The following is a 57671-nucleotide window of genomic DNA, read 5'->3' as shown; positions in this document are numbered from 1 at the left end:
TGCGTGCAGTGAACGGAGCCAAGCAGCGTATTATTACGCGCAGAGAGGAGCATAAGCGGGATCAGATCGGCGATGCGCTTCTCAATCGGCTTTTATCGGGCAACGAGATTGATGATCGCATGCTTGAGCAGGTCCCGAAGCTGCTGCCTAAGCTTAAAGCAGGCGAAGCACATGGCTTTCAGACCGTAATATTATGTGCCTCAGGCTGGGGAGAATCCAGCAGCAAGGGGCAATTATTATTATTTGCCGTACATAATATGGCTGGAGAGGTTATTGAGGGAGAAGTACTTCTTCGAGATGAGGTGCTGCTGCTCGTTCTCCGCCAAGATGAGAAGAAGGGAGCGCTTGCGCGCTTCGCCAAGACGATGGAGCAGATGGAGATCAAGCTAAAGTGCAAGCTATTCGCTGCTGCCGGCTCAATCGTACCGGAGCTGCGGCAGCTTAAGAGGTCATGCGCCGAGGCAGTTATGACCCAGTCATATCGAGCGGTTCTGACGGAGGAGAAGGTTCTCACCTATGAACAGATTAAGTGCCGCAAGGGCGGACGGACGGTATGCACGAATGAAGAAGAAGGACAGCTAACGAATCTATTCCAGGCAGGGGAAGTGGACAGCCTTCGTAAATGGGTGGATCAGCTGTACGCCGCCCAAATCTTAGACCCTGAGACGACGCCGGAGTCCTTGAACGCTTTTAACAATTCTGTATTAATCTCGGCTCATCGCTGGGTGGAGAGAGTTCTGACTGCTTACAATGCTACTACGGGCAAGGCTCAGGTTGGCTTTACCCCTCTGCCTAGTTCATCAACAGCCGAGAACAGCGCTTCGAGCCTGTTTAATCAGCTATGCCAATTAATGAGCCAATATCGGGAAAATAGCGGTCAAGAGGGCATACCCTACATAAAAAGAGCAATCGCGTACATACATGCCCATTTGGATAAGGAGCTTACGCTCCAGCAGGTGGCGAAGCATGTTCACTTGAATCCGAATCACTTCAGCGAAGTATTCAAAAGAGAGTCAGGCCATACTTATATTGAATATGTGACGCATGCAAGAATAGATCTCGCCAAGCGAATGCTGGATGAGTCGCCTATAAAAGTGAGTGAAGTAGCGAGCCGGGTCGGCTATGCGGATATCAAATATTTTAGCCAGCTGTTCAAACGTCATACAGGCTGTACGCCAACCGAATACCGATCGAGAACCTGATGGTTCCCCCCCCTACTGCTGAAGTTTGTCCCCTGCCCATGTAACCGTTGTTTCCCTATACTCGAAGATAACCCCACTGAAGGAGGAAACATAACGATGAAAAAAACATTGGCAATGGCTATTATGATTACCATGCTTATCTCCGTACTTGCTGCATGTGGATCTAACAACAAAGGTGAAGAAGGCAATAAAGGTACAGAACCTGAGGCTGAGAAAGTAAAGCTCTCCCTCTGGCACAACTTTACAGGTGATGATCTTCGTGCCCAAGAAATGAGAAAGATCATCGAGAAATATCAAGCGGATCACCCGAATGTAACGCTTGATATTCAAGCAATCCCGCCAGACGGCTACAAAACAAGATTGAAAACGGTAGCTGCAGCTAACCAAATGCCAGACGTATTCATCTTGTCTAATGGCTCGATGACACAAGAGTTTTCCGCAGGCGGCCTTATTCAACCGGTTAACGAATTGCTAGACAGCAAGCCAGAGTGGAAAAACAACTTCCTTCCGAATTCCTTTGATGCGTTCACAGTAGACGGCAACATCTACAGTGCACCAATGGGCTTGTCCCCAACTTCGATTCTTTACTACAACAAAACAATCCTTGAGGACAATGGCTTGACTGTTCCAACAACTTGGGATGAAATGCTTAATGCAATTAAAGTATTGAACGAAAAGAAAATTACACCAATCGCTCTTGGCAACAAAGCGGCTTGGCTCGCGCAATCGAGTATCTTCAGTTCGCTTGCTGACCGTGTAACTGGTACGGAGTGGTTCTTGAAAGCAGCTAAGCAAGAAGGCGCTTCCTTCACAGATCCAGAATTCGTTCAAGCTTTGACTTACATGCAAGAGCTTGGCAATGCTAAGGCATTCCAAGATGGATTCAATGCAATCGACAACACGCAAATGGAGCAAATGTTCGCACAAGGCAAAGCAGCTATGATGATTGATGGCGGTTGGGCATTGTCCAATCTGGCTTCGAACGCTTCCGAGGATGCTATGAAGCAAATGGGCGCAACTGTATTGCCTGCAATCCCTGGCGGTAAAGGCGACCCTAAAACATTGTCCGGCGTAGTTGGCGTAGGTATGGGTCTTGGTAAAGATGCAACAGGTCCGAAAAAAGATGCGGCTTATGAGCTGATCTATGCAATGTCCGGTCCAGAAGCACAACAAGTTACACTTAACAGCAACAACTTGGTAAGCTACAAGGCTGAATTGGATGAGACAAAAGTAACGCCAATCTTCAAGGAAGTATTCGAGCTTGTAAACAACGTAACATTGACGCCAGTATATGATGGCAAATTGACATCTGCAGGCGCTGATGCTGTGAATAACGGTCTTCAAGAGCTATTGATGGGCGGCAAGCCAGAAGATGTAGCGAAGAAAATTCAAGATGCGCAAGCGAAGGCTCTGGCTAAGTAATGAGCTAATAGGAATAGGTAGGATGAGAGGGCTCCACAAGCTGGAGAACTCTCATTCTTCCCCTATACCTGCTTCTGTTTGATTAAAGGAGGAATAAGCATGTCATCATCGCTGCGTATGAGAGGTTTTATCGCTATTGGACTTATTCCAGCGCTTGCGCTCTTCATCTTTTTTGTTATCGTACCGATTGTGTGGTCAGCCTATTACGGCTTCTTCGATTGGAAAGGTATCGGGGCGATGAGATTCATCGGTCTGGACAATTATGTTGAAGTATTGCAAGATCCGATTTTTTGGAAAGCATTCAGGAACAACCTGTTAATTGTTGTAGCATCCGTATTTGGCCAAGTGCCGATCGCTCTGGTTTTATCCTTGGTTCTATTGAAAAACAACTGGTTCCAAAAGTTTATCCGTGCTTCGATCTTTATGCCGATGGTATTGTCGTCCGTCGTTGTAGGTATTATCTGGGGATATATTTATCATCCGCAAATCGGGATTCTGAATTTTCTATTAGATACCTTTGGCTTGAGCAGTTGGAAAATGCAATGGCTGTCTGATCCGTCTGTTTCGATGTATGCGATACTAGTACCGATCATTTGGCTTAATGTGGGTCCGTACCTAATTATGTTTATAGCAGCCCTGCAAAACATTCCAAGCGAAATTGATGATGCGGCGCAAATTGACGGCGCTACAAGCTCCCGCAAGCTGTTCTCTATCAAGCTTCCAATGATTTGGGATACGATTAAAGTCGCGGTAGTGTTGTGCATATCCGGTAGTTTAAAAGCGTTCGATCTGATATATATCATGACTGGCGGCGGTCCAGCGAATTCGACGGAGCTGCTTGCATCCTACATGTATAACAATACGTTCTCAATCTACAGATTCGGATACGGTAGTGCAGTTTCTACGATGATCATCATCTTCAGCCTTATCCTCATCGCAGGCAGCCAGTATTTAATGAAAACGAAAAAATAGCGGAGGGGAGTTGTTCTAAGTTATGTCTACACGAGCGAATACGACACATACAAGTGTGCCAGCCTCCTCTCCCGGTAAAGGAGTCGGAACCAAAAAGCTGAAGACCGGCCTGCTGACAGTGGGATTGACGGTTTATGCTCTTGTCACCTTGTATCCGCTAATATGGCTCTTTATTAGCGCATTCAAAACAAATGATGAGTTTTTCTCCAAGCCATTCGGTTTGCCTGCTGTCTGGAGTTTCGATAACTTCACCAGAGCCTGGGAAGTTGCGGAGATGGGAAAAGCCTACTTCAATTCTACCGTTGTTACGGTGCTTGCACTCGTCCTGACGCTTATTCTTGGAGCGCTGTGCGCATACGTGCTAGCCCGGTTTAAGTTCAAAGGCAAGTTTCTAGTCGTCGCGGTCTTCATGCTAGGTATGCTTATTCCGATTCATAGTACGCTAGTGCCATTATTCATTCTAATGAGCAAAATCGGCATCTTGAACAATTATGCAGCATTGATTCTGCCTTATACAGCGTTCGAGCTTCCGATTGCGATCTTCATCTGCATGGCTTACATGAGCACATTCCCAAAAGAAATCGAAGAAGCTGCTATGATCGATGGATCGGGCTACTGGGGCATATTCCTCAGAATGATGCTGCCTCTGACCCTTCCAGCGCTTGCTACAGTAGGCATTCTTGCTTTCCTTCGTTACTGGAATGACTTCTCATTCGCACTCGTGTTCATGAGTGATCCGAATCTCAAAACGTTGCCGCTGAGTCTCTCTGTATTCGCTACGGGATATTCGACTGACTATAAGCTGACGATGGCTGCAATGTCACTTGCTGTTCTGCCAACAATAGGCGTGTACCTTATTTTCCAGGAGCAAATTATGAAGGGTATGACAGCAGGATCGGTAAAAGGTTAATTGGTTCTTGACGAAATAAAAAACCTCTGAAGCGGCTTTTTTAAGTGCATTCAGAGGTTTTTGGCTTACCGCTGCAGAACTGCGGCACACATCATTTCTATGCATTAATCCTCAAGCTTCACCAGATTTACCTCCCTCACTCACACGAACTCACCATGACCTAGAGGTTTTTGTCTGATTACGTTTTTATTTTTTGTCGATTTGTGATATTTGATTGGAGAACTCCATTGAATTTCACTTAATTTGTCAAGTATACTAGAAAGATATCACAAATTGAGGAAAAACGTCGAAATTTGCTAGTTATCGTCGAAGAAATCGTTCTTTCCCTCCCTTAATTTGAAAATATATACTTAAGATGCAGGAATATGATTGGTGAATGCTAAAGTATATGTATACAAGTTTATGTAAACCATTGAAAATGCTTACGATGCAGGATTTTGCTACGCAAAACCAGATTGAAGATGCTTACGATGCGGATTTTGCTACGCAAAACCAGATAGAAGATGCTTACGATGCAGGATTTTGCTACGCAAAACCAGATAGAAGATGCTTACGATGCAGGATTTTGCTACGCAAAACCTTTAGGAGGTCGGGAAGTGAGTAAGGTGAGGCTCAGCATAGCGCAGAAACTGATAACAACATTAGGAGCCCTCATGGTGCTGTCTTTCACCTTGTTTGCCTTGTTTTATTTGGCGAAGCTGCACGATGCGAGTCTCCAGCATGGGGAATTGCTTGCACAGAAACAGTCCTGGGCCTACATTAATGATTTATCAAATAAGATTGATCATACGATTACTTCGCTGGAGTCTCTAAGGGACGCTATGATGGACATGAAAAAAGGGGCAAATCAAGATCGTGAGCAGGTCGTTCGACTGCTGGAGAGAACCGTCCAAGAGCATCCATTCCTATTAGGCTCTTATACGTTATGGGAACCGAATGCCTTTGATAATCGAGACTTCGCACATTCGCTCTCAAGCAGCTATGATGATGAAACAGGCAGATTCATCCCTTACGCGGTTCGAGTGAACGATGAAATACAGCTTCTTCCCTTACATAATTACGAGCAAGCTGGCGTAGGCGACTTTTATCAAGTTGCGAAGAAGACTAAAAAGTTCACTTTGCTAGAGCCCTACACGTATAGAATTGATGGAAAAGAGACCATTATGACCTCTTTTGTCGTTCCTATTCTTGATGAAACGGGCAGATTCCTAGGTATTGTAGGGGCAGATGTCTCTCTGGATACGATTAAGAAGGGTTTAGCTGACGTTAAGCCATTAAATGGTCATGCCAACTTGATTACGGCCGAGAATCGTTATTTGGTTAATAGCCTTCATCCAGAGCTCACGATGAAGAACTATGTACAATGGCCCGGCAGTACTCCTATTGATCAATTTAAGAGTGATACCGTAGCATATTTGTATACATCGGACAGGGATTATGAGGGCGCTGTGCTGCGAATGTTCAATCCAATAACGATTCAAGACAACCTGTGGCATCTTGAGGTAGTCATTCCAAAGAGCAATATTTTGGAGGGGTATTACTCCAGCTTTTGGAGCGTTATTATGGTAGCCGTTATTATGCTGATCATCATGGTGCTACTTATGTATTTTATGGTGCGAAAAATCATTTTGCAAAATATACAAAAGGTAATAAAAATTTCAGCCGCGTTAGCGGACGGCGATGTCAAGCAGCATTTGGATATGCATACGAGAGATGAATTCGAGCTGATTGCAAGCCAGTTCAACCGAATGATCGATTACCGCAATGAGGCGGAACAGCGTATCCAAATTCAGGCGACTCATGATTTAATGACGGGGCTTCCCAATCGCTATGGATTCAATCGTCATATGGACGAGAAAATACAGAGCGGCGCTGTTGGCAATTTTGCATTATTGTTCTTAGATATTGATCGCTTCAAAATTATTAATGATTCACTTGATTATTCCATGGGTGATTTATTGCTGAAGCAAATAGCGGAACGAATTGTGAAGATTGTCGGCTTACGAGGAATGGTCTTCCGATTCGGAGGAGATGAATTTGGCGTATTACTGGAGCAAGTCAATCATCTGCAGCAGCCGATGTTGATTGCCGATGATATTCTAACGTCCGTTGCGGAGTCTATTCGGATGAACGATAGAATCTTTTATATGACTGCCAGCATCGGAATTAGTCTTCAGCATGAGTGCAATGCCTTCACAGGGGATAAGCTTGTCAAGGAATCCGATATTGCGTTATACATTGCGAAAAAACAGCGCAATACTCGTATCCTGTATACGCCTACAATGAATAATGTGCCGACCAAGGAGCTTGTGCTGGAGAACAGCCTATTCTCGGCATTGGAGGGCAATCAATTTCTATTGTATTACCAGCCCAAGATTGAGCTGTCCAGCGGCCGTATTTATGGCGCGGAAGCATTATTGCGCTGGAAGCATCCAGAGCTAGGGATGATATCGCCGCTGGAATTTATTCCACTAGCTGAGAAAACGGGCTTTATCATTTTGTTAGGCGAATGGGTGCTTAGAACAGCTTGTGAACAGATTAAGCAATGGGAGCGAGCAGGGATCGACTCGATCACAATCAGCGTCAATATGTCCATGATTCAATTCCAACAAAAAAATATCGTAGATACGATTGGACAGATTATATCAGAAGCTGGAGTAAGGCCAGAGCAGATTGAGCTGGAATTGACAGAATCCATTTTCATGGATAATCCTGAGCATACGTTGAAGATTTTGCATGATCTTCAATACCTCGGCGTCAAGCTGTCGCTGGACGATTTCGGTACAGGGTATTCCTCTCTCAGCTATTTGCAGAACATACCTCTTCATTATTTGAAGCTGGATAAATCCTTCATTAACAATATTGTCTCCGACATAAGGAAGCAGATGATTTTCAAATCTTTGATCGTCATTGCCCATAACCTGAATATGAAGGTTGTAACTGAAGGCGTGGAGACCAATGATGAGCTGGAAATTATTCAGGAGCATAATTGTGATCTCGTACAAGGCTATTTCTATAGCCCGCCTGTGCCGCCAGATCGCTTCGTGGAATTTTTTAATAAGAAGCAAACAGCTAGTTAGCTGCCGAATTTTTGAGTCCGTCTCTAGGAGAGATGGACTTTTTTATATTACATCCCAAATAATTATTTGAAATGGGTTACATTCTCTTCCGTTTTACCGTCCTATTAATAGCTTAAGCAAAAAAAGGAGGACAGCGATATGGAACATTCGGCGCCGGAATTGTTTCGACAATTATTTGAACAGCATTATCCATCAGTTCGCCGCAAGTTAATCGGCCTTGTCCAGGATCAAGCAGCAGCAGAAGATATCGCACAGGAGGTATTCCTGAAATTATATCGCAATCCACCTGAGCAATTAGAGGCTGTTGGCGCATGGCTCCATCGTGTGCTGACAAGACAAGCTTACGATTATATCGAGAAGAAAGTTAAGGAGCGGGCGCTCATCCAAAAGTCGGAGCATCAGCTTATGTCGGAGCCGCAAGCCTGTCAATCGAATGAAGAGACTGCACTGGAGCGGGCAGAGCAGGAACAAGTTCAGCAATGGCTGTCTTCGCTTCCTGAACGGGATAGACAATTGCTTATGCTGCGGTATTCCGGATTTAGTTATGCGGAAATAGCAGAGGAGCTTCGGGTGAAGCAGCCTCAAGTAGGAACAATGCTGAAGAGAGCCGGCGAGCGATTCAAGCAACAGGCGCTGCAGACGACCAAGCGCCATGTCTAACGAATAGGAGGAATCATTGATGAAAACGAATGACTCAGTGCAAGAAGAGATTCTGGAGCAGACAGCTAGAAAAGAAGCTTGGGCCCGAATAGAACAACGGTTGGTTAACGAAGAGGCTTCACCGCTGTGGGCACAATGGGAGAAACAAGGTCTGCATTCCGCACAGCTTCAGGTCCCTTATAAGACTGGAGCCCTTCCAAAGGGAACTGATGGAGATCAATCCTCTTTGGAATATGCGGATACGGATAATAAAAAGAATAAGCAATCTATCTCACATCTGCAGCGTTGGGTTAAACGTCATGGCAAAAAAGCAGGTATGGCAGTGGCAGCCTCTATGGTTGCGGCAGTCATTATGCTGCCGACCACGAATGAAGCGCTCGCTTCTTTATTAAACAAATTTAAGATGAATGAAGTTGTGGTTTTACAGCAGAATGATTTGCAGCAATTTATGCGTATTTTTATGGAAGATAGACCGATGGAGTTAAGCAACCGTTTTGGTGAATTCGTGAATACTTCAAAAGGTGAATTCAGCAGTATACTGCCAGAGGAAGTTTATGAGCAATTTGGTATCAACATACCGCAGTTGACTATAGGCAATTCGGTAGATAAGACTGAATGGCATATTTCTACATCCCCATCACAGGAGCTCACATTCACATTGCATGTAGAAGAGATTAACAAGGTAATGAAGAAGCTGAACGCAAAGAAGCTGCTCCCAGATTCCGTAGACGGCAAGCCAATTAGTCTCAATATTGACCGAGTAGTATCCTCAGATTATTTTTTATCTGTTAATGAGAATCAAAGCCGGATTAACGTCAGCTACATGAATGCTCCAACCATCCAAATCGATTCTTCTATTGATGCAAAAGATGCATTTGATGCTATCGTTAATTTCCCGGCGTTACCTGAAAATATACGAAATGCGATCATGCAGTCTTCACGGCTGGAGGAAGGGAAAGTACCATTTCCACTCGTTACAGATGATTCTTTTGATAAGCTGAGTATAGAAGGGGTAGATGTTTATCTGGAACAAGGGGATAGTCATTACCGGAACGCGGTGTGGATGGAGAATGGGAAGGTTGTGAATGCTTCCTTTTATAATCTGACCGAGCAATCTATTATCGAATCTTATCTTGCGGAGCTGATTGGCAATGACTGAAGTAGCTATTGAGACTATTCATTTGACGAAGGATTACGGCGATGGGCGCGGCGTTCGCGATGTTTCCTTCTTGATCGAGAATGGGGAAGCCTTTGGCTTCCTTGGTCCGAACGGTGCGGGGAAGAGCACAATAGTGAAACTGCTTGTTGGATTAATCGCGCCAACTACAGGGCAAGCCCGCATATTCGGCATGCCTGCCGGAAGCGTCGAAGCAAGGCGGACAATCGGATATTTACCGGAATTGTTCCGCTATCCCGATTGGTTAACTGGTGAGGAAGTGCTTCACTTTCACGCCAAGCTTTGTGGGCTTGACCGAATCGCAGCCAAACAACGCATCTATAAGTTGCTTGATGAAGTGGGCATCGGAAGCAGGGGCAAGGATCGAATTAAAGGCTATTCCAAAGGAATGCAGCAAAGATTAGGGCTGGCAAGCGCTTTGCTCGGAGACCCTCGTATCGTGTTTCTGGATGAGCCTGCCTCAGCTCTGGACCCTTTGGGAAGGCATGAGGTTCGACAACTGCTTGTTCGACTTCGTGAACAAGGCAAAACCATTTTCCTTAATTCACATCTTCTTGAGGATGTTGAACAGGTCTGCAATCGAATCGCATTATTGAATAATGGAAGCATCAGAGCAAATGGCTCGATAACAGAGATGCTTCGTTCGAAGAACCGTTGGCGCGTACGCGTCGGCGGTTTTACAGCTATTGTGCTGGACTTTTTACAGGATATGATCGGTATACCTGTTTATCTTGCTGCTGCAGAAGAACAGCCGAATGATGAGGATCATACGGTATGGCTCGAAGCTGAGCTAGATAATGAAGAGCAGATTGGCTTACTGAACTATTTACTAATCGATCAAGGTCTGACGCTCTATGAGTCCCACAAAGCTTCTTCCAAACTGGATGAATGGTTTTTGAAGGAAGTATCGGGCTTGGAGCATAGGGGGGAGCGCAGATGAGTGCTGTTTGGGGATTAACCTGGAAAGAGCTGATTCGTAAACGGGTAACAATGATGACAGTAATCATGACGATTCTATTTATCATTGCTTTTTGGTTCGTATGTGCGGCTATGATGCAAGGTAAAGAATCCATTGTTTATCAGTCTGCTATGGATGAATGGATTGGTCGTTATCAGAGTGGTGCGATGCTCCTAAGCGTGGGATTTTTCTTTGGGGCTTTTGCGGTCGCTTTTCTCGCTATATTCAGCTCTGTATCTGCAGTATCCGGTGAAGCAGAGCATGGCGTATTGCAATCGGTATTAGCCCGGCCTCTGCCTCGCTGGCAATGGTATCTGGGACGCTGGCTAGGGTTTTGCACATTCGGTGTTACATATGCTGGACTTATGTTTGTTTCTATTCTTTTTGTGGCATGGATACATACTGGAATAAGGTTTCAGCCTGATGTGCTCATCATTGCTTTTCTATTGTATGCAGCCGTTATACCGTTGTTGGTCTCTCTTACAATGCTGGGCTCATGCTGGTTGTCACCGCTTGGCAACGGCATTGGTATGACGATGCTATTTGGCATGGGATGGCTTGGGAGCATGATTGAGCGTATGGCGGGAAGTCATGTTATGCAGAGAGAGGGGATGGAGACTCTGCGTATGATTACGGGGCTTATTACGGTCGCGATGCCTGCTGACGCTATTCAGCAGCGAATGCTCGCAGAGCTGCTGTCCATTAGAGAGTTTTCGGACATGCTCCAGATTAACAGCGTGTCTAGTCTGGTTACTGTAACAGCTCCTCCTTCTAATTCGTTTCTTATATATACAGCAGCTTACATGCTCGCGGCTCTTTTACTGGGCTTGCAAATTATGAAACGAAAAGATTTCTAAAGGCAGCGAAAGCTGTCCTACTGTATTCTTCAGTGGTAGGGGGTAATTATGAAATAGCACTTATAACCCAATTATTGAGGATGAGGATATAGTTGAACTTTTTATTAATTATATTAAGTAACAGGTCTTGCACAATGAAATGTGCAGGGCCTTTTTTTAAAGAGGATTAGCTTGAGGTTGTATTGGAAAACAATATTTGATAAAATTAATAATGATATTTAGTAAAATTATTAACTAAAACTAAGTGGTGAGTATAATGGCAACCATCAAACAAATTGCAGAGCAAGCCCAAGTTTCTCCGGCTACCGTATCTCGAGTGCTGAATAATGATGCTACGTTATCCGTAAGCGAAGATACAAGAGAGCGAATATTCGCGATAGCGGAGAAGCTGCAATATAAGCCCACAAGATTAAAGAGATTAAAGAAGGAAAACCTATTAGCAAGTCTTGAGATTGGGCTATTGTTCGGTTCGTCACAAGAAGAAGGCAATGACGATCCTTACCATGCTTCGATTAGGAAAGGCATAGAAAAGCGTTGCGAGGAGCTTGGTATTGCAATAGGGAGCGTGTGGAGACAGCATGCTGGCGATATTCCCTCTTTTCATCAGCTTGGCGGTGTTATCGTTGTAGGCGGGATTAGTGAGCAGGAGATTCAGCAGATGGTTGGCAATCATACTAGGATTGTTCAGATTGACCCTCCTTCGCAGATCGGCTATGACTCTATCCAGCTTAATTTCGATAAAGCTGTAGAGGATGTTGTAGAGCATCTGCTCTCCTTGGGACATACTCGAATCGGCTATATAGGCGGTGGCGAGGATTATGCCGAGAATGAGCCGAGAATGAAGCGGTTCAGGCAACTGCTAACGGATAAAGGACTATTCAGGCCGGAATGGATGCTTGCAGGTCATTGGTCCACGAATGAGGGATATTCGCTGATGCAGCGCTTGCTGGAGCAGGATGAAGTGCCAACAGCTTGCTTTATCGGAAGCGACCCTATGGCAATTGGGGCACTGAGAGCACTGCATGAGCATGGAACTAAGGTTCCGGGACAAATGGCGATTATCGGATTTGATGATATTGAAGTATCCGCCTTCGTTCATCCTCCGTTATCAACTGTGAAGGTCTATATGGAGCAAATGGGCAAGACGGCTGTTCAATTATTGCTTGAACGTGTAGAAGGCAGAGAAGTAGCGCTGCATGTCCTGATTAATCCTACGCTCATGATTCGTGAAAGCTGCGGGGGCAACCCTTCATATACAACAGGAGGAAACTAACAGATGGCTATTTTATATGATGAACAGAAACAAATCTTTCATTTGCAATCCTTGAATACGAGCTATGTGATTCAAATTGTTGAGGGTGGTTATCCCGCACATCTTTACTGGGGACGCCGCGTTCGCGGCAATCAATTAGAGAAGCTGCTCGAGATGCAGGTTCGTGCTTCCATGAGCCCTTCGACTGATCCTGATCGGTTGAGCTTATCACTAGATACGCTGCCTCATGAATATCCGGCATACGGCAACTCGGATAATAGAACGCCTGCTTATCAAGCTCTTCTCCCAGATGGATCGACAATAACGGATCTTCGCTATGAATCGCATGCGATTCGAGCAGGAAAACCTGGTCTGCAAGGGCTGCCCGCTATCTATGTAGAAGACGAGGAAGAAGCACAGACACTGGAGCTGACACTGAAGGATGCCTTGTCGGGATTAACGGTTATTTTAACCTATACGACATTCAAGCATCATAATGCGATCACAAGATCTGCTAGGCTAGTGAATAATGGTTCAGCCAGCTTGCAGCTGCTGAGAGCTTTGAGCATGAGCCTTGATTTTGCTACAGATCAATATGATATGCTGCAGTTATCAGGGAGCTGGATCCGCGAGCGCTATGTGCATCGCCGGCCGCTGGAGCCAGGCATGCAATCTATTGAGAGCCGCCGCGGCTCAAGCAGCCATGTGCAGAATCCATTCATTGCTTTGCTGTCAGACGGCTCAGGCGAGGAGCATGGCGATGTATATGGGGTTAGTCTAGTGTATAGCGGAAGCTTCACCGCAGGTGTTGAGGTCGATCAATTTCATACCGCCCGCGTATTCGCTGGTATTAATCCTTTTAATTTCAGCTGGCTACTAGAACCTGGCGAGCACTTCCAGACGCCGGAGGCTGTTCTTGTTTTCTCCGCTGATGGACTTGGCGGAATGTCTCGCAGCTATCATGATCTGTATCGCACTCGCCTTGCAAGAGGAGCATTCCGGGATGAGAGCAGACCGATCTTAATTAATAACTGGGAAGCGACCTATTTCGATTTCACTGCGGATAAAATCGAGTCGATTGCGAAGGTAGGACAAGAGCTTGGCATAGAACTGTTCGTACTGGATGACGGCTGGTTCGGCAAGCGGGATCAGGACAATAGCTCACTGGGTGATTGGATCGTGGATCGGCGCAAGCTGCCGAATGGCCTGGAGGATCTGGTTGATCGCGTCCGCAATCTGGACATGCAATTTGGCCTATGGTTCGAACCGGAGATGATAAGTCCAGATAGTGATCTATATCGCGCGCATCCGGATTGGTGCCTGCATGTAGAGGGACGTAGGCGCACGATTGCCCGCAATCAGCTCATTCTTGATCTGTCGCGTGAGGATGTACGTGAATATATTGTCCAATCGGTATCCGATATATTGGCAAGTGCCCCGATTACTTATGTGAAGTGGGATATGAACCGCAATATGACTGAGATTGGCTCTGCTCTGCTGCCAAGTGAGCGCCAGCGGGAGACGGCTCATCGTTACATGCTTGGTTTGTATGAGGTGCTTGAGAGAATCACATCGGCATTCCCGCATGTCCTATTCGAGAGCTGCTCAGGCGGAGGCGGTCGGTTCGATCCAGGCATGCTGTATTATATGCCGCAAACATGGACCAGCGATAATACAGATGCAGTGTCACGCTTGAAAATACAATACGGCACAAGCATCGTCTATCCGATCAGCTCGATGGGCTCGCATGTATCGGCGGTGCCTAACCATCAAGTGGGACGTATCACGCCATTAGAGACAAGAGGCAATGTTGCACTATCCGGTAACTTCGGCTATGAGCTTGATCTCACCAAGTTTACAGAAGAAGAGAAGACGACGGTGAAGCAGCAGGTTGAGCTCTATAAGGAAGTACGCCATCTCGTCCAATTCGGCGATTTCTACCGTCTCAAGAGCCCATTCGAGGGCAATGATGCAGCATGGATGTATGTATCCAAAGACAAGAGCGAAGCATTCGCTGTCTATGTAACCGTTTTGCAGGAACCTCATGCTCCGCTGGGTCGTTTTCAGCTGAAAGGGCTCGATCCTAATAGGAATTATGTATGGCAGGAGAACGGCGCCGCTTATGGCGGTGATGAATTGCTCTATGCTGGCTTGCCTAAGCCGCAGTTCCATGGCGACTATGCCAGCAAAGTGTATCGTTTCCGTGCGGTGAAGTAGGAGCAGCTAAGGTGTACGTCCTTTTTGGTGGAAATGGATGTAGCAAAAGCATTCAGCTTGCTAAAAAGGCAGTTTACTTCGAGCAGAAATGCTGGAAGGCATGAAAAAGTAACAGGAATAGGGCTGTAGCAAAAGTCATAAATATGATTTTTGCTACAGCCTGTTTGTATAGAAGGCAGGGATTACCTTCAACCTCAACCTCAACCTCAACCTCAACCTCAACCTCAACCTCTACCTCTACCTCTACCTCTACCTCAACCTCAACCTCTACCTCTACCTCAACCTCTACCTCTACCTCTACCTCTACCTCTACCTCTACCTTCAACTTAAAGGCGCTTTTTCTCCGTTACAGTTAGCTCAAATGAGGCACTTACTCTTTTTTGTGATGCATTTTTCTCAAATGTATGCTTAATCTGGGCATAATCGGGGGATAGCGCAAGCTGTAGTCTTTAGTCGAGAATCGAACTGCCCCACTAATGAAGCTACCTTCATTGTTGCCCATTTCTAGCTGTCTATGGAGTGAAATAGAGCAACGGTGTTCATTAATTTGTGCATCACATTCCCTCACTAACATGGCAGGCTGCTTTTATCATCTGCAAAAGCCATCAATGATTAGTAGCCTCATTAACTAATAACTAATGGTTGTCGTAAAGGCTCTGTTGTAAAGTGCAGCCTCATTTAACCTTCATACTATTGGATAAAGAAAAAACCTTCGTTTCTGTGTTAGTTTGAGCTGAGACTGGAGAACGTTTATGAGGGAAGATCACGTAGGTGTGAGGGGATGCACATACATTTGTAGTGATTTCTACTGAGTAGTTGGGAGATATGAGGTTGACCTCATATCTCCGGAGGCTGGCTTCCCGAGCTGTGAGGTCAGCCTCATAGAACTTATTTAATCACGGAATCTGACCGCGAGGGATGAGGATAGCCTCACACAATAGTGAGGAATGCGACGTTCGCGGTTAGAGGTTTATTAAGAGTAACTGAGCGGATGCTTGTCTATGCAAAAAGCGCAGGTATGGACTCGTATCGTCCCAATCCTGCGCTTTTTTTCATGAAATGAGTTCTAACTTGCTCATTCGAATGTACCGTCTGCTTTTAGGACAGCTCGATTCCTAATATGGATTATCAATGTCGTTACTTTGGCCGATCTTTCATGAAATCAGTTGGTACTTTGCCCGTATAGCGTTTGAAGAGGCGCTGAAAATAAGAGACATCGCTATAGCCAACCGATTCAGCGACTTCCCCAACGGTCAAGGCAGAATCCACAAGCAGATAGATTGCTTTTTTCACTCTTGTGGAATGAACGAATTCGCTGATGGTCTGGCCTGTTACTCGCCGGAATAAGGTTGCGGCATAATTGGGGCTTCGTTGAATATGGCTGGCGAGCTCTTCTTTGGTAATCTTGCTCTGATAGTGATGAAGAATATAGCTCTTCATGCGATCCACATGGTGATGGATATCTGGTGAGTAAGGCCCTTCATCCAGCTCGCGATTCCATATAGCTAGACATTCTGTCAGAATAGCTTGTCCAATAATAGGGGAATAACGCGACTGCTCCTTCCACTCTACGAACATCGTTTTTACACGTTCTAGATATAATTCATATTTGCCGGTCTTAGATTTGATCCAGTGGTTCTCCAGTAGGAGCGGCAATTGCGGAGCTATAAGGTTGAATTCAATGACATATTTTTCGTGAAAAACGGTAGGTACACACTTTCCATAATAGGCTTGGCAAGCGGGAATGAACAGCAGATCGCCTTTTTCCAAAATGATTTTCTCCTGGTCAATCCAATAGACGACTTTGCCGTAACTGACTAGGATTAGGGAGGCTGTTCCGGTGGGCCTTATCCCATCCTCAAACCAATCGACACCTCTATCCTGACGGACGTTATTTAGCTTCAGCATCCAACAATCTCCTCCATAGATAGTACTATGATACATATACAATACTATAATTCGTAGTTCTTTGGAAAGAAAAGGTCTACAATATAAGATATATAACAGACTTCAGGAGGAATCAGACGAGATGCGTAAAACAAAAATTGTTTGTACCATGGGACCTGCTTGTGACTCTACGGAAATATTGAAAGACATGATTGAAGCGGGAATGAATGTCGCGAGGCTGAATATGGCTCATGGCGAGCTGGAGGATCATGCAGGGCGAATTGAACGTATTCGCGAGGCTGCTCAAGCAACCCAGGCTATTGTGCCTATCCTCCTCGACATCAAAGGGCCGGAAGTGCGAATCGGCAAGCTGCAGGAGGCTTCCTATGAGCTTAAAGTAGGAGAGAAGCTCATTCTGACAACGGAAGAGATCGTTGGTAACGGCGAGCGCATTCATGTCAATTATGCGGAGCTTCCATTGGTGATGAATCCCGGGAACAAAATTTTGTTGGACGATGGTCTGATTGAGCTTGAGGTTGTGACGATAGAAGGAACGGAAATTAGCTGCACCATTTTGAATGGCGGAATTATTAAGCCGAGAAAAGGCGTGAACCTTCCGGGGATTCGGACGACGCTGCCGGGCGTAACCGATCGCGATATTCGCCATATTTTGTTCGGCATTGAGCAGAAAATTGATATCATTGCGCCTTCCTTTGTAAGAAGAGCAGAAGATATTTTGCAAATTCGCGAGCTGCTGCAGAACTGCGGAGCGAGCCACATTCAAATTATTTCAAAAATTGAGAATGAAGAAGGCGTGCAAAATCTCGACGCGATCATAGCCGTATCAGACGGTATTATGGTGGCAAGGGGCGACCTTGGCGTAGAGATTCCTGTCCAAGATGTCCCTATGATCCAGCATGAAATGATCACCAAGTGTAATGCAGCCGGCAAGCCGGTTATCGTAGCAACGCATATGCTGGATTCGATGCAGGTCAATCCGCGTCCTTCCCGAGCGGAAGTAAGTGACGTGGCGAATGCCGTATTGCAAGGAACAGATGCAATTATGCTATCGGGCGAGACAGCAGCGGGCAAGTATCCTGTTCAATCCATAAGCACCATGGCATCTATTGCGGTTAAGGCAGAGTCGATGCTGGATTACTTCGATGGCTTCCGTCTTCGCAGCTCGGTACAACCGACGACGACGACCGAGGTTATCAGCCAAGCTGTAGTAAGCTCCTCGCTGGATTTGAAGGCGAAGGCGATTCTAACAACGACCGAGAGCGGCTTCACAGCACGTATGGTATCCAAATATCGGCCTAAATCGCCCGTTATCGCGATCACTTCGGATGATAATGTATTGCAGCGGTTAGCGTTATTATGGGGCGTTATTCCCGTTAAGGGAGGCAAGCCAAGCTCAACCGACGATATTTTTCAATCTGCACTCTCGAATGGCGGAAGCACAGGCTTGCTGGAAAAAGGTGATTATGTCGTCATTACTGCCGGGACTCCAAGTGGACAAGCTGGTGCGACGAACTTGATGAAGATTACGCAATACGGCATGTAATGCTTTGAAACTCTCCTCTTTGGGTAAAGTAATATAGAGTTGCTATACATCGAGAGGAGTGCTGAATCATGAGTAAGGTTAAAAAGGTAGCTTTTCTACTGGCAGACGAATTCGAAGATTCCGAGATGCAGAACCCCTTTGACGAAATGGTCAAAAACGGTCATGATACGGTTATTATTAGTCTGAACGAGAATGAGGAGCTCAAAGGCAAGAAAGGAACGATTACGTATACCTCGCATCTGGCCATTAAGGATGCAAAGGCTACGGAATATGATGCCGTTATTATTCCCGGAGGGAAATCTCCGTCTCACCTGAAGGATAATGCAGATGTGCAGACCTTCGTGAAAGAGGCGGATGAAGCGGGCATTACGATCGCAGCCATCTGCCATGGTCCGCAAATATTGGCGGAAGCAGGCTTGCTAAGAGGACGTACATTAACCTCTTACCCGGGTATAGCCGATGAGGTTAGAGCCGCGGGCGGAGAGTTCGTTGATAAGGAAGTAGTGGTGGATCGTAATTTGGTGACATCAAGAACACCGGAGGATGAGCCGGCCTTTATCCGTGAGACGATTGCTAAGCTTGGTGTCAATGCCTGGTAAGTTTTAACCCTATGTAGCTACAAATAAGAAGAAAGCCCCTGCCTATCTCAAAGAGATGGGCAGGGGCTTTCTTGCTCTATATAAAGTTCAGGCTTGTCCACCATATCGTGGAGCACAGCAAGAAGAGAACGTTATTGGCTTTCTTGCTTGCTCTGTCCGCTTTGTTGCTCAAGGAGAAGAGCGGCGGCGGCGCGTTTTTTGCGAACAGCCTTGCGGATTAGCAGGAAAAGAATAATGAGAGGCACGCCAATAGCAAATAGATAAATGGAAACGTCATGAACCATGCTCTCTGCCGCTTGGCCGTACATATAGATTAATCCACCGATCAAATAAAACTTGGCGGCCCTGCCTATTGCAGCATAGATCATAAGACGCCACAGTGGGAAGTTCAACGCTCCTGACAAGATCGTGAATACTTTGAAGGGGATAGGAGTGAAGGAGCCGATCAAGATGGCGGCCTCACCATTTTTCTGGAACATGGCGGATGCCGAATCCACCCAGCTTTTTTTTAGAATTTTATATAATACTGAATTACCGAGAACTCTGCCGATTAAATACCCGATAGGTGTACCGAGCAGGCAACCGATGAAGCCGATTGTGGCCAGCAATAATGCCGATTGGGGATTCATGAAGCTCAAGGGAAGTTGGAGAAACAGGGCAGGAATCGGAAAGATAATGGCATCTACAAAGGCATGAATGAACAAGCCCCAAGGACCAAATTCCATGAAAAAATCGACAACATCCTGAAGCATAAAATAGATGCACACCTCTCTACGCAGAAAAAATCCGTAAAGTATTATACGTGCTAAAAAGGTCCCGGTTTCAATTTTTTTATTTCGTAGTACTTTTTTCCTAAATGACGTATTAGAGAGGGGAGTTATAGACTTATTCTAGCAGTCTGATAAGATAGCAATAGACCTCCTTAGTCAGAGGTCTTTTTTTATTCATGTAGGAGGCGATCAGAATGAGTAAGAAGGCATATGTAATAATCAGCCCGCGCATCGGGGGGGAAATCTACTATGAGCCATAGTGATCTCCTGTATGTCCAGGGACAGATAGGAAAGCAGCTTGTTGTACTGAAGGAAGAAAAAAGTCGAATGATGACGGCTTATTTTTCTCGGCAAAGCAAGGAACGAATGGAAATGGAGCAATTATTGGTCTCTTATACTTCTGGATTAGAGAGGCTGCTGACTCTTGCAGATGAGGATGCTGTGAGCTCGGTTGTGCTGGTGGGAAGTCGTGTGACTATTGAATATGTAGAGTTTCAATCGGTGGATTCCTTCCAGATTACATTCCCGCAGGAGGCAGAGCCAGGCAATAATTGCATCTCATTCTTATCTCCAGTAGGCAGGCAGCTCCTAATGGCTTCGATAGATGAGTTAATATCCATTATTACACCATCTGGACCGATGGACGTTCGTGTGACAGCAATCGATAATGCGGCATTGATGAAACAAGCAGAAGGAGGAGCTTAACTTGAACGTCAGAGAGGTAGAGCTGCCTGGAATTGGCCAAAAGTATGAAATGCATACCCGAAGCGGTGATCATCTTATTATTATCGTACACAACGATGGACATAGAGAGTGCTTTCATATGGACCCGGAAGATCCGGGTGAGGTATTGTCTGTTGTGACGCTGGAGGACGAGGAGTCGAGAATGGCAGCAGCGATCTTGTCCGGGATTACGTATAAGCCCAAATATTTGGATAAACAGGATGTTATGCTTGAGGACCTGCTTATTGAATGGATCCGGCTTGAATCAAGCTCAGCTTGTATAGGCAAACATATAGGTGAGCTGGATATCGCTCGCTTGACAGGAGCAGTGATTTTGGCAATTGTTGAGAAGGGCCAAGCAGCTGATCTTACTCCTGGTCCAGATGCCGTTCTTAAGGCAGGGCAGTTGTTGGTGGTGGCAGGGGAACGGCCGCAAATTAAAGAGCTGCAGCGCTTGTTATCAACAGGAAAGAATGGTTGATAGGATTTGTAAAAGTAAACGGAAAAATAATAAGGAACTGTATGCGAGCTAAGGCATGCAGTTCCTTTTTTTTATGTGTCATAAAAGTGGTGGGATATATGACAAAGATAAAATAGGGTATGACTTGGAGCTAGCTTAGTTTCAGTGATCGTACAATAGTCTCGCCAACGGATTGCCATTCCGGCATTTGCTCCTTCAAGCAGTTAAAGCTGATGAGCATCAATTCATCGTTAACGGTCAAGAAGACCATATGGTTATATATTTCTGAATCATCCTTTGGCGCTTTGACTAGAAAGGACAAATGTCCGGCTTTTTTGCCGCTGATCTCGAATACGCCATCATCAACCCACTGAGTTGCATTCGGTTCGAGCGCATCTTTCATTTGTTCCAGGAAGGAGTCGAAATCCTTCTCTGCCAATTCGCCGCCCTTGGCATTCACCGCAATATTTATGGTACCGGCTTCATTCGTATAGACTTCCTTCGGCGCTTTGCCAGAAGGGTATTTTACCTTAATCATTTCATCTGACATGAGCTCGAACTCATTGGGAATTAGCATGGTAGCAGCACCAGACATCACACTTTTCTCTGTAAGAGGAATCGTCCCTTCCGGAGAGGAGCTGTTCTCAGGAGAAGCCTCAGGTGTCTGGGTAGCTTGAGCAGCCGGCGGCGTGCTTTCTGGTGCCTTGTCCGTATTGTTCGAGCATCCTCCAATAAGCAGTGTGCATACAGCGAGCATCATAATGATTCTTTTTTTCACAATAATGTCCTCCACATCTCTATTTGTGTACAAGTATATCAGCTTTCAGCTGTTACAGGCTAGAAATTCCAGCTAGATTATCAGCAGTTTCCTGCTAACCTGTTATATTTTCTGATAAAATCAATAGTAATGCTTCTAAGATTCGCTCTTCTAGAATCAGGTGAATTTGTATTTTGTTCAGACAAGCTAGGGGCATTTTGTTATAATATAACAAATTATAATTGCAACTGGAGGGAATTTATAGTGAAGCATCAAGTATTATACGAAGGCGCATTTGCACTACTTAAGGTTGAGCTTGAACAAGGCGAGCTTATCAAAGCAGAAGCAGGAGCTATGGTGTCGATGACTCCGAGTCTGGAACTGCGTGGAACAGTAGATGGCGGCATTATGAGAGGCTTGGGCCGTATGCTGAGCGGCGAGAAATTTTTCTTCCAAGAGCTGGCTGCGACGAGAGGGCGCGGCGAGGTTCTGCTTGCTCCAAGCTCAGTTGGAGATATTCAGGCGATTGAATTGGACGGATCTTATAAGCTCTATGTACAAAAAGATGGTTTTCTAGCAGGTACTAGCGGGATCGAAGTCAACACAAAGATGCAAAATCTAGCACGCGGATTTTTGTCAGGAGAGGGATTCTTTATCGTGGAGATTAGCGGCAGAGGGACGGTATTCCTCTCTTCCTTCGGAGCTATCCATGCGATTAATCTTGCACCGGGTGAAGAAATGATCATTGATAATGGCCATTTGGTCGCTTGGCCCGCTTATATGGATTACCGCATTGAGAAAGCAGCCAATGGATGGCTCAACAGCTTGACAAGCGGAGAGGCTATCGTCTGCAAATTCCGGGGGGAAGGCGTCGTTCTGATTCAAAGCAGGAATCCGAAAGGCTTTGGAAGCTGGGTCAATCAATTTATCGCCAGAAAATAAAGAATGGATACCAATAGTTCTACATTTAGCAGGATAAGATAGCGGAGGAAATCGAACGTTGTTCCTCTGCTTTTTTATTAAATGGGGATGTTTCTATCCTGATTACTAATTAAAGGAGGTGAGCTAGAACGCTGTTCTTTTAATCTACAATAATTGGAGGGGTATAATGAGTTTTGGTACAGAGCGTATCCGATTAATTGATATTTTGCGCGGATTTGCAGTTCTGGGCACTTTGGGTACAAATATTTGGATATTCGCCTATCTTGGAAATTTGGATTACATATCTACGACTCAACAGAGCCAATGGTGGCTGTCTGCTGAGACCTTCATACGCACGTTGTGCCTGTCCCTCATAAGCGGCAAGTTTCTTGGGCTTCTTGCAATATTGTTCGGAGTGGGGCTTGAGATCAAATACAGGCAGGCCCTTAGGAATGGCAGGCCTTGGCCGGGTACCTATTTGTGGGTGTCGATTATTCTGATGCTGGAGGGAATGCTTCACTTCCTATTTGTGATGGAATATGATATTTTGATGGGCTATGCGATAGCAGCCATTATTGTCGCGTTTATCGTGAAGGCAGGAGATCGCCTCATTAAGCGTTCGCTGCTTCTGCTTGGAGGTCTGCATCTTGTATTAATCGTTCTATTCTTTGTCGGTTCTGTTTCTATTCTCCTTGCGGGCAATTCGCTGGCATATGAGAATACTGCAATTGTTGAAGTGCTTTATTCGCATGGAAGCTGGTGGGAGCAGGTTACTGCAAGAGTTTCTAATTTTTTATATTTGCGTAGAGAGGTATTATTAACGCTCCCGCTGAACATTTGCCTGCTGCTGCTTGGGCTCCTGCTTATGCGCTTGGATGCTTTTTCTCCAACTGAGGCTGGCAAGAAGCTTCGCAAGCGCTTATTGAAAATAGGCATATACGCAGGACTTCCGCTCAATCTGCTTATGTTCATTCCAGGCGGCTTATTTGATTATCCAGTGCGCTATTTATTTGCCCCGTTATTGTCTCTTGGTTATATCGCCTTGCTCGCCTTAGCGATGGAGAAGTGGGATAAGCTGCGGCTGTGGGGATGGCTTGAGAATGCTGGCAAAATGTCGTTAAGCTGCTATGTCGCTCAAAATATTATTAGCTCTATTCTATTTTATGGCTGGGGTCTGGGCCTGGGCGGGAAGCTGAACGCATGGGAAGTTATCATCGTATGGCTGATCATAAGTGCCTTGCAGATGGTGTTTGCAACTTTATGGCTTCGCGCGTTCAAGCTCGGTCCTATGGAGACTTCTCGCAGGAAGGTACTCGGTCTGTTCACATAGAGCTCAAGAAGAGAAATTTGGTTGGGTTCAAGCTGGGTTTTCAAAAGAAGGGCATTATGTTATTGTAAGAACTAGAATGATTAAGAAGGAGGTGGGGTAGGTGAATCACGAGATGGTCAACAACCGTATTAGCCAGCTGCCGTTAGCTATGGCTGGCATCGTTCATACTTTTCCGGAGCACGGGAGAACTCTGTCCATTTATGCTAATACGATTGAACCATTCGCGAGAAGACGCCTACCTTAACCACTACGGATAGCTATGCCATCTGGAGGGTCGCGGGCTTGTTGCCGCGGCTCTTTTTTTGTTGTTCTACAACAATATGCGTGCTGGAAAGCAGGGTCTTCATCTATTAGGAGGATCTTACAATGATCATGGTCAATATTCAGGAAATTAAAAAATATAACGCGGCACAACTTGTATTGGATGGAGCGACGCTGCAAATTCAAGAGTATGAGAAGGTTGGCTTAATTGGGCGCAATGGAAGCGGCAAATCCACTTTGTTGAAGCTTATCGCCGGTCATCAGCAGGTTGATGAAGGGATGCTTACGGTAAAGAGGGAGTCAGAGATTGGGTATTTGCCTCAAATTCCTGCTGAATTCGAAGGACTAACCGTCTATGAGGTTCTTGCTTATTGTTACCGGGCATTGCTTGAGGATCAGCATGAGATGAAGCTCATGGAGCAACAGATGTCGCTTACGGAGATTGTCGATAGCCCGAATATTATGGAGCGTTTATTGAAGAAGTATGCTGCTGTGCAGGAACGGTTCGAGAGAAGTGGCGGCTATGAGATAGATCAGAGCATTAATCAGATAGCAGGCGGGCTGCAGATCACCCAAGAGTGGTATGAACGAAGCTTTTGTACCTTGTCAGGCGGAGAAAAGACGCGTATCGTCCTTGCATCGCAGCTTATTAATAGCCCAGAGCTATTGCTGTTAGACGAACCTACGAATCATCTCGATCTGCAAGGAATCGAATGGTTAGAACATTTCCTGCTTAATTATAAAGGAACTTGTATGATTGTTTCGCATGATCGTCATTTTCTGGATCGCATATGCAGCAAGATCATTGAGCTTGAGGATGGGGAAGCCCATACCTATCCTACAAATTACAGCGGTTATGTGAAGGAGAAAGAGGAGCGGCTGTTGCAGCAGTTTGCTCATTATCAGGAGCAGCAGAAGGCAATTAAGAAAATGAAGGAGACTATTCGGCAATTGGAGGAATGGGGACGAATCGGCGGGAACGAGAAGTTCTTCAAGCGGGCAGCATCCATTCGGAAAGCGCTTGAGCGGCTTCAGGAGTTGAAGCGTCCCGTAATGGAACAGAAAACAGCGGGCTTCGAGCTTGCTCCTATGGATCGGTCCGGACAAAGAGTGCTGGCCTTCGAGCTTTTGTCTAAAAAATATGGCAGCAATGTCTTACTAGCCGGAGTGAATGGAAGTCTGCGATATGGGGAGAAGGTTGTGCTCCTCGGTGATAACGGCTCGGGAAAAACAACGCTGTTCAAGCTGCTTCTTGGCGTGGAAGCACAAGATAGCGGGAAAGTGGAGTTAGGGGCTCGCGTCGATATTGGATATTTGGCTCAGCAGGAGCCCATCCAAGACGAGAAGCAGACTCTACTAGATTATTTTTGCAAGGAAGGCAGCATTGAGGAAGGGGAAGCCAGACATATTCTAGCCGCCTACTTATTTTATGGAGCTGAAGTGTATAAGCGGCTAGGCTCTCTCTCAGGAGGAGAATGGTCAAGAGTAAGACTTGCTCTTCTAGTCAGAAGGAAGCCCAACCTATTGCTGCTGGATGAACCGACTAATCATCTGGATATCGCCTCACGAGAAGCTTTAGAGGAGGCTTTGGGACAATTCCAAGGCACGGTGCTGGCGATATCGCATGACCGTTATTTCATTAATCGTCTGGCGCAGCGGGTATGGGAGCTGAAGCAGGGTGAGGTTACCTCTTATCTCGGCAATTATGACGAATACCGAACAAGGCAGCAGCTAACTGAAGCAAGGGATAATCTGAGCAGGGGGATGGAAAAAGAAGCAAAGGCTAAGGAGATTGTAGTCGAATCAGTTGAGACGGAGCAAGGGGAAACGGTTGTTTCTAGCAATCAAGTGAAATCCAATGCCAGACGATGTCAACAGCTGGAGAAGGATATAAGCGTACTTGAAGCAGAGTTGATTAAGTTGAATGCGGAGTTAGAGCGGCTTAATCAGCTTAGCGATGCTGTTCAATTAGAAGTGAAATGGCTTGAGAAGGAAAAGCAGCAGGAAGAATTAAACCGCTTGCTGGAGCAGTGGATGGAGCTATCAAATTAAAAAGAAGGCGGCTATCCTGTGGCACAGGATAGCCGCCTTTTATAATCAGAGCAGCAACTAGCGAGAGGCTTTCACAACATGGGTTGGATCACCTGCTAGGTAACGAGAGACATTATCGACGGCAATGTCAAGCAGCCGTGTTCTCGCCTCAAGAGTAGCCCAAGCGATATGAGGGGTAATGATGCAGTTGCGAGCTGTCAGCAGCGGATTCGTAGGCTGCGGGGGCTCCGAGGACAGCACATCAAGGGCGGCTCCGCCAATAATGCCAAGATTAAGCGCTTCAGCCAGATGGTCCTCTGCAATAAGCTTGCCGCGAGCGGTATTTATGAGAAGGGCTCCGGGCTTCATCAAAGCAAGCGTATTCCGATTAATAAGCTGCTCGGTCTGAGGGTTAAGCGGACAATGCAGACTTATCACATCTGCTTCCCGGAGCAGGGCAGTCAGATCTGTTCGTACAATAGCGGAATCCATATCAACTGTTGAGGGGGCGGCTTGCCTTCCCGCTGCAATAACCTTCATGCCAAAAGCTTGTGCCAGCACAGCAACCTTTCGCCCGATTTTCCCCATTCCTACAATGCCTATTGTTTTCCCTGCCAGCTCGATGAGAGGAAACTTCCAATAGCTGAAATCCTCATGAGCCGACCATTCCCCAGTGCGGGTGGAAGAGCTATGCGCACCGACATGATGGGTTAATTCCAAAAGCAAGGCAAATACAAACTGGGCAACCGAGTCGGTGCTGTATGAAGGCACATTCGTAACCGTTATGCCCAGTTGCTCTGCAGCGGCTGAATCTACAATATCATGACCGGTAGCTAGAACTCCGATATAACGAAGATCGGGCAATTGTACAAGCGTTTCTTGGAGCAGTGGCGTTTTATTAGTAAGGACTATCTCTGCATCGCGGCATCTTTGGATAATGAGCTCGGAAGCGGTACGGGCATATACGATTGTCGTTCCTAACTGCTCAAGCTTGTCCCAGCTTAAATCCCCCGGATTTAAGGCATGCCCATCCAATACTACAATTTTCATAGCGGCCTCCTGATCCATCATATTGAAGAGGCTGGGCGCATGTCCGAGCCTCTGTACTTAAACAACTATGTTCTTATTCGACACCTTGATTGCCAGCCCCTCTGACGTTCACGGGTTTGCCTTCCTTTTCAAATGCTGCTCGGATGGGTAAGTAGTAGCAACTAAGGGAGAGGGGAAATGATTATGGGACAATATATCGAGGTTCAAAAAAACGTAAAATTATTCGTCGAGGACATTGGTTCAGGTGTTCCGATTGTATTCCTGCATGGCTGGCCGTTAAACAGTCGGATGTTTGAAGATCAATTTACATTATTGTCAGGCAAGGGCTATCGCTGTATTGGTATTGATCAGCGCGGCTTCGGGCGCTCAGATGCACCAGCCAGCGGATATGATTATGATCGTCTTGCTGATGATGTAAAGGCGGTATTCGATGCTCTGAAGCTGGAGCAGGCGATCCTTGTCGGCTTCTCGGTAGGTGGAGCCATCGCAGTCCGTTATATGGCACGCCATCAAGGCTACGGCGTTCGCAAGCTGGCGCTGCTCGGAGCAGCAGCACCTGCCTTTACGCAGCGTGACAATTATGAGTATGGCATGACCAAGGAGGAAGCGGATGATCAGATTGCTGCTATTAAGCAGGATCGCCCGCAGCTCCTTCGAGACTTTGGAGAAAAGTTCTTGTCTGGACATGGCAATCGAACGATTAGCGATCCCTTCAAGGACTGGCTACAGTTACTCGGTATGGAAGCGTCAGCTTGGGGAACTGTGCGTACCTTCGAATCGCTTCGCGATGAAGATTTGCGCGGCGATATTTCTCAGATCAAAGTAGAGACGACTATTTTCCAAGGGATGCTGGACACGATCTGTCCGCCGAAATTCGCAGAGCTGCAGCTCAAGAGCATTGACGGATCCACGATGGTAACCTTTGAATATAGCGGGCATGGCATGCTGTATGACGAGCCGCAGAAGTTTAACGAAGAGCTTATTGCTTTCTTAGAGAAATAAGGCGTACAGCAGTAAATAAATAGGAACGCGAACAGCCGATCAGAGCAGCTTAATCTGATCGGCTGTCGTTCTATTCGGATTATCGACACAAGAGCGATTATCGGATCTAATAGTTTAAAATATTTAATTATTTTTACAAAAATTTTATGATTATACGATATGAAAGGTATTTGACAACTTAAGTCACTAAATACTATTATGGAAATACTGAATGTTAAAATGACTTCGAATTATTGCTATATTCTGCATATAGGATACCTACCCCTCACCTTATACTCCATCTAATGCTCATCCTTTGAATCCAAACTAGACAGGGAATAGACACTTTATGCGTCATACATAAGAGAATTGAGTTTATGATCAAGTATCTAGTAAATGATTTTTTTTGGAGGACTGTTGATGAATAGAATTGTTGAATTAGAGGATTATTACAAAATCAATGGGAAGCAAGACAACCTGTGGAGATACATTGATTGCTATCAAAAACCGATGTATTTTGTGCTAAAGGAGCAGGTTGCTTTAACAGAAGAGCCCTATGAGTATTTTTTGCAAAACACATCTTTCTCGCTTGAGATGAAAAAGGAAAAAAATAGTCTGAGAGATATTAATTTAAGCGTAGATTGGGACCATAGCACCCTCTTCAATGTGGAGCTGCATTCCAGCTTGGGAAATGTATTGTTGGAAGATTTTATTGCAGAGCTGCAGAAAGGCCATCTTGTTGCCTTTGGCACCTTTCCCAAAAGAGTGCCCTACTATAAAAACTTTATTTCAATTGATAGTGAGTTTATCAGCGAAGATGACTATATATTCGACCATGCCTTTATCGCTTTGAGAATTGAAGACAATAAATTGTATTACACGGACACGCCTACTCTTATGCACCCTCAAAACTTTACGCCTTATAATAACAGCAATCGTATCGGTGTCATTGATATCGAAGAACTTGCACCTGCGTTCAGCTGTTATTTGAAATACATGCAGGTATCAATCAATATGGATAAATTAAATACCTTTATTGATGAAGCCTCTTTTATATCCTTGTTCAAAGAGATAGCAGAATATAATGAACGCGAGCCGTTCGAGAAGAATGGCGTTGACTACTATCCGAACTGCTATGGATTAGAGAAATTGCTTAGCTTGCTAAGCGAAGGCTTAAAGCTAGAGGATCGTTGCGTATATTTTAATTGCAGTTATGGCGAGCTGCTCGAGTGGAGATTAGATGTTATCAAGCATAAGAAGTTCATCCTTCTGCAAGCCTTGAAGCAACATAGTTCCCGAATAAACGGACTTGTACCTATTATTGAACCGCTTGATGAATTAGTCAAAGTATGGGGAGTATTTATTAATCAGCTCAGAAGAATGATCTTTACTAAAGAATATGATGAAGCCGGCCTGATCCCATGTATCGAGAACATGATTCAGTCCGAACAAGATTTTCAAGACAAGCTAAAATCATTCATATACAGTTACTCTCACCATAAAGCAATCTAACACTATGCCGCCCTCGGGCGGCTTTTTTTATGCTTGAATTGTATTTATTTTGATGGTCAAGCAGAACTAGTCCGCATAATTGGTCAAGTTCCCTCATAGACATGTTACCAGTCGGAAAAACATTGTGAAGAGGGGATGATTGTAATGCGTCGCATGACATGGACAGCGGCAATTGTGTTAGTGTTATCACTCGTTTTGAGCGCTTGCGGGACGAAGGACGCCGAGTCCGTGATTAAGGATCTCGACAAATTCGTAAGTAACATGGAGAGTTATCAGGGAAGCGGGACGATGACGATACATACGGGGCAACAGCCGCTTACTTATCAAGTGGAGGTTTCTTATCAAAAGCCGCAATATTATCGGATTAAATTGACAAATCAAGAGAAGGATATTACGCAAATTGTTCTTCGCAACGATGATGGCGTATTTGTCCTTACTCCACGCCTCAATAAAGTATTCCGCTTCCAAAGCGATTGGCCGCAAAACAATGGTCAAGTCTACTTGTACCAGACGCTTGTACAGAGCATTCTTGTAGATAATACAAGACAATTCGCTTCCGATGAGAATGCCTATGTATTCGATGTAATGGCCAATTATAATAACGGCTCCATGGCACGCCAAAAAATATGGTTGAACAAATCGGATTATAAGCCGGTTCACGTCGAGGTTAGCGATGCAAATGCTGCCAAAATGGTAGAAGTGAAGTTCGACAGCTTCGAGTTCGGCCCTAAGTTCGATAGAAGCGCATTCGAGACCGAAGCGAATATGAACGCTTCACCTTCAAGCAGCGGCACGAATGAACAGCCTACTATGGCGGAGCCAGGCAATAATAATAGCAATAATGGTGCCAATAACGCTATAACTCCTGAACTCAATACTAATGAAGAGAGTAATAAGGACGATGCGGATGCGAATGCAGAGGCTGGCGAAGGAACGACTGCTACCGATGAGGATACGGCTGTAACAGAAGAAGAAGCAAACGCACAGCCGGAAGCATCGGCCGAGATGTTCCAAGTTATGAGTCCGACTTATTTGCCGGAGGGAGTCGCCTTTTTAGATAGCATGGATATTGAATTCGGGGGCAGCCCGGGATTATTGACCCGCTATACAGGCATGTATGATTATTCACTTATTCAGACACAGCCGCATGACCAAGCCGCTACTTTTTCCGCAGGCACGATACAGGATCTGGGCTTCACCTTTGGTGAACTGGTAACAGGGGAAGAGCAGCATACTCTTACTTGGACTTATGAAGGCTACCAGTATCGTCTGACCAGCGCAACGCTCCCTGATTCCGAAATGATCAAGGTTGCGCAATCGGTTCAAGCGGATGCGAGCAAATAATACTCGAGGATTTTCCATTACGTACTAGCCTATTCTGGCAGTCTATTCATTGACAGGCTCAGCAGCAACGTTTAACATTATTTTATTGATGTTTAGTTGCTCGGATTTTACTGGCTGCCAGACAAGGAGTAGGTGAATGACTTGGATTCGTATTATCGCCCGACAAGGGTAGAAATTTCACTTGATGCATTGAATCGCAATCTGCACGCCTTTCGCAGCAGAATGCCAGAGGGCCGTCTGCTGATGGCATCAGTCAAAGCCAATGCTTATGGACATGGTGCTGTAGAGGTTGCGCGTGAAGCAGAGCGGTTTGGTGTTGATTATTTGGGCGTGGCCTTTCTGGACGAGGCGCTGCAGCTTCGTAGAGCTGGAATTGCCACGCCTATTCTGGTGCTTGGATACGTAGCAGCAGATGCGCTGGATATAGCGCGTGCTAACGATGTAACTATTGCTTTATTTCGTGATGATATATGGCAGGCTGCGGCGGAGCTTCCTCCTAGAAGCGATGGCAAGCGGCTTAAAGTACATGTGAAGATCGACTCCGGTATGGGACGACTTGGCTTGCTCGGGTTCGATGCTGCCGTTGCTTTTATTAATAGGGCAGTAGCGACACCGGGGCTTGAGGTTGAGGGGCTATTCACTCATTATGCCCGTGCTGATGAAATGGATAAGAGCTATACTCAGCTGCAATATGAGCGTTTTCAAGAGATAGTGGACTATGTGAAGCAGAATAATCTGCCGATTGCGATTATCCATGCAGCCAACAGCGCCGCAGGAATGGACACTCCGGAATGGGCAGGCGACATGGTACGGCTTGGTATCAGCATGTATGGCTTGTATCCTTCGGAAGAGGTCGATCATGAGCGTATTGAGCTGGAGCCGGTCATGACACTTAAGACAGAGGTTGTTATGGTGAAGACTGCACCTCAAGGCTGGGGAATTAGCTATGGCAGTCGATACGTAACAGAAGGCGATGAGCGAATCGGTACGCTGCCGATCGGGTATGCGGATGGCTTCAGTAGAATGCTTACGGGGAAAGCACATGCACTGGTTAGAGGGATTCGGGTTCCTGTACGAGGGACGATCTGTATGGATCAATGTATGATTGCTTTGGACCAGGCGGACTCATCTGAGAGCCTCGTAATGCCTGGCGAAGAGGTTGTGTTGATAGGGCGTCAAGGAGATGAAAGCATTACAGCAGACGATCTCGCTGCCCAACTAGGTACGATTCATTATGAGATTACCTGTATGCTGGCTGCTCGGGTACCGCGTATTTATGTGAAAAATGGTCTAGTGGCAGCGATTTCTAATCCAGTTGCCTAATTGGTAAAAAATTTATGCTGCCGCATTCTGTAACAGAAGAGGGTTTCTGCCAAAGATCTCGAATAGTAAGAAGGGCGGTTTATTTCGCATCATTAACAGATGCAACTTCCCATGCAGCATAAATGATATACGAACAACATAGATATGTTGAAGTATAGTGATGGCTTATTAATGTTATAATGTATATGAGATGTTTTGGAAAAGTTTTGGAGGTGCGAGTTCGGTGGCCAATATGCAGAACACCAAGAGAATCATGATTAGCTTGCCTGATCAATTGTTGGAGGAGGTTGACGGTATCGTCGCCAAGGAGAATTCCAATCGAAGTGAGTTCATTCGGCAGGCTATGAAGCTGTATCTTGTGGAACGGAAAAAAAGGCAAATCCGCGAGTCTATGCAGCGGGGGTATCTGGAGATGGCAAAAATTAACCTGAACATGGCCTCCGAAGCTTTTCAAGCGGAGGAAGAAGCCGATCATACGTTAGGCCGTCTCGTAAGCGGGGTGTAGAGGTTGATCGTAAAACGCGGAGATGTATTTTTTGCGGATTTGTCACCGGTCGTCGGATCGGAACAAGGTGGTGTAAGACCGGTACTCGTTATTCAGAATGATATCGGCAACCGTTTTAGTCCGACGGTCATTGTCGCGGCCATCACGGCTCAGATTCAGAAAGCCAAACTGCCTACGCATGTGGAGATGGACGCAGCTGCACACGGCTTCGACCGAGACTCCGTCGTATTGCTTGAGCAGATTCGGACGATTGACAAGCAACGCTTGACAGACAAAATCACCCATTTGGATGATGAAACGATGCGTAAGGTTGACGATGCGCTGCTCATTAGCGTTGGACTGATCGATTTTTAGATTCAAGCAAGCTTTTCCGGATACGGCGATTGCAGCCGATTAGGGAAGGCTTTTTTTGTAGCAGGAATGGAATGATTTGGACAGTGCTTTTTCTGAAAAAAAACTATAGACAGTAAATTTCATTTTTGTTATTATGACATTAATTGGTTGTTGAGTTTTTATATATTGGAGCATTACTATGCGAAGAACGCTAGTAGTTAAGCCTGCAAGGGCTGCTGCTGCGTTCTTTTTTTTCGTTATGGTAGGGCTTTGGAGGGAGAGGTGATGGACATAGGGAAGAATATGGAGCTTGGAACGATAGGATATTGAATTTCATACCATTGGAGCAATGCTATGCGAAGAACGCTGGTAGTCAGGCCTGTAAGGGCTACTGCTGCGTTCTTTTTTTCGTTCTAAAGAGCTCCGGAAGGGAGAGAGGATGAATCGAAGAAGGAATATTGGAATTAGCCTGCTTGCAACTTTGTTGTCAGGAGGAGTGGTATATGGCTTGTATCAGCTTCAGGAGGTGAGGTTAGAACAGGTGGAGAGAGTTGCAGTAGTTGTTCCGAAGCAGTTCGTTGAAGCGGGCAAACGGCTTGAACAAGAGGATCTGACTTACAAGCTCCTTCCCCGAGAAGGGCTTGAGGAGGAGATGGTGCTCGATACTAAGCTTGCGGTAGGACTGGAGACCATTGTTCCGCTTGGTACGAATGAGCCGTTGCTTGGCTGGAAGCTGGGCAAATATCGTTTGCTGCCGACGAGTGAGCAGCTTACCTTTCAAATTCCAAGGGAATACATCCGTTCGATATCCAATGGGATTAGAGCAGGAGATCAAGTCGTATTGTATGGCTCAAGAGAAGGGGAGAGCTCGACCCGATTAATTGATTCCTTCGTAACCGTTGCTTCGGTGAAGTCCTCGGGCAATGTAGAAATTGATAATGCGAGAGACCCGAATTTGCTATCGCTTGCTGAAGGTGATCAAGCACGGATGTATGCTTCAAGGCGAGAGGCGAATGGAATGATTGACTATATTAATTTGAATCTCACGGAAGCCGAGTGGCTGCAAATTGACGGCTACTGCAAGGATGGCTTGAGTAAGCTTGTAATTGCATTCAGCCCGCAATCTTTGAATATTGGGAGCCAAGAAGTGGAGAAGCCCACAACATGAGCACGATGAGATCACCAGTTGTTGCTTTTGTGGGCACTACCCCCAATATCGGGACTACGACAGCAGCCTTTGCGACAGCTTATAGAATCGCAGAATCCAGCGGAGCACAGGTGGGCTATCTCTGTCTCCACCTTAAGAGCGCCAAGATCCATCGTTATATTGGTGTTGATGAGCCTATGGTAACACTGGATACACTTAAGCCAGAGCTGACATCCTGCTCTCTGACGACGGAGCGGCTATTGCGAGCTGTACATACGGTAAAGGGGCTGCCGAACCTTCATGTGCTATTCGGGAATAGGCTAAGAGATCACGCCGAATTCGCGAAGCCTGAGGAATTCGAACATTTGATTACAGTGGCCGAGCAGACGTTTTCAATCATCGTTATTGATGTCGGCGCTTATTGGGATAATGCGGCAACGGTATGCGCGCTTCGTAGAGCAAGCTCGCGAATTGTTGTGACTACAGATGCTTTATCTCATTTTCAAGAGGATGGGTCACGTTGGATCGGTCAGGTATCGCCTTTATTCGGAATAGCTTCAGAACGATACGATACGTTGGTTATTCATTATCCATGGAGTATAGGAGGTTATCGGATGAAAGAGATATGCAAAGAGATGGGCACGATGAGAATGGGGGAACTACGCCTAACAGATTCGGTATTTCATCAATTAGACAGCGGGCGCTATGCAGAGTGGCTAAAAGAAGATGCTACGGGGCAGAAGCTTATGCGGCAGCCAGCCAATCTGCTTATGAATCGACATGGAGTTCGGAGCAATAAGCCTTCAATAATGACGCAGCCTTGGTATCGCAAGCTTCTTGCCCATCGGAATGGAGTAGGATCTTGACTGCGAATACCGGACGGTTCTCGCCATCAGAATATGCAGCCCTAATAAGGAAGAGCAGGGTGAATGCCGGCGAGGAGTCAGGGATCGAGCTTCTCAAGGCAGGATATGCTGCTGATTTTGGAAGTCTGGCAGAAGATATAAGGTCTTTCCTTGCAGCCCCTAATGGTATGACAGAGGAGGATCGACGTCAATATAATGAAATGCTCAATCGTGCTGTCTTAGGATTTGCTATGGAGAGAGAGCGTATTCTAGCCATAATCTCTGATCGGTTAATTCGGCTGCGCATTCATCAATTGGACGGCTACAAGCACCCCTATCAATCTTTGGCAGAGGCGCTCTTCGCAGAGGTGATTGGTCTTAATGTACTGGAGCTTGTTCTTGCGAATAAAGAGGGATTGGAGGAGATTCAAGTTACGGGCACTCAAATCTATGAGGTGAGAAATGGACGTGTATTCGCTTCTCCGTATAGCTTCGAGGATGAGCGGGAAGTGGAGCGAATCCAGCAAAATCTTGTTCTTTACAATAATGATCGGTTCAATCCGCGCAAGCGCTGGGCAGAGGTTATGCTTCGCGACGGTTCGCGCGTTACGATGACGGGATTTGGGTTCACAGCGAAGCCTACGTTAACGATTCGATTTTTTACAGTAAAAAGCTTCAGCCTATCAACACTTTGTGAGCCTCGTTATGCCACGATGGATAGTCGAATTAAGGTCATGCTGCAAGCCATACTTAAGGCACGCTTCAACCTTGTTATTATTGGGCCGACTAATTCAGGCAAAACTCATCTGATGAAGGCCTTGCTTGCCGATTTGCCTGATGAGGAGCGAATTATAACGATCGAGGGACGTTTGGAAATGATGCTTAGCCGAGACTTTCCTAATAAAAATATTGTGGAATATGAAACGGATGAGGATGACTCACAGCATCGAGCAGGACAAGCCTTCAAGCTCGCTCTCCGTCAATCGCCAGAGCGAATCGTGCATGCAGAAATAAGGGATATGGATGCCAATATTTATGTACGAGCATGTACAAGAGGTCATTCCGGCAGCATGACGACTGTTCATGCGAATACGCTGGAGGATGTCCCGGAGGCGATTGCTGACATGTGTATGCTGGATGGACGAAACATGAATCCCGTGAGACTAACCAAGCGGATTTCACAATTTGTGACGCAGATAGGCATTGAAATGCGACATGTGAACGGTCGTAGATTGATTGCTCGAATAGGAGAAATAGATTGGTGCGATGATCAAGTTCAGGTACGAGATTGGGTGCTTTTTGATGAGAGGGCAGGAGAATGGCAGTTCCCAAACCTGCTATCGGAGTCCGCGAGGGTCAAGTTAGGGCAGATGGGAAGCAGCAGCTAATGATTACGCTATCCATTGTAGCTGCAGGCTGCTTGTTATTTATTTTTATTCTCATTGCGTTAATCAGCTTATTTTTAATATGGTCTGATGAGCATGCCAAGAGAAAGAAGCTGTCATTCACAAGGACTGATCGCTGGAGCTATCGTATAACAGCGCAGCTGAAGAGGATGGATAGGCCTTATCGACATCTTGTGCTCTTAATTGAAGCACGGCAATTGAAGCTAACGCCGGAAAGACTGTTATTAGGGTCAGTTATGCTGCTGCTTGCTGGTAATGCGGTTGGAGGATTATTTTTTCAAAGCATTAAAGGAACGCTTCTATTGGGAGCTATTGCTTTTTGCATGCCTTATCTCATGCTTCGAGCCTCAATTATTCGAAGACAGTTACAGATGCAGATTGATTTTTTGCCTACAATGGAGCTGTTCTATCAAAGCTACTTAGTAACTGGGGGCAATCAAGTGAGAACAGCCCTGCAGCGGATAGTAGAGGAGAGAAGGCTGCTAGGTCCGATACAATTAGTATTCGAGCAGCTCTACCGTAATTTATCGGTGAGAGGGGATGATGAGGACAGCTTGCGAATATTTGCTATGTCACTTGGACATGTCTGGGGGGATTATTTCGCCAATATGCTTAGGGTGGCTCTTGCAGAGGGAACCCCGATTGCTGAGAGCATAAAGGAATTGCTGACCGATATGCGGAGAGCAAGGAGAGCGAATGAGCAGGAGAGGAATCGGGTGCTTGAGATTAGGATAGCGAATTTTTCACCGATTTTGTTCCTAGCCTTGTTTCTTGGAATTAACTTTTACTATAACAGAAGCAATGCGTATCACTATTACTTCGTTGATCCACAGGGTAGAGATATGCTGCTTAATGCTGTTGTACTTATATTTGCTTCCTTTCTGATGGGGCTGTGGCTGTCACGGAGAAAATTATAATGAAATTCATCATTACTGTTAGAAGGAGCTGACATCATTTGAGCCAATTTATCTCAGCCTTGATCGACTGGAGTGTATTCGCAGGTCAACTTCTTTTTAGTTTTATTGGAGCAGGAATACTGCTAAGGCTGGTACCACAACGTCGCCCAAGGTGGGTGCATTTAACTGTACTCGATTGGCAGAGGAGGAATTTACCTGATCGTTGGCTGCGGCTGCTTCTTTTAGCAAGAGAAAAGAATTCATTCATAGAGCGTCGATTACTGTTAGCGGGCTGCGGTGTAACTACTGATGCTGCGTGGTATATTGCCTTTCGTAGATTTATGCTTATTCTTCTTCTTGGAATAGTCATGTGCATTATCTGTCTGGATTGGCTGCACCTGTTGCCAGGGCAACGGACTCCATTTATTTATTCCTTATTTACTTCCTTGTTTATTGTTGTTTATTGGGATCTAATCTGGCTGCGTGTCATTGGCAAGCTAAGAGGGGAACGGATAACGAAGGAAATTTATGTGATGAGCCATCAGTTGCTCTATTTGTCTGAATCCTCACTTCATATCCATACGAAGCTGATGCGGTGTATTCCTTATACGAGAACGCTCAGGAATGACTTGGAACGAATGCTGGCAGAGTGGTATCACGATTCAGCACAAGCACTGCGTGATTTTAAGCATCGCATAGGAACGGACGACGGAATGAGCTTTGTCGAGACGATTGATTCACTCAGACTACATGAGAATGACGCTTATTATGGACTGCTGCGGGAACGCATTCAAGAGTATAAGGATAAGCTGGAGCTTGCCAAGGAGAGCCGCAAAGAATCGACCTCGTATTTTTTGTTTATCCTTGCAGGCATCCCGATCCTCTATACGTTTCAGGTATTTATTTATCCTTGGGTCATGGAAGGACAAAAGCTGTTTGATTCATTAGGGTAGTTAATAGATCAATATTTAGCGGGATTTAATGGTGAAGGGGTGAGTGAATGCGAAACATTTTAATGACAGTTATGCTGCTTGTTGTCGTTATTGTGCTGTTCAATAGAATTATTGCGGCGGATACTACAGGAACTAGCAGTCGTATTGAATCACAGGGGAATGCGGCTAATACGAAGATTGGCGAGCTGTTGAATAATCAATAGGAAGGAGCCGAGCTATGAGAAGCTTGTTGGTAACCGTCCTGCTGCTCGTAACTGTTATCGTAGTCTATACAAGCGTAACTGATGGCGATAGGGGAATGAAGCAACAAATAAAACGTTCTGGGGATTCGATTGGCAGCTATATAAGGCAAATGAGCCCATGAAGAGTATATTGGCATTCATTATGTTCGCCACTATTATTTGCTGGATGATGTTCTCTCCAATCTATAAACATATTCTAATTGTTAGACAAGCTGTTCTTCAACAAGAGGTTGACTATTTGCTCGAAGTAGGAGCCAGCGGCCGTTATGGTTATATTGATGAGGCTATGATGGAGCAGTCGAGGCAGCGGTTGCGCAGCTTCGGCATGCGTCCGGAGGAAGTGATATTCGAGGTGGAGGCAAGCAATGGGGAAGCTGCAAACAATCCGAATGCTCCTTTGCCTAGAGGAGCCGGCATCCAGCTTACAATGAGCTATCCTTACGAGAATTTATTCCAGATTGATCGTTTGATCGGTCTGCCTCCCCTTTCATCAGGCCAGCGCCTTCGAGCATTCGGAATGAAAATGAGCGAGTATGTACCTTAGGTAAACCAAGGATAGGAGAGCTCCGTTGTATAAGCTTATGCTAATGGTATTGATGATGGTTATTTGGGTGACCCTGCATGGACTTCAGACGGACGAAGAGGTTGCAATGAAGCTGCTGTTTCAAGGGGAATACGCTGTTAATCGGTCTGCCCATGCAGCCGCCCAACAGCTCGATCCCGTTGCTCTGTCTGAAGGAATACTACGAATAGATCCATTTAAGGCAGCTAGTGCCGCAGAGCTGTATTTGCAGACTAACCTCCACCTTGACTACAGCGGGAGACCGTTACCGAATGCAATGCTCCAGCAGCCAGTAGAGCTGCTTGTACTTGACATTATTAATGAGGAAAATCAATTTCCATATCATTATCGCAATGACACCTATGACTATGAAGCAATCCTACAGCGACCAGGCGTTGTGCTTATTATTCGTCTTGTCTATCCTAGACTTAATCCGGCACTTGGTCCGATCGAGTGGTATATAAAAGGGGTTTCTGAGCTTGTTGTTCACTTGTAATCCGTTCCTCAGACGGTTGCAGAGTGGCAGCAAGCTTTTTTATGTTGCAGACAATGATGGGATACTAACTTATTGGAGCGCGAGGTTGACGCTAGCCATTATAATTGTTGTAATGGAGGAAGGTATTTACGTGAGAGCGGGAGTGATTAAGGATATGAAGATTACAGCAGACATCCCAGCAGATCTTATAAGGGAGCGTATTGAACGGCTCCAAGAAACGCTGTGTATTGCGAATGTAGATGGATTGCTTGTTACACAGAATGTAGATCTTTACTATTATACAGGCTCGATGCAAAGCGGCTATGCTTTCATCCCGGCACAAGGAGATCCAGCTTTTTTTGTGAAGAGAAGCGTGGAGCGGGCAAGGCTGGAAAGTGGCGTGGAGGTATTCGAGCTGGGGGCGTTCCGGCAGTTCCGCCAAACCCTCGCTGATCAATGGCCGGGTCTATTCACGAGCGGCAAAAGCTTACGAATAGCGGCTGATCTCGATGTTCTTCCAGCACAGACTTATTTGAAGCTGTCTGAGTTGCTAGGTGCCCAAGGAGACTGTCAATTAATCGACGGCTCTTCCTTCATTCGGAAGCAGAGGATGATCAAATCGGCTTGGGAAATTGCTCGTATCGAAGCAGCTGCCCAGGCAGTAGACGAAGCATTGACTGAGGCGTTGAACGAGTTGAAGGAAGGAGTTACTGAGATTGCATGGATGGCTCGTATTGAATACGAGCTGCGGCGTCGCGGTCATATCGGAATGATGAGAATGCGGGGCTACAATCAGGAAATTACGACGGGTATGCTCATTTCAGGAGCTGCTGCGGCAATTCCGACCTATTTTGACGGACCGGCAGGAGGGCTTGGCCTTGGAGCGGCATCCCCGCAAAGCGTCAGCCGTATGGCTATTCAGCGCAATGAACCTATTCTAATTGATATTGGCTGCTGTATAGACGGATATGTCATTGACCAGACACGCACCGCTGTTATCGGACAGTTGCCTGAACGGTTAAGTGCAGCCTATGCTACCGCACAGTCTATAATCCGCAGTGCTGAGAGCCGTATGGTGTCTGGGGCAATTTGCTCTGAGCTGTACGCGCATGCACTTGCAGAGGCTAAAGCGGCGGGATTATCGGACCATTTTATGGGCTTCGCCGCTGATCAAGCAAAGTTTCTTGGTCATGGTATAGGTCTTGAGATCGATGAATGGCCGGTACTGGCCAGAGGATTCGATATCCCTCTTGAACCAGGAATGGTTATCGCTGTTGAACCGAAATTTACTTTCCCGGGAATTGGTGTTGTTGGCGTTGAGAACAGCTATTTAATAACAGAGGAATCTCCGCGGGCATTGACACGTACCAAGGAAGAATTAATCTTATTGCCTTAAGGAGGCCATTGGCGATGAACCGGCCATTAACGAAAAGATTAGATCGTGATTATCTCACTGTATACCGAATAAGCTCACTTATTACGCATGTCATTGGTTATGCAATTGTCATTACTTATTTGAGTCTTGCAAGTGCTAAGGGCTGGATGATGATGCCCGGTTGGATCGCTCTTGCAGTTGTTACTGTATCGACAATATGGTTTACATGGCTTGTGCCTGATTTGAAATACCGCCGGTTTCAATATGAGCTGTTCGACGAGGAGCTGGAAATTCAATCAGGACTCATTGTCATTAAGAATGTACTTGTTCCGATGGTACGCGTTCAGCATGTTGAGCTGGAAAGCGGTCCTCTTATGCGCAAGTATGAGCTAGCCAGCGTTGCGGTTGTAACAGCGGCTACGACACATCGTATTAGCGGATTGAAGCAAGCTGAGGCGGAGCAGCTGAAGCGGAAGATTGGATTGCTGGCGAAAGTGGATGATCAGGATGAATAATCCACAAAAGCTCCATCCCGTGTATATTGTATTTTCTCTGCTCCAAACGATTAAAGGCTTCCTGCCAATTATTATCATCAGTATCGTAAAGGGAACGAACTGGGCCGACCTACAGTGGTATTGGTATGCCGGGATTAGCGCTTTTATAGTGCTGCTGCTCGTCCATGGCCTATTTAGCTGGCGTAAGTTCTCTTATACGCTGAGTGAAGACCGAATCGTTATTCGCAGCGGTGTATTATTCCGGGATGAGAAGACCATCTATTTCGGCCGTATTCATTCCGTTAATGTCGAGCAGCCTTTTATCCAGAGAATACTTGGGGTAGCCCAAGTGAAGATTGAGACACCAGGCGGCAATAAAAAAGCGGATGGCATCTTGTCTGCGTTGTCTATTGCTGCTGCTGACCAGCTGCGCCTGCAATTGCTTGCAAGGCGGGATAGAAGTGATTCACCGGAGGCTGAGGCTAATAGCGATTCTGTAGTGGAAATAGGGTTGGATAATGAGAATATTCCTCCTGCGGATGAGCATCATGCACCAAACTTTCGTTTGAGCACGGGGCAACTTTTTTTGGCAGCAGCAACCTCAATGAATCTGGGGCTTGTGGTTGCCTTTATCGCCGGTCTTATCTCATTCGCAGATGATTTCTTTAATCTATTTTTTCCAGAGCATTCACTAGGTACTCTCTATGAGGAATCTACGAGTATGCTGTCTGGATATGTAGCGTTTATCATTCTTGGCGTCTGTGCTCTGCTGCTCGCATGGCTTCTATCGATTGGCTTGTATATATTGAAGTTTAGTGGTTTCTCGGTGCGCAGGGACGGCACACAAATTGCAGTATCCTATGGACTTCTCGATAAGAAGACAAATGTGTTTGATCCTAAGAAGGTACATGCCGTAATTATTAAAGAGGGTCTCTTGCGGCAACTGATGGGTTATGCTGAGATTCAATTACAGATCATTTCCTCGGACAAAAATGAGCAAATGGTGCTGCACCCTTTCTTGCCTAAGAAGGAATTGTCCCGTGTTATTCAGGATTTTGTTCCGCAATACAAACTGATGGAGATCGCTGCCACAGCTCCGAGCCACGCTTTGTTCTATTATTTGAGAAGAGAGCTGCTGCTCGCACTCGCAGTGTGCGGGACGCTGATCGGATTTTTTGGATATACGGGCTTATGGTCGCTGCTTCTGCTGCCGCTTGCTGCTGTGTGGCGCTGGTCATGTCATCGGGCTGCTGGCTTGAAGCTTGAGGATGGACAATTAACATTGCGCAGACGGAACCTAGCGAGAATAACATATTTAATCCGCAGACCTCAGATTGTATCCATGAAGGTCAAGCGTACGCGTAAGCAGCAGCGAAAAGAGCTGATCTCGATTTCTGCTCATGTTTTCGGCAGTATGCAGGATTATCATGTATCTTATTTGGACCAGAAGGCGGTGGAGCCTGTCTGGCAGTGGTACAGCCGGTCAAATAATAGTTAAAGCCGTGGAGGGTTCTTATACAGGCATGATGGATTAATAGGTGATGGGAACGATCAATAAGTAAGAATCAGATTTGATTAATAGAGGTGCGAAGAGGTCTCCAATACCCCCATTAGCGGGTGGGATGGAGGCTTCTTTTTTATGCTTGTTTGCTTGAAATTTATAGACTATAAAGAGGCGTTAACGGAACGTGGTGCCGCAAAAAGCGGTTTTTCATGAGTAGTGGGTTGAATAGAGGAACGCAGTTCCGCTAAGGACATCAGGAGGAGCAGAAGTGTGAAAATTGCGCTAAATAGAGGAACATGGTGCCGTTAAAAGAGGCTTTTCAAGAGAGGTGGAGTTAATAGAGGATCTGTGTTCAGTTAGTACCATTATGAGAGGAGCGGAACGGATGGGGCATCAGCATGAAGGTTAAGAGAAGAGGTATGATTACCGATCAGTCAAGTAAAGAGGCTTTACAAAATAAATGTATCTGTTATATTATAAGTATAACAGATATAACAATATGAAAAGAAGGTTTTAAACATGATCATGTACCTTGATTTGCAGTCTGAAGTTCCTATATACACCCAGCTTATGGAGCAGATTATTGAGGGGATAGCTAGCGGTCATTTGCATCCGGGTGAGGCACTTCCGTCGGTTCGCAGTCTGGCTTCGGATATTGGCGTGAATCTGCACACCGTTAATAAGGCATACACGCTGCTGAAGCAAGAGGGATTTATCCAGATTCATCGCAAGAAGGGCGTCGTTGTTGTCGATTCGGATCAACTGCCTGGAGTTACGGATAGCTATAAGAGCAAGCTCAATCAACAGCTTCGTCCGATTGTGGCAGAATCGATCTGCCGTGGATTAGAGGAGACGGAAATGCTGTCCATAATCAAACAACTTTATGAAGAGATTAAGCAGAAGGAGAAGTGAGAATCATGTTAGAGATTATTGTGTTTATCGTGGTTGGATACCTGCCGCTGTGCGTGCTGGGCATAGCTTCACCGCTCATTGCAAGGAAATCAATTTGCTTCGGCGTCTCGATTCCAGAGAGCTACATTCAAGACAAGCGGCTCACTGCCGCCAAGAAAAACTATAAACTATGGGGGATTATCGTATCTATTGCTGGATTAGTTCCATTGTTCTTTTATAATCCTAGCCATGATAATGCTCGATTTGAGTTTTTTGTACTCGGGATGATTTCTTTTATTGTTGTAGCCCAAGGAATTTTGTATCTGGTCTTTCATCAGAAGGTAAAAACAATCAAGCAAGAACAAGGATGGTTATCACAGCCTGCTCAATCAGGCAAGGTAGTTATTGATACGTCCTTTCATCAACGCAAAAAAACGTACTCCAATGCATGGTATCTACTGCATTTAGCTATTGTTTTATTGACAGCCGGGTATTTGGTCTCTATCTATGATTCAATTCCAGATGTAATGGCAACCCATTATGACTTTCAGGGGAATGCGGACGGATTCTCGACTAAGAGCTTTGCCTCTGTATTTGATCTGACGTTTATGCAAATAGGGATGATCGCCTTATTCATCCTGTGCAATTGGTTCACTGCGAGAAGCAAGCAGCAGACAGATCCTAAAAATCCACAGCAATCATTAGCTCGTAACATTCAATTTCGGAGGCTTACCTCGCTTTTCTTAATCGTGCTTGGCTTTATGATCATAGTCATGTTTTCAGTTCTCAAGCTGGGCAGCGTATTAGAATGGGGCTCCTCAGTTATTGGAGCTAGTACAACCAGCTTCCTTATTGTGATGTTTGCGGTGATAGCCTTTTTTATAGTGCGCATGCTGAAGGTCAAACGACAGCCGTTCGCAGAGGAGACGGCGGAGCTGCCAATGGATGCCGATCATTATTGGAAGCTTGGCTCCTTCTATTACAACCCATCTGATCCAGCTATATTTGTTGAAAAACGCTATGGGATTGGCTACACACTCAACATGGGAAGACCGCTCGGATGGATTGTATTAATAGCCCCGCTTGTATTAATTGGCGTAATTACTTGGATCGTAAATTTAGCCGCGTAACATACATGAGCAATAGAAGGAGGAAGACGTAATGGGAGAGAGCATTGACCTAACCAAGCTTATACCAATAATAGCTCCAATCCTTATTATTCAGTTTATTCTTGTCGTGACAGCTCTAGTAGCTTTGGTAAGGGCTGAGCGTACAAAAGGGCCGAAATGGATGTGGGCACTTATTATTCTTTTTATTAATATCGTTGGACCTGTACTGTTCTTTGTTATAGGCAGGAGGAATGATTAATGGAGCCTTTAGTAAGGGCGGAGCAGTTGGCGAAAACCTTCGGAACGGAAAAAGCAGTGAATAGCATTAGCTTCGGCATTCAATCGGGGCGATGCACCGCTTTACTCGGTCCTAATGGAGCTGGCAAAACGACGACGATCCGTATGTTAACGGGACTGCTTAAGCCAACCTCTGGATCATTGATATATGAGGGGATCCCTCAAAACGATAGAACACGTGCTTTGATTGGCTATTTACCGCAGTCTCCTGCTTTTTATGGTTGGATGACAGGACGTGAATTTGCCATATATGCAGGGAGATTATGCGGATTGCAAGCAGAAGAGGCAAAGCGGGGGGCCGATGAGCTGTTGGAGCGGGTTGGTCTTGCTCATGCAGCTAAACGCAAGATCGCCGGCTATTCGGGCGGCATGAAGCAGCGGCTTGGGCTAGCTCAAGCACTCGTTCATCAACCCAAGCTGCTCGTACTCGACGAGCCGGTCTCTGCTCTTGATCCGTTAGGAAGAAGAGAGGTGCTTGAGCTGCTCAGGGGGCTGAAGCAAGAGACGACTATATTGTTTTCTACACATGTTCTGCATGACGCAGAAGAATTATGTGACGATGTCATCATTATTCGGAGCGGTGAGATCGCCTTGCAGGGTTCCATTGACCATATTCGTGAGCAGTACCGCAATCCAGTCATTACAATTTATACGGAAGCAGATAACCATTCGAAAAACTGGTGCTCTTCCTTTACAAGTCCATTAGCCAAGGATGTAAAACGATTTGATAATGGGCTGCAAATTACGGTCTCTAATATGGAACAGGCTAGGGATGAGCTACTTGCTCAGATTGCCAGAGACAAGGTTCGTGTTACGCGGCTTGAATGCGGACATTCGACCTTGGAGGAGCTTTTCATGAAGGTGGTGTCGCAGTGAGTAGATGGTTCGTTTTATTTCAGAAGGAGCTGTTGGAGCTTTTGCGCAGCTACAAGCTGGTATGGCTGCCTCTCGTTTTTCTATTGCTCGGTGTGAGTCAGCCGATAACCAGCTACTTCATGCCAGATATATTGGCAGGAGCGGGCAATCTGCCGGAGGGCACCGTAATCGAAATACCAATGCCGCAAGGAAAAGAGGTATTGGCACAGACACTCCAGCAATTCGGTGTTATCGGTGTTCTTATTATCGCGCTAGCTTTTATGGGAGCCGTATCGGGAGAAAGGAATAGCGGGGTGGCATCTATGATCCTTGTTAAGCCGGTTTCTTATTTATCGTTTCTATTTGCCAAATGGTCAGCTATGCTTCTGCTGGTAGCGACTTCTCTATTCCTGGGGTTTGCCGGGGCTTGGTATTATACGATTGTACTGATTGGAGAGGTTGATGGTTCAAGTGCGATCAGCGGCTTGCTCGTTTATTGCTTGTGGCTTGTGCTGATTGGTACGTTGACGATTTCATTAAGCATCTGGTTCCGCAGTGCGGCAGCGGCAGCTTTCGGCGCACTTGTTCTGTCTGTCGTATTGACTTTGACTGCCTCCCTTTTTCCCGAAGCGCTTTCTTGGAGCCCAGGCAGACTGGGTGGATTAGCGGCTGAGCTGCTAATGAATGGCAGTGTGGTGGGGCTTGGCAAAGTGATTGCTTCAACCGTTGTCGTAATGATTGGAGTGCTCTTTGCATCCATCTGGCGCATAAAAAGAATGGAGCTTCCGTAATCCGATTTTTTTCTTCACTTTCTGATTGGACACCGCTATTATTTTTTAGTAGGATAATAGAGTAATAGTTAGCGGATGATAGACAGGAGTGAAGACAATGCTGAGTTTAGGAGCAAAGGTCATCATCATTTCAGACCTATACGAACAAAATCTCCCTATAGGGGAGCATGGTTATATAATCGCTTACGACCGAAATGCCGACAATGTGTTTGATTACGTGCTTCGGGTACCAGCGGCCAATCGCAACTTTCTAATTCCGGATGAGGACGTCGAGCTGGAGGAAGTGCTCATACAGGAAGAGGTTGACAGGGTGGAGCGTGAAGCGCTTATTGATTTCGCACTTGCGACATTCAATGAAGAACTGTTCAATCGAATCATGAAGGGTGAAGAAATCGTTGTAGAAGCAGAGAACATGAGTAATGAAGGCCAGAGCAAGGAAGATTTTATCCGTCAAGTCAACTTAAGAGCTTGGATATAATGGCTTGCAGGCAGGGCCCCTTCCGTTAGTTAAGGAAAGGGTCCTTCTTCTATTGTCCGAGCATTGGCACTTTGTGAAATGAACATTCTGAGCTATAATAGTAAGAATGACTGCAGGAAGAAAGGGAGGTAGCTATGAGCATAACTTTGCAAAATGTTGAGCACGTCGCTAATCTGGCAAGGCTGGAGCTTTCTGAAGAAGAGAAGGAACAGTTTACTGGACAGCTTAATGCTATTCTAAAATATGCGGAGAAGCTGGAAAGCTTGAATACGGATGAAGTAGAGCCGACTAGCCACGTGCTTCCGATTACGAACGTCATGCGTGAAGATATTACGCGTGAATCGCTTCCGATTGAGAAGGTTCTGCTGAACGCACCAGATGAAGAAGACGGCCAAATTAAAGTGCCGGCAGTACTGGAATAATACGAAATTGGATAGATTGAAGGGAGGAATTGCTGTTGGCTCTGTTTGATTTGCGCCTACAGGATGTACATAACAAGCTGAATAACAAAGAAATTACGGTCTCTGATTTGGTGGATGCCTCATATCGCCGAATTGCTGACACCGATTCATCTATTCAGGCTTTTATTACTTTGAATGAAGATCATGCACGCACGCAAGCAATCGAATTGGACAAGCAGCTTCAAGCTGGAACTGAACGAGGCTTATTGTTTGGATTGCCGGCGGGTGTGAAAGATAATATCGTTACGGAGGGCTTACTCACAACCTGTGCGAGTCAATTCCTTAGCAACTATAACCCTATTTATGACGCAACTACGGTTGCGAAATTAAAAGCGGCTCAGTCAGTAACAATCGGCAAGCTGAATATGGATGAATTTGCGATGGGCGGCTCGAATGAGAACTCTAGCTATTACCCTACGCGCAACCCTTGGAACCCTGAGTATGTGCCAGGCGGCTCAAGCGGCGGCTCGGCAGCATCCGTTGCAGCCGGTCAAGTGTATTTCTCATTGGGCTCCGATACAGGCGGCTCTATTCGTCAGCCTGCTGCTTATTGCGGAATAGTGGGCTTGAAGCCGACTTACGGGCTCGTCTCGCGGTTTGGACTCGTTGCCTTTGCTTCTTCCCTTGACCAGATTGGCCCATTAACGAAAAATGTAGAAGATTCCGCGTATGTGCTTCAGGCTATCGCTGGCTACGATGAGAAGGATTCGACTTCTGCAAATGTTAATATTCCTGATTATACCAGCGCATTGACTGGCGATGTGAAGGGGCTTCGTATTGGCGTTCCGAAGGAATATTTGGGACAAGGGATCGACCCTGAAGTCAAAGAAGCGGTTATGAATGCACTCAAAGTATATGAGAGCATGGGAGCAACATGGGAGGAAGTATCGCTTCCCCATACGGAATATGCGATTGCGACTTACTATCTGCTTGCTTCTTCGGAAGCTTCATCTAATCTTGCCAGATTCGATGGCGTTCGCTATGGCGTTCGCGCAGACAACCCGGACAATTTGATCGACCTTTACCGCAAGTCCAGAAGCCAAGGCTTCGGACCAGAAGTAAAACGCCGTATTATGCTGGGTACTTATGCCCTTAGCTCGGGTTATTATGATGCTTATTACTTGAAAGCTCAGAAGGTTCGTACATTGATTAAGCAGGATTTCGATCAAGTATTCGAGAAATTCGATGTTATTATCGGGCCTACAGCTCCGACTACTGCATTCAAGATTGGCGAGCAGGTTGGAGATCCTCTTACGATGTATTTGAATGATATCTGTACGATTCCTGTCAGCTTAGCAGGTATTCCGGCAATTAGCGTTCCATGCGGAACGTCGAATGGATTGCCGATTGGTTTGCAGATCATCGGCAAAGCATTCGATGAATCAACGGTACTGCGCGCCGCTCATGCGTTCGAGCAGCAGACCGAATTCCACAAACAACGGCCGCAGCTGGGATGAAGGGAGAATAACGATGACTGAATCGACCAAATATGAAACGGTAGTCGGGCTAGAAGTGCACGTGGAGCTTCATACGAACAGCAAGATTTTTTGTGGCTGTTCCACCGCTTTCGGTGCTCCGCCTAATACACATACATGCCCAGTTTGTCTGGGTCATCCTGGCGTTCTGCCAGTATTGAATAAGCAAGCCGTTGAGTTCGCAATGAAAGCGGCTATGGCGATCAACTGTGAGATTGCGGATGTAAGCAAGTTCGACCGCAAAAACTACTTTTATCCCGATTCACCGAAGGCCTATCAAATCTCACAATTTGATCAGCCGATCGGCCAGAACGGCTGGATTGATATTGAAGTGAACGGGCAAACGAAGCGTATTGGAATTACCCGTCTTCATCTAGAGGAAGATGCGGGCAAGCTGACCCATATTGAAGGAGGCTATGCTTCTCTTGTAGACTTCAACCGTGTGGGCACACCGCTTGTAGAGATTGTGTCGGAGCCCGATATTCGTACGCCTGAGGAAGCGAAAGCTTATCTTGAGAAGCTCAAGGCGATCATGCTCTATTGCGAAGTATCAGATGTGAAGATGGAAGAGGGCAGCCTGCGCTGCGATGCCAATATTAGCTTGCGCCCCTTCGGGCAAGAGAAGCTGGGCACACGTGCTGAGCTTAAGAACATGAACTCCTTCCGCGGCGTTCAACGGGGATTGGAGCATGAGCAGATTCGTCAAGCAGAGATTCTGAGCAGCGGCGGCGTTGTTGTACAAGAAACGCGGCGCTGGGATGAGGCGCAAGGGAAGACAATATCTATGCGCGGCAAGGAAGAGTCGCATGATTATCGTTATTTCCCGGACCCGGATCTCGTGCGGTTGACGATTGATCAAGAGTGGAAGGAAAGTATCCGTGCAACGATTCCGGAGCTTCCGGATGCTCGTAAGGCGCGTTATACGAGTGATTATGCACTCCCTTCCTATGACGCCGAGGTCATAACCTCGTCCAAGAAATTGGCGGATCTATTCGAGGAGAGCTTATCTTACACGAAGGATGCCAAAGCCGTTTCCAATTGGATTATGGGCGATCTGCTAGGCTACCTGAATGCGAATGGCATTGAGGTAGGAGATATGAAGATTACGGGGCAAGGCCTTGGCGAGATGATTGGTTTGCTTGAGAAGGGAACGATTAGCAGCAAGATAGCTAAGACGGTCTTCAAAGCGATGCTCGAGACCGGCAAGCTGCCGCAACAAATCGTTGAAGAGCAAGGCTTGGTCCAAATTAGTGATGAAGGTGCTATTCTGGCTATTGTGGATAAGATCATCGAATCGAATCCGCAATCGGTAGAAGACTTCAAGGCTGGTAAAGATAAGGCAATCGGATTCCTTGTCGGCCAAATTATGAAAGAGACCAAGGGCAAGGCGAATCCAGCTCTTGTGAACAAGCTGTTGCTTGAGCGTCTTCAATAATATAGATTTTTCCAAAACGCCGTTCATCTAAATGATGAACGGCGTCTTTCATTTTAAGAGGCTATCTGTGCATACAATTATGATACAATACGGTTAATTAGAGAAAGGTTGGGCTGTTGAAATGGGGCATATCGCCAATCCGTGGTATATTAACGAGATGCAAATTTTATTACGATTATGCTTGGCGCTGTTCCTTGGCGGATTCATTGGCTTCGAGCGTGAGCAGTCCAATCATGCAGCAGGGCTGCGTACGAACATTTTGGTATGTATTGGGGCTTGTCTTCTTATGATGCTGTCCATCTACGGCTTTGCGGCTTTTGTCGATCAGCCCAATGTTCGAGTCGATCCGGCTCGTCTGGCTGCTGCTGTTATTACAGGAATCGGTTTCCTTGGTGCGGGCACTATTCTATTCACTGGGAAATCCATTACGGGTTTAACGACAGCCGCTTCCTTATGGGTCGTATCAGCAATTGGATTAGCCGTAGGGGCAGGCTTCTTTTTCGCAGCGGCATCCTCAACGATACTGGTATTGCTCACGCTATGGGCTTTTAATAAGCTGGAGAAGCGCTATATTAATGCGAAGCGGGAACATTTGCTCAAAGTGCAAGCCGATGAAATATCCACGATTGTGCTGACAGTGAACTCATTATTGGTAGAGCGTCAAATTTTAATTCGAAAAATGATGCTGGAGGAGTATGGGGAAAGCGAAGGCGGGGGTAAGCAGCTGATGCTTCATTTTTATATTACGCTGCCTAAGTCGGAGTCATTGCTGTTGGTAATGGATCAAATCAAACATATGGAGGGCGTGCATTGCGTGAGTTCGGAATAAAACGTTCCAGATGGCTAACCGCATTATTGGCGTTTGTGCTGCCAGGGGCAGGTCACTTATATTTAGGACGATATCAACGAGGGCTGTTGCTGCTTGCAGGCTTGCTTGTGGATGGGGCAGCTATTATTCGATTGGCTGATCTTGATGGTGCCAGGCATTTATTGTTTATCGTCTATTTGGTGCTTCTCTTGCCGCTATTTTATTTCATTAGTGTATATGATGCTCTACAGAGCTTGGATTCGTCCATAGGAAAAGAAGCGAAAATTACCCTTTCAAGTGGGCTATTGCTGGTAGCTGCAGGTTTTTTGTTAGTTCTATTGATTAGTCCTTCTGCTGCATGGATGAGTGAATGGGCCGATATGAGCTTAGGGCCACTGCTGATGATGTTAGGTCTGTTGTTATTATTAAGACTGGTGAGAGGGAAGCGAAATATGTTCAAGCTAGGAAGATTTACTGCAGCATTATTTATTATTACTGTAGGAAGTCTATTATTGCGAGATTATCTTACGGGCAAGAATGATATTGCGCTGCTCGGGCAATGGTGGCCTGTTGTATTTATTTTGTTAGGAGTAGAGATCATCGTATACAGCTTCGTATTGCGTAATGGCAATAAGAAGCTCAGGCTTGACCTTGCAGGTGGTATAGCGGCGATTGTTATTGCAGTAGCTGCTTATGTTGTCACGCAATATGCGGAGATGCCATTCCGTTGGTTAGACCAATATGTAGATTTGGCGGGCAGCACGGATTACGGGGAAGAGAAGGGCTATAAATATACAAAGCCTGATATTCAGACTGCAGTTCATGGCTTAGCGACTCCATCAGTTAAAATCAATAACTCGAATGGTCAGGTGTCAGTGCTGTCAAGTGATGATAATGAGATCACTATCCGTTCAGAGGTCTGGATTGACTCAATTGATCAAGAGGAAGCCGATCGAGTTGCTGAGCTATCCTTCGTTGAGGTTATAACTGAGGGTGAGGAAATAACAATCTCAGCTAAGGGGGAGTCTTACGGAACCAACGGCAGCCGCAAGCCTCGTATTAATATAATTATTACTATACCGAGCACGATGGAAGCTCAGCAGTTATCCGTGAGCATTCAAGGAAATAACGGGCCTATACAAGCGGAAGGGCTGTTCGTTCCGGGTGGTCTTCATCTCAAAAATACGAGCGGAGAAATTCAAGTTAAGCAAATTAATGGCCCTCTAGAGGTTAGAGGCAATGATGGCAGTGTTACTATTCATGAGGTTCAAGGACAAACGGATGTCTCGACGAAGAATGGAACCATTGCGATATCCGAAATAACAGGAGATTTGCTGGCCTCTACGATTAATGGAAGCGTGGAGATCAAGCAGGTATCGGGCAATGTTGAAGCTGAGACGAAGAATGGAAGAATCGCTATTAATGAAGCAGGGGCTTCCGTAAAGGCAGATACATTGAACGGCGGCATTGAAGTGACCAGTACAATGATCGGCGGCGATTGGGATTTGGACAGCTCTGTTGGCGAAATTAAGGTTGGAGTGCCGGGCAATGGGAATTATTCGATAGATGGCTCGGTTACATTCGGGAGCATAACGTCAGATATTCCTTTCACGATTAGTAAAAAAACAGTCAAAGGAGCAGTGGGCGAGGGGCTATATCGTATTCATATAAATGCAACTAATAGCATAAAAATCACTAATACTGTGCCTTCGTTATGACCGCTTTCATTGACAAATCATTTTAAATGAACGTACAATAGTTCTAACTACTTAGAAAGGTGTGAGGGGAATGGGAGCCAACGTGAACCAGGCACTGGAACAATTAAAGATGAATGGCGTCCGTATGACCCCGCAACGTCACGCAATACTAAGTTACTTGATGGACTCGATGTCACATCCGACAGCTGATGAGATTTACAAAGCACTGTCACCTAATTTTCCAAGTATGAGCGTGGCGACTATATATAATAACTTACGGTTATTCGTAGAAGCGGGTCTGGTTCGTGAATTGACCTACGGTGATGATTCCAGCAGATTCGATGCTGATTTATCTGATCATTATCATGCGATTTGCAAACATTGCGGACAAATCGTTGACTTTGACTATCCACCGTTGCTCGAAGTAGAGCGGGTTGCATCCAGCAAGACGGGATTCGTGGTAGAAGGCCATCGAATGGAAATATACGGGGTATGTACAAGCTGCCTCGATACAGCTAAGGTACAGGCATAACGATAAGAGCAGGAAGACGTGCACAGAAGCGGTAATTCGCGGAATTGCACGTTTTTTTAGTAATGAGTGAAACTTATATAGGATATAACTCGTTCTTTCTTGATAGAGGAGAGTGGTTAATTGAATAGAATGCAAGCGCCTCGCCGCAAGAGAAGTAAAGGACCATGGAAATTGCTGATGTTCTTACTCTTTGCAGCTGCTGTGTGGTTGGTTTATATATTGTTTGTTCCTAATAATACAATGGCTGTACCTGAGTATGCATTCGAGCATCCGATCTCTGTGGATGGCAAGATGCTGGAGGCAGGGGCCATAATAGAAAATGATGAAGTGAAGCTGCCGCTCACTATCGTGCAGCAGCTTCTTGGACCGGACGAGCCTATCCGCTATGAGGCGGATACAGGTTCGATTATAATGACTACAACTGATAAAGTGCTGCATCTGCGAACTAATTCACTTACCGCTACTGTTAATCAGAAGCCTTATGAGCTGCATATGGCTGCCGAACTGAAGGATAACACGGTGTATCTTCCGATTACTCCGCTTCAAGAATTGTATGGCATTCAAGCTCAACAGCAGGCAGAGACTGGCATTATTGTTCTATTGAAAGCTGGACAGACGATTCAATTGAGTAAAGTGAAGGCTGAGAAGGGTGCTGCCATTCGTTCAGAGCCTACGATTAGAGCCGCTATTGTAGAGAAAGTCACTCTTGGCGGAACTGTTCGTATTTGGGGAGAAGATAAGGGCTGGTTCTACGTTCAAGGACCACAAGGACAACTTGGGTATATGGACAAAAAAGCCGTAGAGCTTTCTGAAAGTGAGAAAGTTCCGCAGCCTGATCGTGAGCCTCCCTTTGTTGCGTGGAAGGCAGATGGCAACAAAATTAATCTGACGTGGGAAGCCGTATACAATCGTAATCCTGACCCAAAAGAGATTACGCCAATGCCAGGGGTGAATGTAGTTAGTCCGACATGGCTAGAATTAAAGGACGGCAAAGGCACAATTAAAAGCAAAGTAGATCCGGCTTATGTTCGCTGGGCACAACAACAAGGGATGCAGGTATGGGCATTATTCAGTAATGCCTTTGAACCTAAGCGTACCACATCAGCATTGGCTACGGTCGAGACTCGGTTTTTTATGATTCAGCAGCTGCTCGCATTTGCAGAGCTGTACAATTTACAAGGAATCAATATTGACTTTGAGAACGTAGAAACTGCGGATAAAGAAAATTTGGTCCAATTCGTTCGTGAACTAACACCGCTCCTCCATGAGCAAGAGCTAGTCGTTTCGATTGATGTGACCCCCAAATCCAATAGCAATATGTGGTCGGCGTTTTTGGATCGCGCCTCCTTAGGTCGTATTGTGGATTATATGATGCTGATGGCATATGACGAGCATTGGGCAGCCAGCCCAAAAGCGGGATCGGTAGCCTCATTAGGGTGGACGGAGAATACGATCACTCGAATATTAGAAGAAGACGGCGTCCCACCAACCAAACTGATACTCAGTATGCCGTTGTACGCTCGGGTGTGGACGGAAACGGTAGATGATAGCGGCAAGAAGAAGGTATCTTCCAAGTCCTTGGGCATGGAGAAGGTCCGTGAGCTTATTAATACGTTAAAATTGACACCAACATTCGATGAGCAGGCTGGCCAAAACTATGTAGAGTATGAAGAAGACGGCGCTCTGAAACGTATCTGGATAGAGGACGATGTATCCATTAAGGCTCGTGTTGAGTTAGCTAATAAGTATGGGCTGGGTGGAGTAGCTACTTGGCAGCGGAAATTACAAACCCCCTCTATATGGAAAGTTATTGATGAAACGTTGAATAAAATGCCATAGTTCTATATGTTTACACAAGAATGCCCCTGTTTCATTATGGAACAGGGGCATCCTCATGTAATTATTGTTCAACTGGAGCTTGAGTTGCTTGTGCAGGATCAAGTGTTAGAATCGTTTTGCAGAACATGCAGCGATCTGTCTTTCCTAGCATCTTGGTAGGTTTGTGGCACTCCGGACATTGGAGCATGGTTGCACTGGTAGACATCATGCCAGCCCAGAAATAGACAGCACAGCTCACTAATAAGGAGATCATCCCGATAACCATGAAGATTGCGGCGAAAATTTTGCCTGCTTGTCCCCACCAGATGATTCCTCCCGTGCCGAGTATCATGACTCCCATCCCGACTAAGGTGAATACAAGACCCCACAAACGAAATTCATTGATTTTAGCAGACTTGAAAAAAATCTTATTCATTTTCCTCATCCTCCATGCCATTATGTATCAGATCAAGATGGTTTTTTCTTCTTAAGGAAGCAGGAAACCACCCCTACTTTGTCGAAAAAGGTAATACCGTAGACTATTATTATAGCTTAATCAGCACGGATTAGCTATACGGAGGCCGAAGTGGAACTTATTAAACAGCATTATATGAAGGCATATCATTCGCAGGCTGATTCAGTCAGCTTACTTGCTATCGAAAAACCATATTTGTACAGCCCGTCAATAGAAGGATTGGATTTGTTGGTGTTGGTCATCAGCGAGAAGGAATGCGCACAAAGTACAGAGTATGTGAAGCTTCATGGCAAACGCATCTTGATTCGTAAGATTGATTCAGCTAGTTTGGAGCGCTTGATTATGAGCGGGACAAACCGCAATATTATCCGATGGCTTATTCGGGGGGAGATTTTATTGGATCGCGGTCATTATTTAAAAAATATTCGCGAAGAATTAACGCTGTTTCCGGCTAGTATGAAGGAGCAACAACGTTTTGCAGCTTTTTCTGAGTTCTTACGGTATTACTTGCAGGCAAAGCATGAACTAGAGAATCAACATATATTAGATGCGCACAGCAGCGTCTTTAATGCGATTCATTATTGGGCACATCTTGTTCTAATAGAAGAGGGACTGCATCCCGAATTAAGTGTGTGGCGACAAATGCGCCGCATTCACCCTGGTATATATAAGTTATATGAGGAATTGACGGCCAGTCCGGAGACATTAGAGCAGCGTGTGCATTTAGTTATGTTGGCTTGCGAATTTACAGTCATGAACAAAATGAAAGCGAGCTGTTCCCTCCTCCTTAATATAATGGAAAACAGTGAAAAGCAATGGAGCTTAGATGAACTGCAAAATCATCCTTCTATTCAATCACTGAATGTAGAGTTGCCGTTGATCGTACAGAACCTTGTGAAACGATCTTATATTAGAGAGGTTGCAGTAACCCCGGTGAATGGAGATATTGAAGTGATGGAGCTTCGGTATCTGTTAGCTGCTGGTTAAGCTCTATTGTACAAGAGAAACAGCCCGTATTAATGAAGCAAAACGACGGGCTGTTTTTTATTTGAAATAGGGGTTGACGAATATATAAGGCCCATGATATATTAATCTTCGTTGCTTTTGAGGCAAGGCCAAAACGCGAAAACGACAGAATGAAAAAAAAGTCGAAAAAGCGAAAAAAAATACTTGCAATCATCTAGGCAGCTGTGATATATTATAAAAGTCGCCGCTGAGAAAAACGACGGTCGACACGAAGAAGTAATTGTTCTTTGAAAACTGAACAACGAGCGAAACTGCCCCATCAATCCTCGGATTGATGGAGAAGCAATAAAAATGTTTATGAGCAATCAAAACACATCGAGATTTTCATATCAACTCCGGTTGAATGTGAAAACTCTTAAATGGAGAGTTTGATCCTGGCTCAGGACGAACGCTGGCGGCGTGCCTAATACATGCAAGTCGAGCGGGATTCATCGAAAGCTTGCTTTCAATGAATCTAGCGGCGGACGGGTGAGTAACACGTGGGTAACCTGCCCGTAAGACTGGGATAACATTCGGAAACGGATGCTAATACCGGATACACAACTTGGTCGCATGATCGAGTTGGG

General features: G+C 45.7%; 57 protein-coding genes and 1 rRNA gene (1 of these 58 running past the window's edge). 52 read left to right on the top strand and 6 right to left on the bottom strand.

From position 1 onward, the window contains the following. The 11 genes from AC50YO_RS19835 to AC50YO_RS19785 all read left to right on the top strand — a co-directional run. On the top strand, positions 1 to 1202 hold the 3' portion of the coding sequence (locus AC50YO_RS19835; RefSeq protein WP_494849905.1) for a response regulator. It extends 334 nt beyond the left edge of the window; 1202 of the gene's 1536 nt are visible here — the last part of the coding sequence; the start codon falls outside the window, past its left edge; the stop codon is at positions 1200 to 1202. A gap of 96 nt (positions 1203 to 1298) precedes the next feature. Further along, on the top strand, positions 1299 to 2624 hold the full coding sequence (locus tag AC50YO_RS19830; protein ID WP_494849904.1) for an extracellular solute-binding protein: 1326 nt from the start codon (positions 1299 to 1301) through the stop codon (positions 2622 to 2624). Positions 2625 to 2723: 99 nt separating this feature from the next. Beyond that, on the top strand, positions 2724 to 3596 hold the full coding sequence (locus tag AC50YO_RS19825; RefSeq protein ID WP_494849903.1) for a carbohydrate ABC transporter permease: 873 nt from the start codon (positions 2724 to 2726) through the stop codon (positions 3594 to 3596). 22 nt (positions 3597 to 3618) lie between these two features. Then, complete coding sequence (locus AC50YO_RS19820) at positions 3619 to 4506, top strand: carbohydrate ABC transporter permease (RefSeq protein ID WP_494849902.1); 888 nt, start codon at positions 3619 to 3621, stop codon at positions 4504 to 4506. Between the two features lie 596 nt (positions 4507 to 5102). After that, entirely contained in the window at positions 5103 to 7586 is a 2484-nt protein-coding gene (locus AC50YO_RS19815) for a bifunctional diguanylate cyclase/phosphodiesterase (RefSeq protein WP_494849901.1), read from the top strand. Between the two features lie 138 nt (positions 7587 to 7724). After that, positions 7725 to 8246, top strand: coding sequence for a sigma-70 family RNA polymerase sigma factor (locus AC50YO_RS19810; protein ID WP_494849900.1), 522 nt, complete (start codon positions 7725 to 7727; stop codon positions 8244 to 8246). A gap of 19 nt (positions 8247 to 8265) precedes the next feature. Next, complete coding sequence (locus tag AC50YO_RS19805; RefSeq protein WP_494849899.1) at positions 8266 to 9405, top strand: hypothetical protein; 1140 nt, start codon at positions 8266 to 8268, stop codon at positions 9403 to 9405. Beyond that, a complete protein-coding gene (locus AC50YO_RS19800; RefSeq protein WP_494849898.1) occupies positions 9398 to 10363 on the top strand; it encodes an ABC transporter ATP-binding protein in 966 nt (321 codons plus the stop codon). Before AC50YO_RS19805 ends, AC50YO_RS19800 begins: the two co-directional genes overlap by 8 nt. Then, positions 10360 to 11238, top strand: coding sequence for an ABC transporter permease subunit (locus tag AC50YO_RS19795; RefSeq protein WP_494849897.1), 879 nt, complete (start codon positions 10360 to 10362; stop codon positions 11236 to 11238). Before AC50YO_RS19800 ends, AC50YO_RS19795 begins: the two co-directional genes overlap by 4 nt. Before the next feature lie 256 nt (positions 11239 to 11494). Next, positions 11495 to 12511 (top strand): LacI family DNA-binding transcriptional regulator, encoded by a 1017-nt coding sequence (locus AC50YO_RS19790; protein ID WP_494849896.1) that lies wholly within the window; start codon positions 11495 to 11497, stop codon positions 12509 to 12511. Positions 12512 to 12514: 3 nt separating this feature from the next. After that, on the top strand, positions 12515 to 14707 hold the full coding sequence (locus AC50YO_RS19785; protein ID WP_494849895.1) for an alpha-galactosidase: 2193 nt from the start codon (positions 12515 to 12517) through the stop codon (positions 14705 to 14707). A 73-nt stretch (positions 14708 to 14780) separates the two neighbouring features. Here the strand turns inward: AC50YO_RS19785 and AC50YO_RS19780 are convergent, their stop codons facing one another. Together AC50YO_RS19780 and AC50YO_RS19775 are read right to left on the bottom strand one after the other, a co-directional pair. Next, positions 14781 to 15032, bottom strand: coding sequence for a hypothetical protein (locus AC50YO_RS19780; protein ID WP_494849894.1), 252 nt, complete (start codon positions 15030 to 15032; stop codon positions 14781 to 14783). Positions 15033 to 15844: 812 nt separating this feature from the next. Then, positions 15845 to 16615, bottom strand: a complete 771-nt coding sequence (locus AC50YO_RS19775; protein ID WP_494849893.1) for an AraC family transcriptional regulator — start codon at positions 16613 to 16615, stop codon at positions 15845 to 15847. A 121-nt stretch (positions 16616 to 16736) separates the two neighbouring features. Here AC50YO_RS19775 and pyk point away from each other — a divergent pair, with 121 nt between their 5' ends. Together pyk and AC50YO_RS19765 are read left to right on the top strand one after the other, a co-directional pair. Next, entirely contained in the window at positions 16737 to 18158 is a 1422-nt protein-coding gene (pyk, locus tag AC50YO_RS19770) for a pyruvate kinase (protein ID WP_494849892.1), read from the top strand. Between the two features lie 68 nt (positions 18159 to 18226). Further along, positions 18227 to 18757: a type 1 glutamine amidotransferase domain-containing protein gene (locus AC50YO_RS19765; protein ID WP_494849891.1), complete on the top strand. Its 531-nt coding sequence runs from the start codon at positions 18227 to 18229 to the stop codon at positions 18755 to 18757. Between the two features lie 131 nt (positions 18758 to 18888). On the opposite strand, the gene AC50YO_RS19760 is transcribed toward AC50YO_RS19765, so the two are convergent. After that, complete coding sequence (locus tag AC50YO_RS19760; RefSeq protein ID WP_494849890.1) at positions 18889 to 19509, bottom strand: YqaA family protein; 621 nt, start codon at positions 19507 to 19509, stop codon at positions 18889 to 18891. A gap of 267 nt (positions 19510 to 19776) precedes the next feature. Between AC50YO_RS19760 and AC50YO_RS19755 the strand changes: the two genes are divergently transcribed. Together AC50YO_RS19755 and AC50YO_RS19750 are read left to right on the top strand one after the other, a co-directional pair. Beyond that, positions 19777 to 20232 (top strand): GreA/GreB family elongation factor, encoded by a 456-nt coding sequence (locus tag AC50YO_RS19755; protein WP_494849889.1) that lies wholly within the window; start codon positions 19777 to 19779, stop codon positions 20230 to 20232. Position 20233: 1 nt separating this feature from the next. Beyond that, the gene (locus AC50YO_RS19750; RefSeq protein ID WP_494849888.1) at positions 20234 to 20731 is read left to right on the top strand and encodes a cation:proton antiporter regulatory subunit; all 498 of its coding nucleotides are present in this window, start codon (positions 20234 to 20236) and stop codon (positions 20729 to 20731) included. 130 nt (positions 20732 to 20861) lie between these two features. On the opposite strand, the gene AC50YO_RS19745 is transcribed toward AC50YO_RS19750, so the two are convergent. Next, positions 20862 to 21488: a DcrB/PsbP domain-containing protein gene (locus AC50YO_RS19745; RefSeq protein WP_494849887.1), complete on the bottom strand. Its 627-nt coding sequence runs from the start codon at positions 21486 to 21488 to the stop codon at positions 20862 to 20864. 243 nt (positions 21489 to 21731) lie between these two features. Between AC50YO_RS19745 and AC50YO_RS19740 the strand changes: the two genes are divergently transcribed. The 4 genes from AC50YO_RS19740 to abc-f all read left to right on the top strand — a co-directional run bounded on the left by AC50YO_RS19740 (position 21732) and on the right by abc-f (position 26031). Beyond that, positions 21732 to 22409 (top strand): TIGR00266 family protein, encoded by a 678-nt coding sequence (locus tag AC50YO_RS19740; RefSeq protein WP_494849886.1) that lies wholly within the window; start codon positions 21732 to 21734, stop codon positions 22407 to 22409. A 166-nt stretch (positions 22410 to 22575) separates the two neighbouring features. Next, positions 22576 to 23718, top strand: a complete 1143-nt coding sequence (locus AC50YO_RS19735) for a DUF418 domain-containing protein (RefSeq protein WP_494849885.1) — start codon at positions 22576 to 22578, stop codon at positions 23716 to 23718. A 100-nt stretch (positions 23719 to 23818) separates the two neighbouring features. Beyond that, positions 23819 to 23962, top strand: coding sequence for an RAxF-45 family protein (locus tag AC50YO_RS19730; RefSeq protein ID WP_494849884.1), 144 nt, complete (start codon positions 23819 to 23821; stop codon positions 23960 to 23962). A 122-nt stretch (positions 23963 to 24084) separates the two neighbouring features. Further along, complete coding sequence (gene abc-f / locus AC50YO_RS19725; protein ID WP_494849883.1) at positions 24085 to 26031, top strand: ribosomal protection-like ABC-F family protein; 1947 nt, start codon at positions 24085 to 24087, stop codon at positions 26029 to 26031. A gap of 57 nt (positions 26032 to 26088) precedes the next feature. On the opposite strand, the gene AC50YO_RS19720 is transcribed toward abc-f, so the two are convergent. Further along, complete coding sequence (locus AC50YO_RS19720; RefSeq protein ID WP_494849882.1) at positions 26089 to 27060, bottom strand: D-2-hydroxyacid dehydrogenase; 972 nt, start codon at positions 27058 to 27060, stop codon at positions 26089 to 26091. Between the two features lie 177 nt (positions 27061 to 27237). On the opposite strand from AC50YO_RS19720, the gene AC50YO_RS19715 reads away from it, so the two are divergent. The 31 genes from AC50YO_RS19715 to AC50YO_RS19565 all read left to right on the top strand — a co-directional run bounded on the left by AC50YO_RS19715 (position 27238) and on the right by AC50YO_RS19565 (position 55625). Then, complete coding sequence (locus tag AC50YO_RS19715) at positions 27238 to 28062, top strand: alpha/beta fold hydrolase (RefSeq protein WP_494849881.1); 825 nt, start codon at positions 27238 to 27240, stop codon at positions 28060 to 28062. A 399-nt stretch (positions 28063 to 28461) separates the two neighbouring features. Further along, positions 28462 to 29553, top strand: coding sequence for a hypothetical protein (locus tag AC50YO_RS19710; protein WP_494849880.1), 1092 nt, complete (start codon positions 28462 to 28464; stop codon positions 29551 to 29553). A gap of 144 nt (positions 29554 to 29697) precedes the next feature. Next, positions 29698 to 30897: an outer membrane lipoprotein-sorting protein gene (locus AC50YO_RS19705; RefSeq protein ID WP_494849879.1), complete on the top strand. Its 1200-nt coding sequence runs from the start codon at positions 29698 to 29700 to the stop codon at positions 30895 to 30897. 141 nt (positions 30898 to 31038) lie between these two features. Then, the gene (gene alr / locus AC50YO_RS19700; protein ID WP_494849878.1) at positions 31039 to 32220 is read left to right on the top strand and encodes an alanine racemase; all 1182 of its coding nucleotides are present in this window, start codon (positions 31039 to 31041) and stop codon (positions 32218 to 32220) included. Between the two features lie 223 nt (positions 32221 to 32443). Continuing rightward, entirely contained in the window at positions 32444 to 32725 is a 282-nt protein-coding gene (locus AC50YO_RS19695; RefSeq protein WP_041613299.1) for a CopG family ribbon-helix-helix protein, read from the top strand. Positions 32726 to 32728: 3 nt separating this feature from the next. Next, complete coding sequence (locus tag AC50YO_RS19690) at positions 32729 to 33079, top strand: type II toxin-antitoxin system PemK/MazF family toxin (protein WP_028609438.1); 351 nt, start codon at positions 32729 to 32731, stop codon at positions 33077 to 33079. Positions 33080 to 33497: 418 nt separating this feature from the next. Then, positions 33498 to 34226: a CpaB family protein gene (locus tag AC50YO_RS19685; protein ID WP_494849877.1), complete on the top strand. Its 729-nt coding sequence runs from the start codon at positions 33498 to 33500 to the stop codon at positions 34224 to 34226. Beyond that, on the top strand, positions 34223 to 35071 hold the full coding sequence (locus AC50YO_RS19680) for a P-loop NTPase family protein (RefSeq protein ID WP_494849876.1): 849 nt from the start codon (positions 34223 to 34225) through the stop codon (positions 35069 to 35071). Before AC50YO_RS19685 ends, AC50YO_RS19680 begins: the two co-directional genes overlap by 4 nt. Continuing rightward, on the top strand, positions 35068 to 36438 hold the full coding sequence (locus tag AC50YO_RS19675) for an ATPase, T2SS/T4P/T4SS family (RefSeq protein WP_494849875.1): 1371 nt from the start codon (positions 35068 to 35070) through the stop codon (positions 36436 to 36438). Before AC50YO_RS19680 ends, AC50YO_RS19675 begins: the two co-directional genes overlap by 4 nt. Beyond that, complete coding sequence (locus AC50YO_RS19670; protein WP_494849874.1) at positions 36369 to 37373, top strand: type II secretion system F family protein; 1005 nt, start codon at positions 36369 to 36371, stop codon at positions 37371 to 37373. Before AC50YO_RS19675 ends, AC50YO_RS19670 begins: the two co-directional genes overlap by 70 nt. Before the next feature lie 38 nt (positions 37374 to 37411). Next, positions 37412 to 38305, top strand: a complete 894-nt coding sequence (locus AC50YO_RS19665; RefSeq protein ID WP_494849873.1) for a hypothetical protein — start codon at positions 37412 to 37414, stop codon at positions 38303 to 38305. Positions 38306 to 38352: 47 nt separating this feature from the next. Beyond that, complete coding sequence (locus tag AC50YO_RS19660) at positions 38353 to 38508, top strand: hypothetical protein (protein WP_494849872.1); 156 nt, start codon at positions 38353 to 38355, stop codon at positions 38506 to 38508. Between the two features lie 14 nt (positions 38509 to 38522). Then, a complete protein-coding gene (locus AC50YO_RS19655) occupies positions 38523 to 38669 on the top strand; it encodes a hypothetical protein (protein WP_494849871.1) in 147 nt (48 codons plus the stop codon). After that, positions 38666 to 39091 (top strand): hypothetical protein, encoded by a 426-nt coding sequence (locus AC50YO_RS19650; RefSeq protein WP_494849870.1) that lies wholly within the window; start codon positions 38666 to 38668, stop codon positions 39089 to 39091. The genes AC50YO_RS19655 and AC50YO_RS19650 overlap by 4 nt, the downstream gene beginning before the upstream one ends. A gap of 25 nt (positions 39092 to 39116) precedes the next feature. Next, complete coding sequence (locus tag AC50YO_RS19645) at positions 39117 to 39605, top strand: hypothetical protein (protein ID WP_494849869.1); 489 nt, start codon at positions 39117 to 39119, stop codon at positions 39603 to 39605. Between the two features lie 154 nt (positions 39606 to 39759). Next, a complete protein-coding gene (locus AC50YO_RS19640; RefSeq protein WP_494850006.1) occupies positions 39760 to 40980 on the top strand; it encodes a M24 family metallopeptidase in 1221 nt (406 codons plus the stop codon). A 14-nt stretch (positions 40981 to 40994) separates the two neighbouring features. Then, on the top strand, positions 40995 to 41474 hold the full coding sequence (locus AC50YO_RS19635) for a PH domain-containing protein (protein WP_494849868.1): 480 nt from the start codon (positions 40995 to 40997) through the stop codon (positions 41472 to 41474). Further along, positions 41467 to 42951, top strand: coding sequence for a PH domain-containing protein (locus tag AC50YO_RS19630; RefSeq protein ID WP_494849867.1), 1485 nt, complete (start codon positions 41467 to 41469; stop codon positions 42949 to 42951). Before AC50YO_RS19635 ends, AC50YO_RS19630 begins: the two co-directional genes overlap by 8 nt. A gap of 525 nt (positions 42952 to 43476) precedes the next feature. Next, entirely contained in the window at positions 43477 to 43869 is a 393-nt protein-coding gene (locus AC50YO_RS19625; protein WP_494849866.1) for a GntR family transcriptional regulator, read from the top strand. 5 nt (positions 43870 to 43874) lie between these two features. Beyond that, on the top strand, positions 43875 to 44978 hold the full coding sequence (locus AC50YO_RS19620; protein ID WP_494849865.1) for a DUF1648 domain-containing protein: 1104 nt from the start codon (positions 43875 to 43877) through the stop codon (positions 44976 to 44978). Between the two features lie 31 nt (positions 44979 to 45009). Then, positions 45010 to 45216, top strand: coding sequence for a PLD nuclease N-terminal domain-containing protein (locus AC50YO_RS19615; RefSeq protein WP_494849864.1), 207 nt, complete (start codon positions 45010 to 45012; stop codon positions 45214 to 45216). After that, positions 45216 to 46130: an ABC transporter ATP-binding protein gene (locus AC50YO_RS19610; RefSeq protein WP_494849863.1), complete on the top strand. Its 915-nt coding sequence runs from the start codon at positions 45216 to 45218 to the stop codon at positions 46128 to 46130. Before AC50YO_RS19615 ends, AC50YO_RS19610 begins: the two co-directional genes overlap by 1 nt. Beyond that, the gene (locus AC50YO_RS19605; protein WP_494849862.1) at positions 46127 to 46900 is read left to right on the top strand and encodes an ABC transporter permease; all 774 of its coding nucleotides are present in this window, start codon (positions 46127 to 46129) and stop codon (positions 46898 to 46900) included. The genes AC50YO_RS19610 and AC50YO_RS19605 overlap by 4 nt, the downstream gene beginning before the upstream one ends. Before the next feature lie 97 nt (positions 46901 to 46997). Continuing rightward, positions 46998 to 47378, top strand: a complete 381-nt coding sequence (locus AC50YO_RS19600; RefSeq protein ID WP_494849861.1) for an ATPase — start codon at positions 46998 to 47000, stop codon at positions 47376 to 47378. A 134-nt stretch (positions 47379 to 47512) separates the two neighbouring features. Beyond that, on the top strand, positions 47513 to 47800 hold the full coding sequence (gatC, locus tag AC50YO_RS19595) for an Asp-tRNA(Asn)/Glu-tRNA(Gln) amidotransferase subunit GatC (RefSeq protein ID WP_494849860.1): 288 nt from the start codon (positions 47513 to 47515) through the stop codon (positions 47798 to 47800). Between the two features lie 35 nt (positions 47801 to 47835). Next, positions 47836 to 49296, top strand: coding sequence for an Asp-tRNA(Asn)/Glu-tRNA(Gln) amidotransferase subunit GatA (gatA, locus tag AC50YO_RS19590; protein WP_494849859.1), 1461 nt, complete (start codon positions 47836 to 47838; stop codon positions 49294 to 49296). A gap of 13 nt (positions 49297 to 49309) precedes the next feature. Beyond that, positions 49310 to 50749, top strand: coding sequence for an Asp-tRNA(Asn)/Glu-tRNA(Gln) amidotransferase subunit GatB (gatB, locus tag AC50YO_RS19585; RefSeq protein ID WP_494850005.1), 1440 nt, complete (start codon positions 49310 to 49312; stop codon positions 50747 to 50749). A gap of 130 nt (positions 50750 to 50879) precedes the next feature. Continuing rightward, positions 50880 to 51578, top strand: coding sequence for an MgtC/SapB family protein (locus AC50YO_RS19580; protein ID WP_494850004.1), 699 nt, complete (start codon positions 50880 to 50882; stop codon positions 51576 to 51578). Next, on the top strand, positions 51560 to 53275 hold the full coding sequence (locus tag AC50YO_RS19575; RefSeq protein ID WP_494849858.1) for a DUF4097 family beta strand repeat-containing protein: 1716 nt from the start codon (positions 51560 to 51562) through the stop codon (positions 53273 to 53275). Before AC50YO_RS19580 ends, AC50YO_RS19575 begins: the two co-directional genes overlap by 19 nt. Before the next feature lie 70 nt (positions 53276 to 53345). Further along, positions 53346 to 53786 carry a peroxide-responsive transcriptional repressor PerR gene (gene perR / locus AC50YO_RS19570; RefSeq protein ID WP_494849857.1) on the top strand — a complete coding sequence of 147 codons (441 nt, stop codon included), beginning with the start codon at positions 53346 to 53348 and terminating at the stop codon, positions 53784 to 53786. 129 nt (positions 53787 to 53915) lie between these two features. Continuing rightward, positions 53916 to 55625, top strand: coding sequence for a glycosyl hydrolase family 18 protein (locus AC50YO_RS19565; protein WP_494850003.1), 1710 nt, complete (start codon positions 53916 to 53918; stop codon positions 55623 to 55625). A 61-nt stretch (positions 55626 to 55686) separates the two neighbouring features. On the opposite strand, the gene AC50YO_RS19560 is transcribed toward AC50YO_RS19565, so the two are convergent. Beyond that, a complete protein-coding gene (locus AC50YO_RS19560; RefSeq protein WP_494850002.1) occupies positions 55687 to 56031 on the bottom strand; it encodes a YgzB family protein in 345 nt (114 codons plus the stop codon). 159 nt (positions 56032 to 56190) lie between these two features. On the opposite strand from AC50YO_RS19560, the gene AC50YO_RS19555 reads away from it, so the two are divergent. After that, positions 56191 to 57066, top strand: coding sequence for a nucleotidyltransferase-like protein (locus tag AC50YO_RS19555; RefSeq protein WP_494849856.1), 876 nt, complete (start codon positions 56191 to 56193; stop codon positions 57064 to 57066). A 395-nt stretch (positions 57067 to 57461) separates the two neighbouring features. Beyond that, positions 57462 to 57671, top strand: a 16S ribosomal RNA gene (locus AC50YO_RS19550); the annotation flags it as partial.

It is taken from the genome of Paenibacillus sp. J22P59 (genome assembly GCF_059383895.1).
Note: the sequence above shows the minus strand (reverse complement) of the source record. Positions and strands in the feature narration are given on the sequence as shown.

Bases quoted from the DNA above. Each gene is read 5' to 3' on its own strand.
- AC50YO_RS19830 (WP_494849904.1), top strand. From the start codon at position 1,299: ATGAAAAAAACATTGGCAATGGCTATTATGATTACCATGCTTATCTCC.
- AC50YO_RS19825 (WP_494849903.1), top strand. From the start codon at position 2,724: ATGTCATCATCGCTGCGTATGAGAGGTTTTATCGCTATTGGACTTATT.
- AC50YO_RS19820 (WP_494849902.1), top strand. From the start codon at position 3,619: ATGTCTACACGAGCGAATACGACACATACAAGTGTGCCAGCCTCCTCT.
- AC50YO_RS19810 (WP_494849900.1), top strand. From the start codon at position 7,725: ATGGAACATTCGGCGCCGGAATTGTTTCGACAATTATTTGAACAGCAT.
- AC50YO_RS19805 (WP_494849899.1), top strand. From the start codon at position 8,266: ATGAAAACGAATGACTCAGTGCAAGAAGAGATTCTGGAGCAGACAGCT.
- AC50YO_RS19800 (WP_494849898.1), top strand. From the start codon at position 9,398: ATGACTGAAGTAGCTATTGAGACTATTCATTTGACGAAGGATTACGGC.
- AC50YO_RS19795 (WP_494849897.1), top strand. From the start codon at position 10,360: ATGAGTGCTGTTTGGGGATTAACCTGGAAAGAGCTGATTCGTAAACGG.
- AC50YO_RS19790 (WP_494849896.1), top strand. From the start codon at position 11,495: ATGGCAACCATCAAACAAATTGCAGAGCAAGCCCAAGTTTCTCCGGCT.
- AC50YO_RS19785 (WP_494849895.1), top strand. From the start codon at position 12,515: ATGGCTATTTTATATGATGAACAGAAACAAATCTTTCATTTGCAATCC.
- AC50YO_RS19775 (WP_494849893.1), bottom strand. From the start codon at position 16,615: ATGCTGAAGCTAAATAACGTCCGTCAGGATAGAGGTGTCGATTGGTTT.
- pyk (WP_494849892.1), top strand. From the start codon at position 16,737: ATGCGTAAAACAAAAATTGTTTGTACCATGGGACCTGCTTGTGACTCT.
- AC50YO_RS19765 (WP_494849891.1), top strand. From the start codon at position 18,227: ATGAGTAAGGTTAAAAAGGTAGCTTTTCTACTGGCAGACGAATTCGAA.
- AC50YO_RS19760 (WP_494849890.1), bottom strand. From the start codon at position 19,509: ATGCTTCAGGATGTTGTCGATTTTTTCATGGAATTTGGTCCTTGGGGC.
- AC50YO_RS19755 (WP_494849889.1), top strand. From the start codon at position 19,777: ATGAGCCATAGTGATCTCCTGTATGTCCAGGGACAGATAGGAAAGCAG.
- AC50YO_RS19735 (WP_494849885.1), top strand. From the start codon at position 22,576: ATGAGTTTTGGTACAGAGCGTATCCGATTAATTGATATTTTGCGCGGA.
- abc-f (WP_494849883.1), top strand. From the start codon at position 24,085: ATGATCATGGTCAATATTCAGGAAATTAAAAAATATAACGCGGCACAA.
- AC50YO_RS19720 (WP_494849882.1), bottom strand. From the start codon at position 27,060: ATGAAAATTGTAGTATTGGATGGGCATGCCTTAAATCCGGGGGATTTA.
- AC50YO_RS19715 (WP_494849881.1), top strand. From the start codon at position 27,238: ATGATTATGGGACAATATATCGAGGTTCAAAAAAACGTAAAATTATTC.
- AC50YO_RS19710 (WP_494849880.1), top strand. From the start codon at position 28,462: ATGAATAGAATTGTTGAATTAGAGGATTATTACAAAATCAATGGGAAG.
- AC50YO_RS19705 (WP_494849879.1), top strand. From the start codon at position 29,698: ATGCGTCGCATGACATGGACAGCGGCAATTGTGTTAGTGTTATCACTC.
- AC50YO_RS19685 (WP_494849877.1), top strand. From the start codon at position 33,498: ATGAATCGAAGAAGGAATATTGGAATTAGCCTGCTTGCAACTTTGTTG.
- AC50YO_RS19680 (WP_494849876.1), top strand. From the start codon at position 34,223: ATGAGCACGATGAGATCACCAGTTGTTGCTTTTGTGGGCACTACCCCC.
- AC50YO_RS19670 (WP_494849874.1), top strand. From the start codon at position 36,369: ATGGCAGTTCCCAAACCTGCTATCGGAGTCCGCGAGGGTCAAGTTAGG.
- AC50YO_RS19660 (WP_494849872.1), top strand. From the start codon at position 38,353: ATGCGAAACATTTTAATGACAGTTATGCTGCTTGTTGTCGTTATTGTG.
- AC50YO_RS19655 (WP_494849871.1), top strand. From the start codon at position 38,523: ATGAGAAGCTTGTTGGTAACCGTCCTGCTGCTCGTAACTGTTATCGTA.
- AC50YO_RS19650 (WP_494849870.1), top strand. From the start codon at position 38,666: ATGAAGAGTATATTGGCATTCATTATGTTCGCCACTATTATTTGCTGG.
- AC50YO_RS19640 (WP_494850006.1), top strand. From the start codon at position 39,760: ATGAAGATTACAGCAGACATCCCAGCAGATCTTATAAGGGAGCGTATT.
- AC50YO_RS19635 (WP_494849868.1), top strand. From the start codon at position 40,995: ATGAACCGGCCATTAACGAAAAGATTAGATCGTGATTATCTCACTGTA.
- AC50YO_RS19630 (WP_494849867.1), top strand. From the start codon at position 41,467: ATGAATAATCCACAAAAGCTCCATCCCGTGTATATTGTATTTTCTCTG.
- AC50YO_RS19625 (WP_494849866.1), top strand. From the start codon at position 43,477: ATGATCATGTACCTTGATTTGCAGTCTGAAGTTCCTATATACACCCAG.
- AC50YO_RS19620 (WP_494849865.1), top strand. From the start codon at position 43,875: ATGTTAGAGATTATTGTGTTTATCGTGGTTGGATACCTGCCGCTGTGC.
- AC50YO_RS19615 (WP_494849864.1), top strand. From the start codon at position 45,010: ATGGGAGAGAGCATTGACCTAACCAAGCTTATACCAATAATAGCTCCA.
- AC50YO_RS19610 (WP_494849863.1), top strand. From the start codon at position 45,216: ATGGAGCCTTTAGTAAGGGCGGAGCAGTTGGCGAAAACCTTCGGAACG.
- AC50YO_RS19600 (WP_494849861.1), top strand. From the start codon at position 46,998: ATGCTGAGTTTAGGAGCAAAGGTCATCATCATTTCAGACCTATACGAA.
- gatC (WP_494849860.1), top strand. From the start codon at position 47,513: ATGAGCATAACTTTGCAAAATGTTGAGCACGTCGCTAATCTGGCAAGG.
- gatB (WP_494850005.1), top strand. From the start codon at position 49,310: ATGACTGAATCGACCAAATATGAAACGGTAGTCGGGCTAGAAGTGCAC.
- perR (WP_494849857.1), top strand. From the start codon at position 53,346: ATGGGAGCCAACGTGAACCAGGCACTGGAACAATTAAAGATGAATGGC.
- AC50YO_RS19565 (WP_494850003.1), top strand. From the start codon at position 53,916: ATGCAAGCGCCTCGCCGCAAGAGAAGTAAAGGACCATGGAAATTGCTG.